Genomic DNA, 56894 nt, shown 5'->3' with positions numbered 1-56894 from the left:
CATGCTCACGCAGCAGCTTGCGGCGCTCGAGCATCATCGGGTTGGACAGTTCCTCCCCCCACGACTCCTCGCGCGCGTACGCGGCGAGGTCGCCCTTGCGGTCCACGAGGATGGCGGGGATGCCTTGGAGCAACAGCTGCTCGACCAGGTTCAGCGCGAGCGTCGTCTTGCCGCTGCCGGGACCGCCGAGGAAGGCACTGTGCTGGGTCAGCTCATTCGCCTGGACATGCACGGTGTTGGCGAAGACGCCCTCTGAGACGCCCACGCGCATCTGGCCCTTGGGGCTGTCCTCCTTCGACTTGCTGGCGGAGGCGGTTGATCTATCCGGCTTGACCGGGAGGATCTGGCTGGCCGGCGTCACCTCCCATTCGGACTCGCCGTCGGACACGACGGACTCCTTCACGGCGCCGGGCTTGCTCCCCATGGGCGCAGGAGGCGTGATGGCGACGGGGGCGGACTTCTCCAGGGCCAGCAGGTCCGTGATGCCCTGGAGCCTCGTCACCGGACGGGCCACGCGGCTCCATCCGAGGAACGTGGACTCCACCTGCTGCTTGCGGAAGGCCTGCAACGCGAGCAGCTCCCGCAGGTCGCTGGGCCCCACCACCGCGCGCCGTCCACCCCTGCGCCGCAGCAGGGTGGTCTGTTCCTCCACCAGGGTGCCCAGGGTGCCGGGAAAGTCCGTGGTGCGCACCAGGACCGGCAGCTTCTTGGCCGCGTTCCTGAGGGCTTGGGTCATCTGTTTGCCCAGGGAGCCTCCCTTGGGTGTGTTGTTGCAGAGCGCGACATGAAGTTGTGCGTCGCCGGGCTGGACCGTGACGTCGAGCGAGTCCCCCTCATCGTGGGCTTTCACCTTGAACCGGGCCGCGTCGCCCAGCTCCTCCGCGCTCGCCTTGATGCTCCAGGCGAGCAACGCGGTGATGTCCGAGTCCCCTTCCGGCACCCTTGCCTTGAAGTTGGCCTTGAAGTCCGTCCAGGCCTGATCCAGGTCCGGCGCTGGGGGTGTCTGGGGAGAGACGGTGACTCCCTTGGCGGGGAGCTGCTGCTTGTCCGGCAGGGGGAACGCCGCCGGCAGCTTGCCGTCCTGGATGGCCTGTTCCCGGTAGCGGTGGCAGGCGTTCAGGATGTCGCGCGTCCGCTGGCCGCTCAGCAGCTCGAAGCCCTGGGCCGGAATGGGGTAGGTGGGCTGGGCCGGGTTGAATGCGATCCCCTTCTGTTCGTACAGGGACTTCAGCCGGCGGGCCGCGATGTCCCGCGCCGTCTGCGCGGTGACGTTGAGCTCCAGGTCCACGGGCTCGGGATTTCGCTCGATGCGGTCGATCATCGCGCGGTTGATCCTCGTGCGCGTCGCCGTCCAGAAGTCGGAGAGGCAGCAGACCACCACGATGGCCGAGGGCACCTGGGCCGCCAGCGCGACCAGCGTGCTCATCGCGCGGCGGAAGGAAGGCTCCATCTGGGGCTTCTGCTCGAAGTCGAGCATGTCCTCCACCTGGTCGACGCAGAGGACCAGCGCCTTGCCGAAGATGCCCATGAGCTGGCCCAGCTGGATGAGCATCCGGCTGGGGGACTCCTCGGTGCTTCGCGGGACCAGGTTCCCGATGATGGCCCGGTCCTCGGGCGACATCTCCTCGCAGCGCAGCCATTGGACGATGCGGTGGTGGAAGCGGGCCTCGCGGCGCTGGAGGCAGAGCAGGGCGCGCAGCAGGTTGACGTCGATGTTCCGGAACTCGGGATCCGCGTGCAGGTCGTCCGCGACGGCGCGGATGTTGCCGTGCAGCGACTCGTCGTCCAGCACGTCTTCGTCCGGGATGTGGGCCGCGAAGATGTTCTTGCAGCGCTTGAGCACGGCCTCGGACAGCAGCATCAGCCCCGTGTCGTCGACGTGGCCGTGGTCGTACGGCTTCTCCAGCGAGTCGATGACTTCCGACAGGATGTATCGGTCGTAGTGCGTCACATCAACGGTCATGGGCAGATAGCCGACGTAGCCCTTGCCGCTCTCGTGCACGCTGTTGCGGAAGGCCCGCACCAGATGCGTCTTGCCGCTGCCGGAGTCCCCTTTCAGCAGAAGGATCCTTCCGTCCTCCGGAGGCGTCTGCGCGGTGGCGCGCTTCACGAGCCGCTCGAACGCCGCGCGCGCGGGTGCATTGATGGACGGCACGTCGAACGGATCCCGCTTCCACAGCGTCTGGCCCTGCTGGACGCTGTTGAAGATCTCGGGGCCATCGGACAGGAACGCTTGCAGCCGGGCGTCTTTGGACATGGGGAGGCTCCTGAGAAGGGGTTCCGCTTAGAGGACGACGAAATGGAAGCTGGCGCCGACGGTGCGCACTTCGGATTCGGTGATGTCGCGGGAGTTCATGGCCGCCAGCAGGTCCGCCCGGCCCAGTGACAGGTAATGCGCGCGGTTGGCCGCGAGCAGCGCCTCGTTGAACGCCGGGCGGTCAGACCACTCCGGCTGCAACGCCTTCCACACGTGGGAGATGAAGACCTTGTTGTCACCGAAGCGGCCCGTGGGGGGCACGGCCCCGGCCGCGTCCAGCACCCGCTGGGCGAAAGACGCCGTGTCCGCGGATGGCACCTTGGGTTCTGACTTCAGGGGAGCCTCCGGGGGCTTCTGTCCGGGTGGGGGCGCCTTGTCCGCCCCCGCCAGCACCCATTCCCGCAGCGCCGCCATCCGCACCACCTCCGCGTCCACCCGCGACGCTCCCACCGCGCGGGCGGCCAGCTGCTCCACGCCGCGCTTCGGATCGCTGACCTCCTGCTTCAGCAATTTGCCCAGCAGGTGCGCCTGTACCGCGCGCAGCGAGAACGCCTCGTCCGTCTCCACGCCCAGCTGCCGCCACAACAGCCGGTCGCGCACCTGCGCCAGCGTCGGCGTCTCCGGCCCGTCCACCTTGTGCGCCCGCTTGAGCACCAGCGCCCGCACGCCGTCCGCGTCCGATAACCGCCCCAGCGCGGGCTTGGTGCCCGGCAGGCCCAGGCCCTTCGCCAGCAGGTGCTGCTGCTTCACGCGCTTCCACGTGAGCCCCTTGGGCGAGTCCACCCGCAGGAACTTCAGCGCCTGTTGACGGCCCGGCCCCGTCAGCGCCAGCCCCGAACGGCCCCGGGCCTCCACGAGCTTGCCGTCCAGCAGTCCCGTCAGCAGCGCGTCGAACCGTCCGGTCCATTCACCCCGGCTCCAGCGGTGCTCCACGAAGGCGTGCAGCGTCTTCGCCAGCTCATTGCGCGTGCCGGCCTTCTTCTCCGAGCGCGTCGCCAGCCATGCCAGGGCCAGGCCCTGGAGTCGGGTGTCAGGAGTGTCGGTGTCCATGTCGTGGCTCCCGCCCGTCAGGCTCGCGCCCGCGGGCTTCAATCAACGTGTCGAGGGTGTGGAGGATGTGCTCCAACTGGGACAGCACGTCCGTCGCGAGCAGCCGGTACACCCAGTAGCCCTCGCGCTGCAGGTCCAGGTCCTTGCGCCGGTCGCGGCGGAACCGCTCCGGATCCTGGAAGTGGTGGTAGCCGTCGATCTCCACCGCGATGCGCAGCGAGCGGCACAGCAGGTCCACCTCCCAGGAGCGCTTGTCCTCGGGGTGCAGCCGGACGTTGAGCGCGAAGAGGCCCGCCGTGCCCGGGTGCTCCTCCAGCCGGTCGCGCAGGTATGCCTCCGCCTTGCTTCGCGCCCGGTCCGCGCCCGCCTCGCCCGCGCCCGTCAGCACCGCCAGCGCCACCTCGGCGGCGCTCACCCGCTGCGCCTCCGTCGCGCCCGTGCGCTCCAGCTTCCGGAGCGTCGCCACCGCGCTCGCGGTCTCGGAGGGCTCCACGGGCACCGCCAGCACGCCCTCGCGCACCAGCGCTTTCAGCCGCGTCTCCCCACCCGCCAGGAACGCCGCCAACGCCTCGCTGGACACCCCGCACGCCACCGCGAGCGCCGGCACCGCGCTGCTCAACACGCCCGCCACCTGGAGCCCCCGGAACGCCGGCGCCACCCCCGCGGGCACCCGCACCACCGGCGCCTTTCCGGGCGGCACCAGCGCGTGCAGCGCGCGCAGCCCCGCGCCCAGGTTCTTCGCGAACGCCGTGTGCACCGCGGGGGGCAGGGCGCCCGGCCCCACCGCCTCCCTGCCAATCACCAGCTCCCGGCACAGCGCCCACGTGGCTTCCGGCAACATCGAGGGCGGCGGCAGCGCGTCCAGCAACACGCGCCGCTCATGCGCTGTCTTTCCGCGGAACGCCGGCGTGTGTCTGGGATTCGCCGCCGTCAGGCTGAACGTCGCCAGCGCCTCCGCGTCCTCCCCCAGGTCCCGCGCCGTTGCCAGCGCCCGGGCCCAGTCCAGCGCCGCCGCCCTCGGGTCCTCACCGGAGACCTCCACCACCGCCTGCCCGTGCCTCGCGGCCCACTGGCTCCAGAGCGTCCCCCCCAGGGCCTCGGGTCCCTCCAGCACGCTCAGGGTCGCGATGCCTTCCGCCCGGCGCCGGGCCTGACGGTCCAACGCATCCAGCAGCGCGACTTCACCCGCCAATGGCAAGCCCTACCCCCCGGGAGTGATGGCTTCACCGCCCCCTCGTGAGCAAAAGACTGCTCCCACGGGTCGGGTGAAGACAAGACCCCCAAAAGGGGTATGGGGTTGCGGGGAGACACGGACCCGGGTGGGTCCGAAAGGCTTTACCGCTCCGCGTCGTCCGCTGTTTCCCGATGGAGAAGCACGCTCAAACCCGCCGCCGCGAGCGCTGAAACCATGCCCGTCAGGAAGGGGGCCTGGGTGCTCCACGACGCATACATCCAGCCGCTCGCCACCGGACCGACCGTGCGGGCCAGTCCGCCGCACGACTGCGCCAGACCCAGCACGGCGCCCTGCTGCGAAGGCGAGGCGACCTGCGAGGCCTGGCTCGAAATCAGCGGCTGGAGGAAGCCCGTCCCCACGCCCACCAGCACCACGGAGACCATCATCGGAAGGGCCTGCCACGACACCGCGAGCCCCGCCATGCCGCAGGCCAGGAGGAGGGCTCCGCAGATGAGCAACCGGAACTCACCCGCCGCGCGCGACAGCGGGCCAATCAGCCCGCCCTGGATGACCATCCCCAGCCCGCCCACCACCGCGAACGTGTAGCCCACTTCCTTGGAGCCCCAGCCCAGCCGCGCCTGCACCAGCAGCGCGAACGCCACCTGGAGCGTGGTCATGGCCAGGAACACCGCGAAGAACAACCCCAGCACCATTCCCAACGCCTTGCGCCGGGGCGAGTCCTGCAACGCGGACCACCGCGTCTGGGATTTCGCCGCCACGCGCTTCTCCACCGGGTGTGTCTCCGGCATCGCCAGGAGCGCGCCCACGAAGCCCACCAGCGCCAGGCCTCCCGCGAGCAGCGGCGGCACCCACGGGCCCAGGCCGGAGAACAGGCCGCCCAGCGTGGGCCCCAGCACCATGCCCAGGCCAATGCCCGCGCCAATGCGGCCCATGGCCTTCGCGCGCGTCTCCTTCGTCGTCACGTCCGCGAGCGCCGCCTGACACGCGGCGATGTTCCCGGACGTCGCCCCCGCCAGGATGCGGGACGCGAACAACAACGGCAGCATCCGCTGGTGGCTGGCCAGCGCGAACAGCGCCATCGCCACCGCGTTCGCCAGCAGGCTCAGCAGGATGACCGCGCGCCGCCCGTGCCGGTCCGAGTACCGCCCGAGCAGCGGCGTGGCGAGCAGCTGCGTGAAACTGAAACACCCCAGCAGGATGCCCACCGTGCGCGCCGAGCCGCCCATGGACTGCACGTAGAAGGGCAGCATCGGGATGACGATGCCGAAGCCCACCAGGTCCAGGAACACGGTGAGGAACACCACCGCTTCCACCCGGCGCAACAGGCCCGGCGTGGGCACGGATGCCGCGCCGACGCTGTCAGCCACCATGACCCGCCCGGTCCACCGGCAGCGCGTCCGCGTAGGCGCGCAGGATGCGGCCCTCGTCGAAGGTGTACTGGAAGCCCGTGGCCTCCAGGAAGCGCTTGTTGTCCACCACGATGGGGTAGCGCAGGTGATCCGTTGCGCCCACCGACAAGCGGGGGAAGCCCGCCCGCCCCATCAACACCGAGAAGAGCGGTGACGGCAGCGGCACCGGCGTGCGGCCCGTGCCCCGGATGATGACCGACAGCGGCACCGGCGCGGGCCCCGCGACGTTGAAGATGCCGCGCACCTTCTTCTCCAGCGCCAGCTGCAGCGCCGTCACCACGTCCTCCTCCTGGAGCACGTGGAAGAGCGGGTCGTAACCCAGCACCATGGGCACGCGCTTGCCGCGCAGGAGGTTCGCGAGCGTGCCCGTGCCCGGCGTGCCCAGCGTGTAGACGAGCCGCAGCACCGCGGTGGTGACCTCCGGCATGCGCCACAGCGCCGTGGCCGCGTACAGGTCCGCGGCCACCAGGTCCGCCAGCTCCGGGATGGCCTCCAGCGCGCGCGGGGGCTCGTCCTCCGAGTGGTACAGCGGCGAGTCCGGCGCCGCGCCATAGAACGTGTGCCGGCCCACGAAGAGCACCTGCTTCACGCCGTGCGTCGCGCAGTGGTCGAACAGCGCCTTGGTTCCGTCCAGGTTGATGCGGCCGCGCTCGCCGCCGGGCACGGTGAACGCCGTCACCGTGGCCATGTGCACCACCGCCTCCGGCTTCCAGCGGCGGAAGACGTCCTCGGCGGCGCGCTTGCGCACGTCCACCGGGTGCACCTGGATGTCCTTGGGCGCGTCCCGCCACGGCCGGATGTCGATGCCCGCGACCTCATGGCCGTTGTCGCGCAGCCGCAGCGCCAGCCTGCGCGCGATGCCGCCGGAGATGCCTGGAATCAACACCCTCATGGCAACAGCCTCCGGGTCCGGCGCAGGTTGCGCTCGGCGCGGTTGTCTTCGATGAGCTGCTGGATGCGGGCCTTCACCTGGTCCACATAGCCCTGGATGACGTGGTCCTCCTCGTCGCCCGTGCCCTCGAAGACGAGCGGCTCGCCGTAGTGGATTTCCAGCCCCACTGGCAGCGGCAGCGGCAGCAGGTACGGCGTCAGCGGGATGTACGGCATGCCCAACAGCTTCCCCAGCGCGTAGGCGTTGGTGATGGTGGGGATGGCCGCGCCGCCGCCCAGGAAGGCGAAGGGGATGATGGGCGAGCGCGTCTGGAGCGCCAGCCGGATGAACCCCGTGCCGAAGTCCACCAGCGAGTAGCGATCCGGGTAGAGCTTCGCGGTGCCGCGGGCGCCTTCCGGAAAAATCATCAACAGCCGGTCGTCCTCCAGCAGGCGCACGGCGTGCTCGGGCAGGCCGGTGAACTGGCCGGTGCGGCTGGCCCACAGCGAGGCCACGGGGAACTTGTGGATGAAGCGCTCCACCATGCCCTGCGCGAGCCGGGGTGGATCCATCTCCAGCAGCGTGGAGGTGAGCACCATCATCCCGTCCACCGCGACGCCGCCGGAGTGGTTGCCCACCAGCATGCCCCGGCCCTGCTTGGGGATGTGTTGCACGCCGGTGCAGCGCACCCGGAAGTAGTTCCGGTAGAGGAAGGCGAAGAACTCCAGCGCCAGCTTCAGGTGCTTCTTGGAGATGCCGTAGGGGTCGACACCGTATTCGTTGAAGGGCAGCTGCAACCGCTCCACCCGCTCTGACAGGGACTCGCTCTGTGGCACGGGGCGCACCGTAGCACCGCGCGGAGGCTTTGCACGGGGGGCCCGCGTCCCCCATTGTGCACCCGACGGGCGCCCCTGCCGGAGGCGGGTCATGGCCCCGAGGAGTGACGCGTGATGGCGGGGCAGTCGTGGACGGGAATGCTGGACGGCGTGCTCGCGTGGGCCAGGGCCCTGCCGGAGGGGCTGTCCAACCAGGTCGCGGTGGACGTGGCCGGACGGCGGGTGCGCCTGTCGCACGCGCGGGTGGAGGCGCTGTCGCGTGGCGTGCTGGGCCGCGTGAAGGGCTTCACGCTGCGCTCCTGGGACAGCGCCGCCGCCGTGTACGACCTGCGGCTGGACGTGCGGGGCTGGAAGCTGCGGGTGGAGACGACCCCCCAGCGCGTGGAGCTGGCCCAGGGGCGCTACACGCTGTGGCTGGCCACGCCGGGCCGGGTGGAGCTGGAGGAGTCCCCCGGCGCGTCGTCGCTGCTGATGGGCGCGCTGCGCACGGGCGCGGGGAGGGCCGCGCTCCAGGCCCTGGCGCGCAAGCTGCTGCCGCCGGGGCTGGCCTGGGACGGACAGGTGCTCCGGGTGGAGGGGAGGTTGCCGAAGGAAGGCGCGCTGGCGGCCCGCCTCTTCGAGTCCTCCTCCCTGCGGATGACCGCGGTGCACGCGCCGGAGGGGCTGTGGCTGTCCGCGGAGGAGTGGCCGGGGCTGTTGGACCTGCTCCAGGCCGCGCTGGGCCCGGGGTAGGGCGCCTTCAGCGGCCCTCGCCGTCCCACACGTTGGCGCGGCCCTCCAGGGGACCGCGCTGCGGGCGGACGATGCAGAAGCGCTGCCCGGTGGGGGCCTCCACCACCCACCAGCGCTTCACGTAGGCGATGCGCTTCGCGCCCAGCGCCTCCAGCCGCTCCAGCTCCGCGTCCAGGTCGTCCGCCTCGATGTCCAGGTGGATGCGGCTGTCGTGCTCTACCTGCTGGATGAGGAGCATGGGCTCCTCGGGCTTCGCCACCAGCTCGCGGTAGGTGGGGGAGTCCTCGTCCACGGGGGCCAGTTTTCGTCCCAGCGCCGCGCTCCAGAACCGCGCGGCGGCGTCGAGGTCTCCGACCTTGCAGTCGATGACGAACGTGCTGAGTCGGCTGTGGTGCATGGCTTGCTCCTGAGGGGCCGGGCAGGGGGTAAGCCCGTTGAGGGGGGAGCCTGGGATACACCGAAAAGCAGGTGGAAGGTACGACGGAGTGAAGGGGGCGGGATGGGCAGCGCACGCCATTCCGCCCCGGGACGGAAAGCCTACTGCCCGCTCATGCCCGGGCCCGGCTTCCAGACCTTCACGTAGTCGATGGACGCGGTCCAAGCGGTGGCGCCCGTGGCGTTCGCGTCGCCGTACCAGAACGCGGAGGCCGAGCCGTTGATGGCCCAGGTGGAGGCGACGAAGTTCGCCATGCCCACCAGCATCCGCTTGGGGTCCGGGTTGTTGGAGAACGCGGCCGGCAGCGGAATCTCCCGGATGGCGTTGGTCGCCGGGTCGCCAATCCACATGCGGATGTCATTGCCCACGCGGCGCGCGGTGTAGACCCACTGCTTGCCATTCCTGCGGTCCACGGTGGGCCGGATCTCGGACTGCTTGTTGTCCGGATCCCAGTGCCAGGTGGTCATGACGTTCGTGCCGTCGTTGTTGGGCAGCTCGACGATGTCCAGCTCCGGCGGCCATGGCGTCCCGCCCCAGCTCTCCGCGATGGGCCACATGAGGAAGTACATGCCCGTGCCCACGCCCGGCGGCAGGTCCGCCTTGAACGACACCTGGTAGTCCGCGTACCCGGGATGCGCGGGCCGGGAGCCCGCCGCGTCCCACCACGTGCCCTGGTCCAGGTAGCAGCCGTCCCAGATGCCGGAGCCGTCATTGCGCTTCCGGGCGCGCATCTCCAGGTAGCCGTTGGCCGTCACGCACTGGCTCTGCGTGTTCATCACCATGACCGTGTGGATGAGCGGCACGTTCGTCTGCCATTGCTTCCACTTGTTCCAGTCCAGCGAGTTGAAGTCATCCTGGAGGTCCAGCACCCAGCCGGAAGGCGGCGTGGGAACGCCCCCCACGCCGGGCGTGCTCCCGGACTGCAACGTCCAGCCCACCTGGGCGGACGCGTCACCGGCGGCCTCGTAGTACTCCACCTTCACGCGGTGCGTGCCGGCCGTGAGCATGACGTCACCGGTCCGCGCCGTCGCGCCGTGGTCGCTCCAGTGGTCCACGACGAGCGCCCCGTCGACGAAGATGCGGCTGCCGTCGTCGGACGTCGTGGAGAAGCGGTACGTGCCCGCGGTGGCGAAGTTCCAGTCGCCTTCCCAGCGGACGCTGAAGTCATCCACGCCCACGCCCGTGCCGGGGCTCCCCGTCCCCCAGGCGAACTGGATGGCGGCGTCCTGGCGCTGGAAGGCCCGGGTCGTCAGGTTCCGGTCGCTGAAGTACGTGCCCCGGAAGGCGCCGGCAGGGATGGGCAGCTCGCCGGTGCCGGGGGCGCCGCCCAGGAGGTTCACCTCCTGCACCCACGAACCGCTCGTGTTCGTGCGGTAGCGCACGTAGACGAAGCGCGCGTTCGTGTCCGGAATGTCGCAGCCCTGCCACTGGATGACGCCGCCGTCGAGGTCGCAGTCGTACCAGCCCGTCTGGGACCAGTTCGCGTCGAAGAGCTGGACGTGGAAACGGTAGGCCTGGTCGCCGTAACTCCACACCTCCCGCACCTGTTTCAACGTCCCCAGGTCGTAGCCGACAGAGGCGTTATCGCCCGCGCCCCAAGCGCCCGAGGCGTCGTCGCCGTCGTTCACCTGCCAGGCGTAGTTGAAGCCGCTGTCGTCGATGAGGGTCACGGCCAGCTCACCGGCGACCGCGCCGCGAGCGACACGAACGGGCGTGTCGGGCGCGGGCTCGGGAACCTCACACGCCGACAGGAAGACGAAGGGGATGACGAGACACCGTCCGAAACGCTGAAGCATGGCTGCCTCCAACAAACATGGGGAGCCCGCCACGTGACGCCGGCGCTCCGGCCGCGACAACACATTTTTCAGCTAATGTTATTTATTCTGCTTAATCTTGTTTGATGCCTCTCGGGTTCCGGAAGAGAGGTGTCACTCCTGGAGGAGTCATCCCGATGAAACAAGGTCCCTGGAACACGCTTGGGCCGGTGGTGTTGGCCCTGGCGCTGAGTGGCTGCGCGGACCCGGGGGAGGACGGCCTGTCGGCGGCGTCCACCCAGACGCTGCCGCTGGCCGCCAGCGTGAAGGTCCCCATCACCGCGTCCATGGTGCAGGTGGACGCTGTACGCCCGGCGATTGGCGCCTACGCGTCGCTGTATGACGAACAGGCGGCCATCGGGGACCCTCGCGCGGGGACCGGGGCGAAGCCCACCACGACGTGGGGCAACGCCGTCTACAACGCCAGCGCGTACCCCATGGGCTTCGTCATCGACCTGGGGCAGGCGTACCAGGTGACGGAGGTGGGCTTCTTCGACACGTACGACACGGGCGACGTGCACTTCGACATCGGCTCGCCCGGTGCGTGGGCGTCCGTGGGGACGTTCAGCTCGTCGCTGTGGGAGCGCTGGCTGCTCATCCCCGTGAACCAGCCCACGCGCTACCTCCACGTCACGCGCACGCTGTACGCGGGCCTCAACGAGCTGGTCATCTACGGCAGCCCGGTGGACCCTGGCGCGAACCAGCCCCCCGTCGTCTCCGCGGGCGCGGACCAGACCGTGGCCCTGCCCGTGTCCACGGCGACGCTGACCGGTGCGGCGAGCGACCCGGACGGAACGGTGGCCTCCCGGCAGTGGACGCAGGTGTCCGGGCCCAATACGGCGACGCTCGCGAACGCTGGCGCGCTCACGGCCACGGCTTCGGGGCTGGTGCAGGGGACGTATGAATTCCAGCTCACCGTGACGGACGACGACGGCGCCAGCGCCTTCGCGCGGACGAAGGTGACGGTGAACCCGGCGCAGACGGGACGGGGCACCACGACGGAGGTCTACAAGTCCGCCTCCACGCCGGGCGGCTATGGCTACGTCGTCTACCTGCCGTCTGGCTACACCGCCGGCTCGAACTGGCCCGTCGTCTTCTTCCTGCACGGCATGGATCAGCGGGGCAATGGCGGCAGCTCGGAGCTCAAGAAGGTCCGCGAGCTGGGCCCGCAGAACTACATCGACACGAAGGGGAAGGACTATCCCTTCATCCTCGTCTCACCGCAGGCGGACACCGGCAGCACCTGGAGCCCGTATGAAGCGCAGTACAAACTCAACCCGTTCGTCGACCACATCCTGGCGACGTACAAGGTGGACCGGCGCCGGGTCTACATGACGGGGCTGAGCCTGGGCGGAGGCGGTTCGTTCTCCTATGCGTCCGTCTATCCATCCAAGCTCGCGGGCATCGTCGCCGTCTGCCCGACGTCCTGGCTCCTGTCCGAGAGCTACGGCGTCGCGCACGGGATGATCGCCGCGAACCTCCCCATCTGGGCGGCACATGCCACCAACGACGGCACGTATTCCATTGACGCGACCGTCAGCTGGGTGGACCAGTTCGGGGTGGCGATGGGCGCGACGGGCGGGGTGATGTCCACGTACGTCGACCTGGACAAGACCCAGACGGCCTTCTTCCGTCCGGCGACCGGGAAGTGGGAGTGGAGCTCCGGCCAGACGGCGACCGACGCCACCGGGGCGGGCCCGGCGCGTCCAGTGCTCTTCACGGTCTACGACTCGGGAGGCCACGCCATCTGGAACAGCGTGTACGAGGACCCGAAGGTCTTCGACTGGCTGCTCGCGCAGCAACGCCCCTGATGCGGCACCACGGGAGCCCCTGACACACCGGGGCTCCCGTCTTGCGTGAGGTCAGTTGGGCTTCGCGAGGAGCTTGTCCAGCGCCGCGTAGCTCTGGTTGAGACCCTGCTCCATGCCGGCACCGACCATGCCCTGGAGGTCCTCCACGGTGTGGAACAGCGTCACGTTGACGAGCTTCGTGCGGCTAAAGAGTGAACCCAGGGTTCAGGGTTAGGCCCTGGGGCTTCCTACGCCAAGGCCCCGCCTGACCGTGCATCCGGTCGGGCGGGGTCCTGGCTGGGAGTTATTGGAGCTCGCAGAACTGGCAGACCGGCCCGATGAGCTTCCAGGCCGTACAGGTGCCGCCCGGGGGGCAGCAGCGCTTGTACTTGGTGCCGGGCAATCCATAGCCGCTGTTGGTGGTGCCCGGATCCCCGTTCCCCGCGGTGTTCGAACAGGGCGTACCGCACGCGGCCTGCCAGGTGACCATCGACTGCATCTGCGAGGAGGGACAGTTGGGATCCGTGCCGATCTCCTGCTCCACCTGGGCCTCGCCGCTGGGGAGCACGGCCTCGTCGGCCCCGGTGGAAGGGCCACAGGCGGTGACAATGCCCAGGGTGAGGCTCATCAGGAACCACGCTCGAACCATGCTTCGCATGCGCAACGCTCCAGTCGGTGCAAGGCGGCAATGCCTTGCACCAACGGATTCCGGCATGGCTGTGTTGAGATGACAAGCCGGCTTGACAGGCGTTTCCCTGAGGGAAATCCACTACCTCGCGCTGGCTACTTGCGCTGCTTCGACATCGAGCGGACGAAGACGGAGTCGATGCCATGAATGCGCAGGGACACGAAGTCTTCCGCGGTGGCGTTCGTGTAGCCCAGGCTCCGCATCTCCTTCACGAAGGCGGACGTGACGCCGTGGATGCGCATGGACACCAGGTCGTCCGCGCTCAGCTCCGGGAAGCCCAGGCCGCGCATCTCGCGGATGAAGTCTGGCGTCACGCCGTGGATGCTCATGGACAGGAGCGAGTCGAGGGGCAGGCCCTTGAACCCCAGCGCGGCCAGACCCTGGATGCGCTCCGGCGTGACGTTGTGGATGCGGCAGTCCACCAGCTGCTGCAACGTCAGCTTGGGGTAGCCCTCGGCCGCCATCGCGCGGACGTATTCCGGGGTGACATTGAAGGTGCCCACCTGGACCAGCTCCTCCACGGTGGTCACCTTCTGGCCCACGGCCGCGAGCGCCTTTACGCGTTGCGGGCCCACGTTGACGCTGGCCAGGAGGAACTGCTCGTCCGCGTCCGGCTTGGGAATGCCCAGCTCCGCCAGCTTCTTCGCGTAGCTGGCGTCCGGGCTGAAGCGCCAGGTGCCCACGCCCTGCCCGTCGTTGAAGCGGCCCTCGAAGTCGAACGTCCCCGCCTCACGCACCAGCTTGAAGGGGGCGCTGCTTCCGTCCGCGGTGGACAGCCCCTGGAAGTCCGCGACCGGCACGGAGAAGCCATGGTGCGAATCGGGACGGTCCTTCGGCTGCAACGACAACTGCAACTGCTGCTCCTTCACGAACGCGCCCCAGGTGCCGGTGCGCTGCGCATCGGCGGCGAGGACGGGGAGGGCGAGGAACATCACGACCAGGGTGGGCCATGGAGACAGGCGCGACGTCATGACGGCGACTCCTTTTTCGGCAAGGCGCGGCCCACTCGCGCGCTCGGGTGGGAGCGCGCGGCGGACCGCATGGGAGAGGAGAGGGGGATTACTTCCGGGGCTTCTGCATGCGGCGGATGAAGTCCGCGTCCACGCCGCCGGTGCGCAGGCGCACCAGCTCATCCACGGTGGCGGGCTTCACGCCCGCGGACTCCAGCTCGCGCAGGTAGCTGGAGTCGACGCCCAGCGCGCGCAGCTGCACGGCCTCATCCAGGTCCAGGTTCCCGAAGCCCGAAGTCTTCAGGTCATTGAGCCACGCGGCGTCGATGCCCAGCGCCTTCGCGGCCAGCAGGTCCTCGGAGTCTTCCTTCGCGAAGCCCAGCGCGGCCATCTGCCCCAGCCACTCGGGCGTGACGCCCAGGTGCTTCATGGCCACCAGCTGCTCGGCGGGGATGGACCGGCCGAAGCGGTCCGCCAGGGACTTCACGTACTCCGGCGTGATGCCGGCGTGCTGGAAGCCCACCAGCGTGTCCACCGTGGGCTCGTAGCCCATGGCGCTGATGCGATCGACGACCTCCGGCGTGACGCCCGCGATCTTCAGCGCGACGAGCTGATCCACGCTCAGCGGATCCACGCCCACGCGGGTCTTCTCATCGGCATCCTCGGCCGCCTTCCTCGCCGCGCGCGCTTTTGCCTTGTCTGAGGGCGCGGGGTTCGGAGCCGGCGCGACAACCGGCGCGGGCACCGGCGTGGGCGCAGGGGCCGCCGCGACGGCCGCGGGCGGCATGTCCTTGGCGACGGCGGGCGGCGTCGCCACGGCGGCCGCGAGCGACGTGGACGCGGGGGCGGCGACGGACGCCGGCATCGAAGCGGGAGCCGCCGGCGCCTTCACGGGCTGCACGGCGAGCGCCGTCAGCGGCACCGCCAGGGCGAGGCTGCTGATCAGCATGGCGATGGAGATCCCCGCTGCCCAGTGCGAGGAGCACCGCGACGTGGGCGCCACCACCAGCCGCCGCACGCGGTCCTTCAGCGAACCGCCCAGCGCGGACAGCGCGGGACCGCTGGCGTCCATGCCCTGCAACCGCAGCGCCTCCAGGGCGGTGAGCGCGCGGGCATAGGGGAGGGCGCCAGGGCCCTGCCGCACCGCGAGGTCGTCACAGCAGTTCTCCCGCTCCACGCGGATGACCTGGGACATCCACCACACGGCCGGGTGGTAGAAGAGGAGCGTCTCCACCAGCGTCTGCACCACGTTCACCGCGAAGTCGTGACGGCGGATGTGGGCCAGCTCGTGGGCCAGCACCAGCTCCAGTTCGCGCACGGCCAGTCCGGTGAGGGTGGCGGTGGGGACCAGCACCACGGGCTTCAGCCAGCCCAGCGTGGACGGCACATCCAGCTTCGACGACACCAGCAGGCGCACCGGACGCGTGAGGTTCAGCCGCCGCGCCAGCACCTCCAGCCGCTGCTGCCATTCCCAGGACGCGTGCACCGCCTCGTCCACCTGGCGGCGCAACCCCACCCAACCCTTGAGCAGGCGCAGCGACGACGCCGCCACGCCCAGGCCCCACGCCAGCACCAGCCAGGGCAGGTGTTCGCCCACCTGCTGGAGCAGCACGTCCATGCGGGGCAGCGACGCGGTTCCCGTCATGTGACGCGACGGGGTCGGCTCCACGCGCGGGAGGGACACCGGGTGCTGGGGAGGTGTCACGGTCCGCTGGACGGACGCCGTGCGCACCGGGCGGGCCTCCACCGCGCGCGAGGCATGCCGCCACGCGGTGGCCACCGGCAGCGCCAGCATGATGCCCAGCGCGCCGCACGCCAGCGCGTAGCGCAGGTTCGCCGAACGCCGGCCCACCCACCGCAGCGCCAGCGCCAGGGCCACCGCCACGAGCGCGCCCTGCCACAGCAGATGCACGAGCGCCCAACCCACCGCTTCCAGGATGAGACCGTTCATGACTCCGACTCCTTCTCGAGCGAATCCAGCAGCTGGCGCAGCTCCGCCAACTCCTCGGGGGATGTCTTCTTCGTGGACAGGGCCTGCAGGGCGAGCCGCGCCGGGGAGCCGCCGAACACGCGGTCCACCAGGTCGGTGACCAGCTGCTGCTGGGTGCTCTCCCGGGGGAGCCGGGCGCTGTAGACGTGCGCGCGCTGGGACTCGTCGCGCGTCACCAGCCCCTTCTCCGTCATGATCTGCATCGTCTTCAGGACGGTGGTGTAACCCCCCCCGTCCTGGAGCGTTTCATGGACCTCGCGCACCGTGCGCGCCCCCCGGTCCCACAGCACCCGCAGGATGGCCAGCTCGGCATCCGTGGGTCGCGGCAGCTTTCCTCGGCTCATGGCTTCCTCTCTCCTCACCGCTTCCTACGCATAGTTATACGAATGATTTCGTAGGTGTCAACGAAGCCTTTCGTAGTTCCAGGGCAAGGAGCCCCGCGGGAAGGGCTGGCCGTCGGGCGCCTCACACCCCGGGGGCTGGCGCGGGCACGCATCCAGGCAAGCCATCCGGGAGGGGTGCCCCGGACGGTGGGGTGTTTACCGTTTCACCGGACGGGCCAATGGGCGCGCGTGGGCGCGGCCAGGGGGTGCGCATGGGCCGCAAACACATCCTCATCCTCGGGGGCGCGGGCTTCATCGGCTCCAACGTGGCGGACCATTATCTGCAAGAGGGGCGGACGGTGCGGGTGCTCGACAACGTGTCGCGCCCCGGGGTGGAGCGGAACCTGCGCTGGCTGCGCGAGCGCCACGGCGAGCGCCTGCGCATCGAGGTGGCGGACACGCGCGACCTGCTCGCGGTGCGCCGGGCCGTGCGCGACGCGAGCGAGGTGTTCCACTTCGCCGCGCAGGTGGTGGCGACGCAAAGCCGCCAGTCCCCGTTCCACGACTTCGACGTCAACGCGCGCGGCACGCTCCACGTCCTGGAGGCGCTGCGGGAGCTGGAGACGCCCCCGCCGCTCGTCTTCACCTCCACGAGCAAGGTGTATGGCGGGCTGAAGGGGCTGGAGCTCGCGGTCCGGGACCAGCGCTACGCGCCGATGGACGACCGCACGCTCGCGCACGGCATCAGTGAGGCGTGCCCGCTCGACTTCGAGAGCCCCTACGGGTGTTCCAAGGGGGCGGCGGATCAGTACGTGCTGGACTACGCGCGGACCTTCGGCCTGCCGGCGGTGGTGTTCCGGATGAGCAGCATCTACGGGCCCCGGCAGTCCGGCACGGAGGACCAGGCCTGGGTGGCGCACCTCCTCCAGCGGGCGTTGGACGGCGAGCCGCTCACGTTCTACGGCGACGGCATGCAGGTGCGCGACCTCCTCTACGTGGAGGACCTGGTGCGCGCCTTCTGGCTGGCCCAGCAGGCCATGCCGCGCATCCAGGGCCGGGCCTTCAACATCGGCGGAGGGCCGGGCCAGACCGTGAGCCTGCTGGAGCTGCTGGCGCTCATCCAACGCCGCACGGGCCACGGGCCTCGCGTCGCCTTCGAGGACTGGCGCACGGGCGACCCGCGCTACTACGTCTCCGACACGCGCGCCTTCACGCGAGCCACCGGGTGGATGCCCCGGGTGGGCGTGGTGGAGGGCGTGGCGCGGTTGGGAAGCTGGCTGGAGGCACAGCAAGGAGCGCGGCAGGCCGTGGGACGGGGGGAGTCGCTTGAGTCCGCCGACGGCCCGCCCTGATGCCTCGCTCACCCTCACGTCCGGCCGAACGTCACCTGTCCTGACAAACCCACCGAGGAGTCTGTCCACCCATGCGTGTCATCCTCTTCTGCCACTCCCTGCTGTCGGACTGGAACCACGGCAACGCCCACTTCCTGCGCGGCGTGATGACGGAGTTGTCCGAGCGCGGCCACACCGTGCGCGTGCTCGAACCCGCGGACGCCGGGAGCTTCCAGAACCTCCTGGAGGAACCCCACGGCCTGGCCGTGCTCAACGAGCTCCGCGCGTTCTACCCGCGCTTGCGTCCGGAGCGTTACGCGCCCGACGCGCTGGACCTGGAGGCCGTGCTCGATGGCGCGGACCTGGTGCTGGTGCACGACTGGACCTCGCCGGAGCTGGTGCGCCGCCTGGGTGAGCACCGCCGCGACGGGGGCCGCTTCCGCCTGCTCTTCCACGACACCCACCACCGGGCCGCGAGCGCTCCCGACGAGCAGGCCCGCTACGACCTGTCCCAGTACGACGGAGTGCTCGCCTTCGGCACCGTGCTCCGGGACCTCTACCGGAAGCGGGGCTGGGCGAAGCGCGCTTGGACCTGGCACGAAGCCGCCGACGTGCGCGTGTTCCACCCGCACCCGCGCAACCGCGAGGTGCGGGACCTGGTCTGGATTGGCAACGGGGGCGACGACGCGCGCACCAAGGCGCTGCACGACTTCCTGCTGGAGCCCGTGCACACGCTGGGGCTGACGGCACGGGTGCATGGCGTGCGCTACCCGGCCCCGGCCCTGCGTGCCCTCTTCGATGCCGGCATCGAGTACGCCGGCTGGCTACCGAGTCACCGCGTGCCGCTGGCCTACTCCCAGGCCCGTGTCACCGTGCACATCCCCCGGCGGCCCTACGCCACCCTGCTGCCTGGCATCCCCACCCACCGCCCCTTCGAGGCGCTGGCGTGCGGCATCCCGCTGGTGTCCGCGCCCTGGGAGGACACGGACGGACTCTTCACGCCGGGCCGGGACTTCCTCGTCGCCCGCGATGGGGCGGAGATGCGGCGCCACCTGTCCGCGCTCGTCGCGGACGCGGAGCTGCGGCACACCTTCGCGGAGGCCGGGCTGCGCACGATACTGTCGCGGCACACCTGCGCGCACCGCGTGGAGGAGCTGCTGGGCATCTGTCAGACGCTGGGGCTGCCCGCCGACGTCCTCCATCCGTTGTCCTCCGAAAGAGTCCACGCATGAGCCACGGCCTGCGCATCGCCTTCTTTGGTTCGAGCCTGGTGTCCGCCTGGTGGAACGGCGCGGCCACCTACTACCGGGGTCTCATCCGCGCCCTGCATGCGCGTGGACACCACGTCACCTTCTATGAACCGGACGCCCACGGCCGGCAGGAGCACCGCGACCTCCAGGACCCGGACTGGGTCCGCGTCGTCGTCTCCGCGAACGACCGCGGCTCGCTGGATGCGTGCCTGGACGACGCCTTTGGCGCGGACGTGGTGGTGAAGGCCAGCGGCGTGGGCACCTTCGACGCGTACCTGGAGGCGCGAGTGCTGGAGCTGCGCCGCTCCGGCACCCAGGTGGTCTTCTGGGACGTGGACGCGCCCGCCACGCTGGAGCGCGTGGCGAAGGACGCCAACGACCTCTTCCGTCCGCTCATCCCGCGCTACGACCACATCTTCACGAACGGCGGCGGCGCGCCGGTGGTGAACGCGTACCGCGAGCTGGGCGCGAGGCGGTGCGTGCCCATCTTCAACGCGGTGGATCCGGACACGCACCACCCGGTGGCTCCGGAGCCGCGCTTCGCCGGGGACCTGGCATTCCTGGGCAACCGGCTGCCGGACCGCGAGGCGCGCATGGATGCCTTCTTCCTCAAGACCGCGGAGGCGCTGCCCCGCTCGCGCATGCTCCTGGGGGGCGGTGGCTGGGAGGACCGCGTCGTGCCGGCCAACGTCGTGCGCCTGGGACACGTCTACACGCAGGACCACAACGCGCTGAACAGCTCGGTGCGCGCGGTGCTCAACCTCCACCGCGACAGCTCGGCGCGCTTCGGCTTCTCGCCGGCCACTCGCGTGTTCGAGGCCGCGGGCGCGGGCGCCTGCCTCATCACCGACGCCTTCGAGGGCGTGGAGCAGTTCCTGGAGCCCGGCCGCGAGGTGCTGGTGGCCCACTCCAGTGAAGAGGTCGTCGAGCACGTGAAGCGCCTCACGCCAGAGGACGCCCGGCGCATGGGACAGGCCGCGCTCCGGCGCGTGCTGGCCGAGCACACGTACGCGCAACGGGCGGCGCAGGTGGAGGCGGAGCTGGGCTACCGCGCTGACGCCGGCCGGGGTTGAAACCCGGTACCGAGAGACGCATCGATGGGAGTGCATGACCTCCCCTCCTCCTCCCAAGCCCTGCGCCGTCTGCGGCCGGGCCATCACCTGGCGCCGGAAGTGGGCGCGCGACTGGGAACAGGTGCGTTACTGCTCGGACGCCGTGCCGGGGGAAGCGGACCGGCGCGCGGGATTCCCCGTGGGAGGCGCGCATCCTGGAGCTGCTCTCCCAGCGGGCAGGCGGCGCCACCGTGTGTCCTTCGGAGGTCGCCCGGGCCTCCGGTGACGAGGACTGGCGCGCGTTGATGGAGCCCGTGCGCGAGGCGGCGCGCAGGCTCGTCGCGCGCGGCGTGCTGGACATCGTCCAGGGGGGCCGGGTGGTGGATCCGTCCACGGCGCGCGGGCCCATCCGGCTGCGCCTGCGCGCTTGACGTCCCGGGGTGTGGCGCCCTGCACAGGCCGTTCACGCGCGGTGGAATCGCGCTTGCGCGCACATGGAGGGTCCGGCTACGCGCTCATCGTCTTGATCCCAAGCTGACTCCGAGGCCGCCATGAACTGGAAGCGTTCGCGGTATCCCGCCTGTGTTGTTGCCGGCGTGCTGATGGTGGGCTGTGGGGGACTTCCCCCCGAGGAAGCGGAGGCCTTCGCCACGTCGAGCGCGAGCCTCACGGACGTGAACGCGGTGCGCCCGAACGCGGCGGTGGCGCGCGCTGGCGTGCGCGGCGTTCCAGACGACGTGAACCTGGTCAACGACGTGAAGGACACCGTGCAGCCGGACTTCGACGCGACGTACATCGAGGGCAACGGCTCCAGCAGCTCCGTCGACTTCAGCTATCCGGCCATCGCCACGGGTGACGTGCTGGTGACGAGCGTCAACGTGAAGTACTTCATGCGCAACGCCAGCTGCACCGCGCCGCTCATCTGCGGCCAGGGCGGCAGCATGCTCCTGCGCGGCAACACCGTCATCGCCTGGTCCACGGTGACCCACAACCTGCCGGACATGACGCAGGGCTGGTATCTCTTCAACGACACCTACACCCTGTCCCCGCCCGTGCCGCTGTCGCAGCTGCGCACCCGCGTCACGATGACGTGGCCCGGGCGCTCCACCTATGGCATGCGGCTGTCCACGGTGGCGGCGGACTTCCGCTACTAGGAGACCCCATGGCCCACGACAAGAAGCCCGCATTCGACATCATCCTGTGGGGCGCCACGGGATTCACCGGCCGCCTGGTGGCGGAGTATCTGGCGCGCACGCAGGACACCCACCGCGCGAAGTGGGCCATCGCCGGGCGCGACGAGGCGAAGCTGGATCAGGTCCGCTCGGAGCTGGTGAAGGTGCGGCCGGAGTTCGCGGACCTGCCGGTGGTGATCGCGGACGCGAAGGACGCGGCCTCGCTGGACGCGCTGGTGGCGCGCACGCGCGTCATCATCTCCACCGTGGGGCCCTACGCCCGCTACGGCAACGAGCTGGTCGCCGCGTGCGTCCGCGCCGGCACGGACTACTGCGACCTGACGGGCGAGGTGCAGTGGATGCGCAAGACCATCGACGCCCACGAAACGCGGGCGCGCGAGACGGGTGCCCGCATCGTGCATACCTGCGGCTTCGACTCCATCCCCTCCGACCTGGGCACGCTGATGCTCCAGGACTACATGCGGGAGAAGCACGGCGGCCACTGTGACCAGGTGCGCTTCCACCTGACGCGCATGCGCGGCGGCTTCAGCGGCGGCACCATCGCCAGCATGATGGACACGCTGGCGGCGGTGAAGGCGGACCCCGCGCTCAAGAAGGTGCTGACCAGCGCCCACGCGCTGGACCCCGAGCCCTCCCGTGGCACCAAGGAGGAGCGCGACCTGGCCACGGTGAAGAAGAGCCCGGACACGGGCACGTGGACCGCGCCCTTCGTGATGGGCTCCGTCAACACGCGCGTCGTGCGGCGCTCCAACGCGCTGCTGGGCTACCCGTGGGGCCGCGACTTCTTCTACTCGGAGGTCTCCGACTTCGGCCCCGGGCCCAAGGGGTTCGCGCTGGCGGCGGCGACCACCGCGGGGCTGGGCGGCTTCATGGCCCTGTCGAACGTGGACCCCGTGCGGGAGCTGCTGGAGAAGCACGTGCTGCCCGCGCCGGGCCAGGGTCCGTCCGCCACCGTGCGCGAGCGGGGCCTCTTCGAGGTGCGGCTGCTGGGCGAAGGCCAGTCACCCAAGAGCGGCCAGCGCGTGAAGGTGGAGGGCAAGGTCGCGTCGCAGGGCGACCCGGGCTACGCGGCGACGGCGCGCATGCTCTCGGAGGCCGCGCTGTGCCTCGCCTTCGACAACATCCCCAAGCGGGGCGGCGTCCTCACCCCCGCGTCCGCCATGGGCATGGTGCTGGTGGAGCGCCTGCGCAAGGCGGGCATGACCTTCGAGGCGCACGACCGCGCTTGAGCGCGCGGGCGCTTCAGTCGCGCAGGTAGTGGCAGGTGTAGCCGCCGGGGTTCTTCACCAGGTAGTCCTGGTGGTAGCCCTCGGCGGGCACCCACTCCCCGGCGGCGGTCACTTGCGTGACGACGGGCCGGGACCACTTGCCGGACTTGTTCACGCGAGCCTTCACCGCCTCCGCCGTCTGCTTCTGCGCGTCCGACAGGTAGAAGATGGCGGAGCGGTACTGCGTGCCCACGTCGTTGCCCTGGCGGTTGAGCGTCGTCGGGTCGTGCATGCGGAAGAACCACTTCTCCAGCAGCGACTCATACGTCAGCAGCTTCGGGTTGAAGACCACGCGCACGGCCTCCGCGTGCCCCGTCTCCCCGGTGTGCACGTCCTCGTAGGTGGCGCCCTTCACGCTGCCGCCCGTGTAGCCAACCTCCGTCTCGATGACGCCCGGGATCTTCCGGAGGATGTCCTCCATCCCCCAGAAGCACCCACCGGCCAGGTACGCCGTCTCGCGTGCGGCCTCCGTGGGGGCCGCGGCCTTCGCGAGCACGACAGCGCCCGCGGCGGGAGTCATCGCGCCCTGGGGCTCACCGGGAGCCGCGCGGCCGAACGACGGCAGCCACGCGCCATAGCCCTTCGCGGCCAGCTCGTTCACGGGGATGAAGCGCAGCGACGCGGAGTTGATGCAGTAGCGCAGGCCCGTGGGCTCCGGCCCGTCCTCGAAGACGTGGCCCAGGTGCGAGTCTCCGTCCTTCGAGCGCACCTCCACGCGCTCCATGCCCAGGCTGCCGTCGCGCTTCTCCACCACGTGCGTCTTGTCCAGGGGGCGGGTGAAGCTGGGCCAGCCGGTGCCGGACTCGAACTTGTCGCGCGAGGAGAAGAGGGGCTCGCCGCTGACCACGTCGACGTAGAGCCCTTCCTCGTGGTTGTTCCAGTACGCGTTGCGGAAGGGCGGCTCGGTGCCCTCGTGCTGCGTCACCTGGTAGGCCATGGGGGACAGGGTGCGCTTCAGCTCCGTGTCGGACGGCTTCGTGTACTTGCGGCCGTCCTGTGCCGGGGCGGAAGCGGTGGCCGCGGGCTTGTCGCCGGGCGGGGCGCCACGCGCCTCGGTGCACGCGGTCAGCGCGGCGGCCAGCACCAGCGTGGCGGGCCACAGCCGGCGTGCCACCGACAGCCAGGTGGGAGAAGGCACTGCACGGGCGGACGACATGGGACGCGAAGCCTCCGGGCGCCTTCGGAAAAAGGGCGCCTTCTCCTCTTACGCGTGACTCCGGGGGACGGTTACAGCGTGCATTGAACACCTGCCAGCCGGGCGGGCCTCCCCGCGGCTTCCCGGGGGGCCGGGCAGTGGCCGGCGGAAGGCCGAGGCGCTACGTTCCCGAGGGACCGGGAGGGAGCCGATGAGCCGGGAACGTGGGCCGAAGGGTCCAATCGGACGGGTGACGGGCATCTCGCGCGCCGAGGGCGCCAGCGTCATCCTTCGCATCCGCGCCCTCCAGAGCGTGGAGGGCGCCGCGCCGGTGACGGACCGGAACACGCCCCGGCGCTCCTTCGCGGAGGTGATGGAGCGCCAATCGCAGGGGATGAACACCAGCGAGCCCCTGCCGTTCCCCGTGGCCCCCAAGCCCCTGCCGCCACCCGTGCGCGGTCACGAGGACCGGGAGTTGATGACCGCGGAGCCCGCCCCCGACACCTTCGTCGGGCTCATGTGGTCCAAGCTGAAGCGCTCCCGCTAAGGCGCTCTGGCGCCGCGCCATCACCACGTCGCCGCGAGCCCACCCAGGGACATGTAGTCCTGGCTGGCGACGTCGTTGGCGGACTGGAGGTCCGCCGGGATGCTGAGCGTCCGCGTGGCGGTGATGCGGTAGGACAGGCCCAGGCTGGAGCGCGGCAGCGGCGCGCTGAAGCGCAGCAGGGCGGTGTCGCCCACGGCCAGCGGGCCCACCTCGCACTGGAGCGCGCCGGAGGCCATCTGGCAGTCCCGGGTGGAGGCCAGGAGCCCCGGGGGCAGGGCCACGGTGATGACGGCGCGGGCCAGCGGATCCGGCCCGTGCTGGGTGACGGTGAGCGTGTAGTCGATGCGCGGCGTGGACATGCCCCGCCTCGGGACGGCGGTGAGGGCCACGCCCACGTCCGAGGAAGCCGCGGCCCGCAGCACGGATACGTCGTGGCCGCGGGCGTTGACCGTGACGACGTCCGGCTTCAGGTCCGCGTCGAGCAGGCCCACCGCGACCGCCGCGGGTCCCTCTCCGGTGGGCAGGAGCGTGTCCGCGCCGAAGGCGCCGTGGCCCTGACCGGGCAGGAGCGACACGGTGTTTTCGGCGAAGTTGGCGGTGACCAGGTCCAGCGTCCCGTCGCCGTTGAAGTCGCCCGGCGCGACGAAGTACGGCCCGCCCCGCACGGGGAAGTCCGCGCGAGAAAGGAACGCGCCGGTGCCATCGCCGTGCAGCACGGACACACTCCGGTCGCGGAAGTTCGCGGTGACCAGGTCCTGCTTCCCGTCGCCGTCCACGTCCACCACCACGACCGAGTAGGGCGCGTTGCCCGTCGCGAAGTCCGTGCGCGGCCGGAACGTCCCGTCGCCATTGCCGAGCAGCACCGACACCGCGTCCACGAAGTTCGCGGTGACGAGGTCCGCCTTCCCGTCGTGGTTGACGTCGCCCACCGTCACCGCGAAAGGGTTGGTGCCGGTGGGCACGTCCTTCTGGTGCGTGAACTGTCCGGAGCCCCGGTTCAGCAGCACCGACAAGGAATCATCGAGCGCGTTGGCCGTCACCACGTCCAGGCGGCCATCGCCGTTGAAGTCGCCCACGTCGATGGACGAGGGCTCCGCGCCCACGGAATGGTCGGTCCGCGCGCCGAACGTCCCATCGCCGCGTCCCAGGAGCACGGACACGGTGCCGCCGAAGTGGCTGGTGACCGCGTCCAGGTGGCCGTCCCCGTCGAAGTCCCCCACCGCGACGGCGCCGGGCAGGCTTTCGGTGGACCGCTCCACGCCGGGCGCGAACGTCCCATCCCCCAGGCCCCGCAGCACGGACACGGTGCCCGCGGTGTGGTTGGCCGTGATGACGTCCAGCCGCCCGTCCTCATCGAAGTCCCCCAGCGCCACGGCGCGCGGTCCCATCCCCGTGGGAGATGCGCGGGGCGCGTCCAGCAGCGGCCGGGGCGACGTGCCCGCCATGCGCGGCAGGGCCATGGCCATCAGTGCCGCGACGCTGAACACCATCACGCCCGCATGGGCCATTCGTGGGTTTCGCATGTCCTTCCCCCTCTCCAGGCCCTGAACCGGCAAGGCCGTGGTAACGCGGTTTCCGTGACATCCACGCGTAGTGGGGAAGAAGTAAGAAGCGACGACGCGCCGGGCCATACGTCCCGGGGGAGGGTGGGTGGCGGGCGGTGGACAGGAGAATGCCCCCGGAGGGACGGCTTGCGCGCGGGGTAGGCTGCACCGTCCCCATGTCCCTTCCGTCCGGAACCCTGCCTTCGTCCCGAAAGCCGTTGGTGGTGACCACGTCGGACCGGGTGGACGCACAGCTCGCACAGCGTGCGCGGAGCGCGGCGGAGGAGGTGGGCGTGCCGTATGTGGAGCGCCACCACAAGCTGCCCCTGAAGAAGCTGCTCACCGACACGGCGGACGCGCTGGTCGTCTTCGAATCCTCGGCGGTGTCGCTGGTGGACGCGGAAGGGGCGCTGCGCTTCTCACCGGGCCTCGCGCACCTGCGCGTGAAGCAGCTGGACGCGGGTGTGCCGGAGGACCAGCTGCTGCGCGTCGCGGGCCTGCGCGAAGGGGAGCGCGTGCTGGACTGCACCCTGGGGTTGGGCGCGGACGCGCAGGTGGCGGCGCGGCTGGTGGGGCCCGGGGGCGGTGTCACCGCGTTGGAGAAGAGCCCGGCGCTCTACCTGCTGGTGCGGCACGGGCTCGCGGGACTGGAGCGCCACGCGGGCTCCTGCGCGGTGGACGTGGTGCACGCGGACGCGGCCGAGTACCTGCGCACGCTGCCGGACGGTGCGTTCGACGTGGTGCTCTTCGACCCGATGTTCGAGCGCGAGCGCAAGTCCTCCGCCGCGTTCGAAACGCTGCGCCGCCACGCGGACTACTCGCCGCTGACGCGCGAGACGGTGGAGGAGGCCCGGCGCGTGGCGCGCCGGGCGGTGGTGCTGAAGGGGTCTCGCTACTCGCAGGACTTCAAGAAGCTGGGCATCACCCCGGAGCCCGCCCGGCCCAACGCCACGGTGTTGTGGGCTCGACTCCCAGGCTCAGGCAAGCCTGGGCGTCCTGGTTGAGCCCGGGCTGTCGCTCCAGGGTTTCACTCAGCTGTGAGCCGTGGGGTCACTTCGCCAGCGTGCTGCAATGCGCACTCTTCACCCTGAGCGTCGTGATCATCTTATCAATCGTCGAGGCTTCCAGGTGCGGCATTTCTTGATGCGAAGCGTTTCTGATGTTGGTGACGGCTTTCGTCTGTTCCTCCGGCGTCTTCTTGGCGAGAGGTTCTTTCATCAACTCCCTGTCGATGATGTCCGTGAACTTCTTCAGATCCCCGGCTGAGAGCTTCCATTCCGCGTTCGCCGCCGTGATGTCCTTGTTGATGCACGCGACGAGTTTCTTCCTCGCCTCTGTATCAGCCGCTGCCGAGGCGGGAGTCGGGAGGGTGAGCAGGAGCGAGGTCATCGTCAGCAGTGTCGGGAGCAGCAGGCGGGGGGCCATGTGAATCCTCCAGGAGCGGGGCGCGGTAGGTGGAACCTCTTGCGGTGCGGATCGAGGTTAGCCCGAACGCTTTGGCTTCTGGGAAATGGAGCCATGAGTTCCCGCGAGACCTTCGGCATCAACCGACTGCGCGTACTGAGGCCCTATCGGAACTCGTTCACGATGTAGACGCCTGCTCGAGGCGAACCGAGCACCGCTGTTCCAGGCTTGGACTCCGGCAGCTTCCGGAGTTGTCCGAGCCCGAGCCTCGCGACGGCGCAAATGGGAACTGGATCTCCACCATCCAGGGGTTGGGCGGCGTGGTAGCGGATCACCGCCTGTGGCCCGTCCGTCCAGACTCGGCCGTAGAGCCGGGCTGGTGCGTCAAGCGGACCCAGGTTGTCTTCGAGGACGCTTTCGATGGGGCCTGCGTACAGGGTGATGGGATAGGCACGGGACTGGTTCGCGTCGAGCTGAACCCAGGCGGAGTCCCCCACGAACAGCCGCAGGTACTTCATCGCCTTGCGTGCTTCTTCGGGACAATCCTCCGGTCCAGGCGTGCCGTCGGAGCGCAGGGCCACCTTGCCCGTCGCCGTGCCCGGGCAGCCGGGTGCCGTCATGAGCAGGATCGCGCAGCCCAGGAGCGTGAACGTGCGGGATGCCATGGCTCGCGCTCTTATCGCGCCAGGAGCGCTGGATCTAGCTGGACGAATGCCTGCCTCAAGCCGTCCTGGCGGTAGATCTCAAGGAAGAGGCTGGTCAACACGCCTTCTTCCATGAAGGCACTGCGGTCCACGACAGCGGCCACCACGCCGGAGCTTCCGACCGTGATTTCGCGCGTCGTGACGCGAATCGCGACTGCTCGCGCATGACCGCCGTTCTTGGTCACCAGACGCGCCGACTTCAGGCTCCAGGGTTTTTGAGAGTGGGTGTTCTTGACCTTGAAGACGACCGCGACCTTTCCCTTGCCCTGGAACACCTGGGCATCCACTTCGCTGTCATCATCCTTGCCGGAAAAGCGGTCCGCGAGCTTGAACGGTGTCTGCGCGATGGCCCCTGACGCCAGCAGCGCCGCGAGCGCATGGTCCTCCGAGGTCTCTTCCTTGCGGTAGCGCTCGTTCTCCTCGGTCAGCGCGGATTTCTCCTTGAGCGCTTTGCGCAGCGCCGCGTGCATGCTCGCGTAGCTCTCTGGATCCTTGAACACGTCGACCTGCTGATCCGCACCGTCCGATTGCCTCCAACCCGGGTGACGCAGGAGGAACGCCACCTCCGTTCCATCCACCAGCGTTACGATCAGGGGAATGCCTTCGTCGTCGGCGAGGTCATGGATGGGCTCCAGGACGACCTTGTTGCGGACCACCGCCAAGGGTTCGAGGCGCCCCTCCCACCCGAGCAGCTTCGTCTTGCTGGCATCCACGGCCTTCTCGAACCGCAGCGTCGTGACCACCTGCCCCCGCACATAGACGCGGTGGGTGGCGTCACTCGGATGCTCTGAGAGCAGCAGGGGCCGGATGACCGGTTCGCGGTCACTGGCTACGGCAGCGGAGGCCATGAACAGGCAGAGCAGGGCGGTCCGGAAGGGGGGACGGGTTCGCATCGCATGGCCAACCTATCAAGGTAGGTTGGCCATGGACAACCACCGAGGGCGGCTGAAGGTTCAGGCCCGCTTGAAGGCGCTCGCGTCCGGTAGGCCGCTGCCGCTCAGGTCCGCGCCCATGGCGGTGAGGACGCCGGAGAAGATGTCCGGCTCGTTGGACGTCACCTTGCCGGGCTGGGGTGCTCCGGTGCGCGCGTCGAAGCCGTAGGTGAGGGTGGTGTTCGGGTCCACGCCTCCCAGCACCGTGTTCCCCTTCACCATGGGGGACAGCATCAGGAAGCCGTTGTTGAGGTCGTGGCCCGAACCGAACTCCGTGGCGCCGGAGGCACGCGGGCGCGTGCGGCCGAACTCCGTGGCCACGTAGATGAGCGTGCGGTCCCACATGGACTCGCCGGTGGCCGCGTCGAACGGCTCCGCCTTGAGCAGCGTGATCAGCGAGTCCACCGTGTTCAGGATGCGCGCCCACATGAAGGCCTGGCCGCCCCGGTGGTCGTTGTGGCTGATGTCGAACGCGAGCGGCGGGTTGGCGATGCCGTTGGGCCCGCCCACCGCGACGTTGAAGTCAGGCCCCAGCGTCACCGACGCCGACACCCGGTACTTGAGCAGCAGGAACGCGAGCGCCGCCTGGCCCTGCACGGGGTCGGTGAAGAAGGCGGGGAACGCCTCGCGCAGCCGCGCCCCGTCCGGTGAGCTCTCCAGCCCGTACTTCGTCAGCGGAATCGACGGCAGGTCCGGCAGGATGTTGAGCTTGGTGATCAGGTCCAGGGACTCCAGCTTCGGCTGCTGCACGCCGCGCTGTTCGCTCCAGCGCTTCAGCGCGCCGCTGTCCTGGAAGGTGCGGCCGAAGATGGACTTCTGGTCCAGCGCGTCCCGCGTGCTCCGCGCCAGCGCGATGACGTCCTTCGACGGCGCACCGGCGATGCCGCGCGAGCCGTCCAGGCCCAGGGGCCACAGGGACGGGTTGACCACGGGCTCCCCGAAGCAGGACAGGGGCAGGCTGTCGTCGGTGCCGCGCTCGGCGTAACCGCCGTTGCCCATGTTGACGTTGGGAAGCGGCATGCCGCTTCCCCACTGGAGCGCCACGGCCTCCTGGAGCGTGCGGCCCTTCCAGGCGGCGTTGCCCGTGAGCGAGCGCTTCTGCGCGATGCCGTGGTTCACGGACGTGCCCACGGACGTCGCCACCAGCATCTCGTTCGCGTGCTTCTTCACGAACGCCAGCTGGTCGGTGTTGACCGGGATGTTGATGCTGCCCAGCCGCGAGTTGCTGTACTTCACCGCGCGGAAGGGGCTGCCCGCCACGGCCTGCACCTGCGCGTCCGGGAAGGTGTTGAGGCCCGCGGCGTTGGCGGACTCGGACTGGCGCACCGCGAGGAAGCTGTCCACGATGGACGCGCCTCCCGCCGCCCCGATGACGATGAGGAACTTCGGCTTGCCGTCGAGCGCGTCGCGCTTGCGGCCCAGCTTCTCCAGGGACTCGGGCGTCTGGAGGGCATCACGGCAGCCGGAGAGGAAGGGGGCCAGGGTGGTGCCCGCGGCGCAGAGCGACAGCGCCCGAAGCATCTCCCGGCGCGACAGCCGTCCATTGGTCTTGAGGGTCATGGATGGGGTTCCTCAGTAGAAGACGGCTTCAGCGGAAGAGAAGACGGAGAGACACGCGGCCTGCATCCACGCGACGCCTGGAGTGGACGCGCCGGTGGCCTGCACGTCGGCGGACAGCCGCACCAGCGTGTCGCGCTCGTCCTGGGTCGGGTCGCGCAACCACGCGCGGCGCACCAGCGACGTCACCGCCGTGGCCACGGCGGGGCTCGCGGCGTCCGCGAGCTTGCCGTCCGCGGTGAGGGTCACGCCCTTGAACACCACCGCGGAGGCAGGCGTGTTCACGTCCAGCGTGATGCGCGCGTTGCAGGCGGAGAGCACGGTGCGCTCCACGGCGATGGGCGTGGTGGCGCCCGTGACGGTGGCGGTCTCGTAGACGCTGTGCTGGTAGGGGTCCACGCCGCCCAGCGCCACGCCGTGCACGTTCTGGCAGGGGTACTGGCCCAGCTCGTTGCACACGGAGGCCGCGGGCAATTCCAGCGCCTGGGCCAGGTCGAGCGACAGGCGCTCGGGGCCCTTGAAGCGCAGGTTTCCCTTCTGGGACTTCGCGACGCCGCCATCCCAGCCAGGCGTCACGCCGGGATTGGCGTCCGGCCCCAGGTCCACGGCGGTGGGGAGCTTGTCGGAGCAGCCCGTGAGGAGCAGACAGGTCAACAGCAGGCGTTCAGGGCGCACCGTAGGCCTCCGTGCGGATGAGGTCGTGAAGCATCTTCTGCACGCGGTACGCGTGCGTCGTGCGGAAGGCCTGCCAGGTGCGGACGAACTCTTCGTTCTCTTCTGGCGATGGCGCGTGGCCGACGAGCAGCTTCCAGTAGTCGGTGACGGTGGAGATGGCGAAGGCGTCGCTGTTGGCGGCGACCCGGGCCCACTCCATGAGGTTGTTCACGGGCTGGCCCAGGATGACGCCCTGTTCGGGCGTGTTCTTCAGCGTGGCCACTTCGTTGGGGAACAGCAGCTCCAGGCGGTTGGGGATGTAGCGGTTGGGCAGCCCGCCCAGGCCGTTGTAGTTGCGGTACGGATACGACAGCGGATCCAACGTCGCGTGGCACGCGGCGCACTGGGGCGCCTGGACGCCCTTGGCGTCGTAGTCGCGCGGCTCGTTGGGAACGCTGTGCAGGCCCTCCTGCTTCGCGATGTCCAGGCCCAGATACGCGCGGTACATCTGCGAGGCGGCGTTGCGCGGCAGCGCGGTGAACATGACGAACGAGGTGAGCGTCCACGCGCTCGTCATGTTGCCGGCGCGGCGCGAGGCCTCCACGAACTGGGAGGAGAGGGTGTTGGCGGCGGTGTACGTGGTGGGGCTCGTCCCCGAGCGCTTCACGAAGAAGCTGGCGGTGAGGACGTCGCGCGCGTCGTGGTCGTCCGTCTGGGACCAGGCGAAGAGGGCGTAGTCGTCGTAGTAGTCCGCCAGGGGAATGATGCCCCCGTCCTCGCCGGACTTGACGGAGCCGACGGGCCGGATCTTCGGGTGGGCCACCTTCCAGAGCTGGCCGTGCTTGCCGCGCCAGAAGTCGGACTGGAGGCAGCGGTCCAGCTCCTGGTCGATGAAGGCGCGCTGCTTGTCCTCGCTGCCCAGCTCCAGGAAGGTGGCCACCTGGGCGTAGGTGGGGGACGTGCCGCAGAAGTCGCTCAGCATGCGGCGGTACACGAAGCGCGGGTCGTACTGGCAGACCTTGAACTGGGGGTTCTCTCCGCCGCCGCAGACGCCGCTGGGCGGGACGCTGGTGGCGTCGCCGGGGAGCGAGCCCTGCTCGACCTCGAACTGGTTGGGGGCACCGTCGCCGTCGGTGTCCGCGGTGGCGATGGCGCGCAGCGCGGCGGGGAGGGCGGCGGCGAAGTCCGCGTCGGAGAGGGGGCGCGGCTTGCCGGGGGCGAGGTGCGGCTCCAGCGCGGCGCCGAAGCCGTTCCGCTGGGGCGGGGCCACGTGGCAGTAGGTGCAGGCGGGCTGGGTGCCCTGGCACGCGGGCGCGGTGGGGTACTCGGCGCAGAAGGCGCCAGGGCCGGTGGGCATGGCCACGGCAGGGGTCGAGAACCCGAGCAGCAGCAGCCCGGGCAGCAGCCATCGGCTCGGGGATGTGGGAGGCAGGGGCACGCGGGCTCCGGGAACGGGTGCTGTACGGACACTCCAACCCGGAGAAACAGAAAGGGTTTCAGGGATTCGTCACCGCCAGGCTCACCACGGCCGCCGCTCGACGAGGTGGCGGGCCTGGGGCGAGGGGGCGAGGAACGACACGGACGCACCCGCGACGCGTTCAAGCTCCTCCAGGTGATGGCGGGCCGCGTCGGTGAGCTGGTCGAAGCGCCGTGCGGCCCAGTTGGTCGCGGCCAGGTCCCCCGCGAGCACGAGCGCCAGGTCCGTGGGGGCGTTGAGGGAGGCGGCTTCGCGCAGCCGCACCCAGTCGAACGTGCTGCCTTCCGAACGGCACACCATGACGGTCCGCCGCACCCGGCCCGGCGCGATGGCCGCCGCCTGGAGGCAGCCGCTCGCGGTGGTCCCGGCGCTCTCGACGAGCACGCGGTGGCCCCGGGCGAAGGCGTCCTCCAGTTCCTCGCGCGAGGGAGCCGGGCCTGTTCCGCGCAGTTGGATCAGCACGTCGTAGTGGGGCGCGAGATGCGCCGTGAGGGGGCGTGTGTCCACCTCGCCGTGAGGTCCCGCGACGATGAGGTCCACGAGCCATTCGCCAGGCCGTCCGTAGAGTCCAAGCCGGCTGGCCACCCGCACGAGCACCGCGTCGGGCGGCGTCCGCGCCGTGTCCACCACGAGGTCCGCCCGCGAGGCCAGTGCATGGACCGCACGTTCAGCAGGATGCGCCCAGGACTCCTCGAAGGTACCGGGCTCCGCGTCGCGCAGGGCCTGCTCTGGCTCGGGCGTCTCCAGGTGGACGTGCACGACACGGAGCCCCGGGCTTGCTCGCAGTCCGTCCAACTGCACCGCGCTGCTCGCGGCATCCACGACGAACCAGCTGGCGTTTCTGGCCATCACCTGTCCGTGAAGCGCCGTGAGCACTCCCTCCGCCAGCCAGCGCCCACCCGTCGTCCGGTCCAGCGTGACGGTCAGCTCCTGACGCGACCGCCGGGAGTCTTCACCGCCATGCTTCCGCAGGAAGTCCCTCGAGTGGAGATGCAGCGCGCCGAACCGCCGCGCGAGCCCCTGCGCGAGGGTCGTCTTCCCCGCGCCGATAGGCCCCGACACCACCACCACCGTGACCGCCATGGACTGTTCCTCCGGATGAGGAACACCCTAGGAACCCCGGCGCGGTGCGAACCATCCCCCGTTGGAGGGAGGCGTCAGCGCCTTTCGGAGATGCGCACCCAGTCCACTTCCATCGTCCGCGGTCCCTGGCGCAGCAGGTCCGCGGTGGCCTGCGGCACTCCGAAGTACGGCTCCTTCGCCTTGTTCACGCCCTCCGGATAGCCGCCGCCCACCGCGAAGTTGAAGATGATGAACAGGGGCTTGTCGTAGGCCCACGCGCCGTGGCGCTCCACCTCTTCGCGCGTCGACGTCTTCACGCGCTCGCCGTCGATGTACCAGTGGATGGCCTCCGGCGACGTCTCCACGCCGTACTCATGCCACTCGCTCACCGGCGTGCGCGGATGGAAGCGGCCGTTGATGGGCGTGTTGCCGCTGTAGCCCGGCCCATGCAACGCGACGGACACCCAGTCGCCGTAGCCAACGTTCTCCATGATGTCGAGCTCCCCGCACGCCGGCCACCCCGTCGTGTGGATGTCGCTGCCCAGCATCCAGAACGCCGGCCAGAGCCCCACGCCCACCGGCAGCTTGATGCGCGCCTCGACGCGGCCGTGCTTGAACTCCCGCTTGCCCGCGCTCTCCACCCGGCCCGACGTGAACGGATAGCCGTTGGCCGTCTGCATCCGCGCCGTGAGCTTCAGAGTGCCGCCGCTCACCGACACGTTGTCCGGCGACGTCGTGTACTGCTGCTGTTCGTTGTTCACGTGCACGTCGGTCTTGAGGATCCAGTTGCCCGGGTCCACCTCCGCGCCGTTGAACTCGTCGCTCCACACCTGGACCCAGCCGTCCTCCTGGCGGGCCACGCCTTCCGCGCGCTTCGGTGCTCCCGCGCACGCCGTCAGCCCCGCCACCAGCGCCCACACCGCCGTTCTCGTCGCCATCGCCGTTCCTCGAAGAGGGGTCATCTACTGGAGCGTCCGCCGGTCCACCGGCGCTTCGGGGGGCTCGCCCCGGTACGGCGTGGCCGGAGGCAGCAGCAGCGATTCGTGCAGCCGCCCCTCCACGTCCACCGTCACGTCCACCACCGTCTGCCGCACGGGCTCCACGCTTCCGTCCGCGTGCAGCAGCACTCCGCCGCCCTGCGGAATGCCCAGCCCGCGCGTGGGCAGCCCCATGCGCCGGACGGCGAGCTTGAGGCCCGTCCACTCGGCCGGCTCGTGCACGCCGATGAGGTAGGGCACCAGGCCCAGCGTCGGGAAGGGCTCACCCTCGCCGGGCAGGTCCTCGCTCCACGCGCCCAGGCCCAGGTGCATGGCCCCGGCGGACACGCCCATCAGCACGGCGCCGGCCTGGTGCCGCTCGCGCAAGATGCCATCCACGCCATGCGCCTGGAACGCGTCCCAGCCCACGCGCGGATCTCCGCCCGCCAGGAGGATGACGTCGGCGTCCTTCAGCCACGCCAGGTCCTCGCGGGAGGGCGCGGCCGGAATGCTCCGGCACCGCGTCAGGCCGATGCCCTCCATGGCCGCGACGAAGATGTCGTAGAACTCCGGCACGTCGCCGTTGGACGCGCCCAGGTACGCGGCCTTCACGGGCGGCACGCGCAGCTCCGCGCCGGTGAGCACGCGCACGTAGTCCAGGAAGGGGCGCCCCTCCACGCGCCAGAACAGCGGAGCGCTGTCAGCCAGCAGGAGGAGGGGCGGAAGCGTCATGCCCTGAAGCCTACCGCCACTGGTAGGCGCGCACCCAGTCCACTTCCATCGTCTGCGGCGCGTTGCGCACCAGGTCCACCGTGGACTGCGGCACGCCGTAGTACGGCGTCGAGGCGCCGTTCACGCCGAAGGGATAGCCGCCGCCCACCGCGAGGTTGAGGATGATGTACATGGGCTTGTCGTACGCCCACGCGCCGTAGCGCAGCACCTCCGCGCGGGTGGTGGTCTTCACCAGCGCCCCGTCGATGTACCACTTGATGTCCGCCGACGAGTACTCCGTGCGGTACACGTGCCAGTTGCTCACGCTGGACGACGGATAGAAGCGGCCGTTGATGGGCGTGTTGCCGGAGTAGCCCGGGCCGTGCAGCGCGCCGGACGTCCAGTCGCCGTAGCCAACGTTCTCCATGATGTCGAGCTCGCCGCACGCGGGCCAGCCCACGGAGTTGATGTCATTGCCCAGGAGCCAGAACGCCGGCCACAGGCCCGCGCCCACCGGCATCTTGATGCGCGCCTCGATGCGGCCGTGGCTGAACTCCTTCTTGCCCGCGCTCTCCAGCCGGCCGGAGGTGAACGGGTAGCCATTGTTCCACTGCAGGCGCGCGGTGAGCTTCAGCGTGCCGTTGCTCACGGAGATGTTGTCTCCGGACGTCGTGTACTGCTGCTGCTCGCTGTTCACGTGCACGGACGTGTTGGGCGCCCAGTTGGCCGTGTTGACGCTGGTGCCGTCGAACTCGTCGCTCCACACCTGCACCCAGCGGTCCGTCCCCCCGCCCACGATGCCGAAGGAGAAGGACTCCCAGCAGCCGGCCGTGGCGCGGTTGGCGTACAGCGGCGCGCTGGCGCCCAGGTTCGTGTCCGCGGACACGTACTGGTTCGTGCTCTTCGCCTTGAGGCCCACGGTGCCGTCGGGGAAGGGCACCCAGGTGAAGCGCTCCCAGTCGCCCACCGCCGTGCGGAAGCCCGTCACCTGTCCGCTCGCGTTCGGATCCGCGGACACGTACAGGCCCGTCTCCACCACGCGCAGTGAGATGAAGTCATTGCCCGCGTCGCCCACCTGGAACTGCTCCCACCCGGCCGTGCTGTCGCGGTTGGCCACCAGCGGCGCGGTGGCGCCCAGGTTCTTGTCCGCCGACACGTACTTCTGCGTCGCGCACGCCTTCAGCCACACCGTCTGGCCCAGCGGCGCCGCCGTGGCGGACTGCTCCCGCTCCGCCACCACCGGCGTCGTCAGCGCCGCGTCCGCCTGGGACGCCGGCGCCCCGCCACACGCCGTCAGCCCCAGCACCGCCGCCAGCGCCCACAGCCCCCGCGCGTCCACCGTCTTCCCGGTTCCCGATGCCATCGTCATCCTCGAAGGTCTGCCCGGCCCCAGGGAGGGATCGGGAAGTGTTCAAGCTGACTTGTCGGAAAAACTGGTAAAGCGCAAGGACTGGATTCTGGGTGTGTCAGGGCGCAAGGCCCCTCTGCGATGCCGGCGGCGCGCGCCGGGTTCAGCCCGTGCCGGGGTTCGGGGAGAGCGGGCGCGCCTGGAGGAAGTCGATGAGGAAGTCGCGGAAGGCGGACACCTTCCGGGGCACATGCTGGGCCCGGGGGTGGAGCATGGTCAGGGAGGTGGTGGACATCGTGTAGCGCGGCAGCACCCGGACCAGCTGTCCGGACGTCACGTCCGCCAGGGCGAGGAAGGAGGGGAGCAGCGCGATGCCGGCGCCCGCCTTCGCGGCCTCGCGCAGGAACAGCATGTCGTCGGCGAGCACGTGCGCCCGCTTCTCCGTCAGGCCCAACTCCGCCAGGTGCTTGAGGCCCCGGTACGCGACGAAGTCATGGGGGGCCAGGTCCTCCGTCGTGCGCGGCACGCCCCGGCGGGCCAGGTAGGACGGCGAGGCGAAGAGCTGCACGTCGAGGGTCCCCAGCCGCCGCATCCGCAGCGACGAATCCGCGAGCCTCCCCCCGGAGGCGCGCAGCGCGATGTCGAACCCCTCCGCCACCATGTCCACGCTCCGGTTCGTCAGCCGGCAATCGATGCGGACCTGGGGGTAGCGCGCGACGAAGCGGGCGATGACCTCCGGCAGCAGGGTGACCCCCAGGTCGTGCGGCGCGGTGAGGCGCAGCTCCCCGGACGGCTCCTCCGTGCGCTCCGGCAGTGTCCCCACCGCGGTGCTCAGCGACGCGAGCAGCGACGCCGTGCGCTCGTACAGCGCGAGCCCGGCCGTGCTCAGCGACACGCGCCGGGTGGTGCGGTGGAGCAGTTGCGTCCCCAGCGAGTCCTCCAGCCGCACCAGGCCCCGGCTGACGGACGACTTGGGCAGCCCCACGCGCTGGGCGGCTTGCGTGAAGCTGCCCGTCTCCGCGACGGCCACGAAGAGGTGGAGGAGGTTCAGGTCCATTGTTGCTTTCGTGGAACGGTCAATTGCCATGGGTGTCCTTGTCGCAACCATGCAACAACCGCTACAGGGCTTCCAGAGCCCGCCTTGCTGGAGGTCCGGTCTTGCCCATCATCGACGTCACCCTCATCGACGGCCGGCCTCCAGCGCTCAAGGCGGTGCTCATCCGCGAACTGACGGACGCGGCCGAGCGCGTGCTTGGTGTCCCCCGCGCCAGCATCCGCGTCCTGCTGCGCGAGCTGCCGCCAGAGAACTGGGGCGCCGGTGGCGAGCCCAAGACCCAGGCGCCCCGCTGATGCGCGCCACCGCCGTCGCGGCGTTGGGGGTCGCCCTCTGCGCGGGCTGTAGCCGCACGCCTGCTTCCCCTCCGGAGACTCCCGCCATGACGGATGCCCCCAAGCCTGCCGCGCGCGTGCTCACGCTCCCGCCCGCCTCCGGCCAGACGAAGCTGCTGGTGGTGCTGCTGCACGGCGTGGGGGCGAGCGCGGACTCGTTCCTGCCCATTGCCCGGGCGCTGGCTCCGGCCGTGCCGGACGCGGAGTTCGCCGTGCTGGAGGGCCTGCACCCCTTCGACGGCGCGACCCAGGGACGGCAGTGGTTCAGTCTCCAGGGCATCACCGAACAGAACCGCCCCGCGCGCGTGCGGCAGGCGGGCACGGAGGTGTCCGCCTGGCTGGATGGCGCGCTCGCCCAGCGGGGCCTGGGGCCGGAGCGGGTGGTGCTGCTGGGGTTCTCCCAGGGCGCCATCCTGGCCCAATGGCTCGCGCTCCACCGTCAGCCTTCACCGCTGGCCGTGGTGTCCCTGTCCGGGAGGCTCGCGGAGGACGCGCCCGCGGTCCCGGGGTCGACCTCCGTGCCCGTGCTGCTGGTGCACGGCACGCGGGACCCCGTCATCGCCTCGAGGTTCTCCGAGGAGGCCGCGAAAGAGCTCGAAGCGCGCGGCGCCCACGTCCGCCTGAAGCTGTTCCCGGCGCTCGCGCACGGCGTGGACGCGGCCGTCCTCGAGGAGGTCCAGCACTTCCTGGCCGACACCCTGCCTCCCGGCTGAGGACCTCCCGGGCCGGTTTTGAGTCGGGCATGGAAATTGGCTTATCCTTATTTCCATGCAAAACAAACTTAGCTGGACACTAAGGGCCATGCTGGGAGTGGCGCTCGTGGGAATGCCCGGGGCGGCGCTCGCGGAGGGCCGGCCGTCGCTGGTGAACACGCGCATCCCGACGCCCTTCGGGGCGAACGGGCACTCGTCGACGGTGGACGGGCGCATCTTCGTGGGCAACATCCGCGAGGACCAGGCGACGACCACCACGACGTGGATTGCCCGGGTGTTCCGTCCGGAGGCGGTGACGTACGACGCGTCCGGCAAGCCGTCGTTCGCGGCGGCCTTCTCCGCGGGGAAGACGGTGGACGTGCACAACGGGGAGAACGCGCTGGCGTTCTGTTTCACGAACCCCGCACAGCCCTACGCGCTGTCGAGCGGCGTCGCGGTGTACCAGCCGTACCTCTTCGACTCGCAGATGTTCAAGGGAGACAACATCTTCCGGCGGCGCACGACGGACCTGCGGGTGTCCCAGCCGTTCACGACCGCGGCGGAGATTGCGTCCTTCACCACGGGCCCGCTGGAGACGCTGTTCACCGTCACCGGCGCCACGATTCGCGGCATCGAGCCGACGATGACGTCCGACGGCCGGCTGCTCATCTACCAGGGCGCGCCCGCGAACAACGGCGACATCGACCGCATCATGTACGCGTACAACCCCACGCCGTGCGCGGCCACGGGCTGGAGCAACCCGCGTCCACTGTCGATGATGTTCAACGACCCGGACGCGGGCGTGAAGCGCTACCCGCTCGCGTGGAAGCGGCTGAAGGCGGCGACGGGCGAGGACTTCGGCGATACGGCATCCGGCGCGCTGGTGCGCGGCGCGTACGCGTGGGTGGACCACGAGGGCCGCAACCTCGTCTACATCGCCGTCACGTACACGGACGGCGCGAGGCGCGAGGCGGTGAGCCTGGTGGGCGCGGACACGAACTGGACCGCGTACCACATCGACGGAGCGCTCAACACGGACCGCATGGACATCGCGCACCTCTTCTATTCAGGGCCCATGTGGAACTTCGAGCAGGAGCGCCTGCCGTCGCAGAGCTTCCCGCCCGGCCAGAGCAACGCCGCGCACTACCTGCCCGTCACCAAGACGCACGACGTGCTGGCCCTCTTCGGCAGCAACACGGGTGACTACAACGAAGTGGACCTGGGCGAGTTGATGGACCCCTTCCACCTGCTCTTCCTGCCCATGAACGAGCTCGTCACGCGCGCGGGCGCGTACGACCTGACGCGCACGCCGGACCTGTCCGGCCACTTCTTCACCGGCACGCTGGTGGGGAGCGCCTCCATCTCCCCGGGCAACGCCGTGACGCGCTCCACGCCGGACTCGCTGTGGCAGCCGCACGGCAAGGGCAAGGCGCTGGTGGTGCCCGGCGGCGGCGCGCTCGCGGTCAACCTGGTGGACCCCGCTGGCACGGTGCCCGGCGTGGGCGCGTTCGTGCGCGGCCTGTCGGTGGAGTTCGCCGTGCGGCCGGACGCGGACATCCAGCAGGGCTGCACCACCGGCAATCCCTATCGCTACGTCCTGCAGAAGGCGGGTGGGCTGGACATCATCCATGAGGCCAGCAACCAGCTGCAGTTCTCCCTGGTCATCAACGGCCAGCGCGTGCGGCTGGGAGGCAGCCCGGTGCTGCCCGTGGGGCAGTGGAGCCACGTGGCCTATACGTGGGACGGCACCACCGGCGTCTTCAATGAATACCTCAACGGCGTGCCCACGAACCGCACGCTGCCCGTGGCGCCGGGGACGGCCCGGCTGGGCACGGGGACGCTCTACATCGGCGCGGGCGCGAACCTGGACACGCAGCGCTGCCCGGTGAACGGCGAGGGCTCTTTCCGGGGCGCCATCGACGAGGTGCGCATCTTCACGCACGCGCGCTCCAACCGGAGCATCTGCCTGACGGCGCACGGCGCCAACTGCCGCGAGGAGGCCATCCAGCACTCGCCCTCCGCGGGCCAGTTCGTGATGAGCGCCCAGGCGCCCGCGTGCAATGGCACCCAGGCGCTGAACTCGGGCGCGTGCCTGTCCGCGATGCACCGGGCGTGCGCGCAGCGGGGCGCGGGCGACGCGCTGGCGAACACCACCAACACCTGGGACACCATCCAGCAGCTCGTCAGCAACCGTCCGCCCATCTCGCTGGCGGGCGTGCCGGTGTCGTCCACGTCCACGGACCTGACGGTGGCCTGCGCGCCCATCCAGCACGAAAGCGTGGCCGTGACGTTCGAGGAGCTGGCGCGCATCCACGCGGGCTGCACCGACGAGCGGGGCGTGACGAGCACCCACTGCGCCGCCGCGGCGCACCGCTTCTGCAACAAGCAGGGCTGGACGACGGGGCAGGTGTTCGAGGTGACGTCCCGGCCGTGGGTGGGCTGCTTCAACTCCGGGCTCCAGACGGACGTGGAGAAGTCCGTGCTGGGGCCGGTGTCCAACCTGGGGGACTACACCGCCCCGGGTTCGCGCCTGGAGGTGAGCCAGTGGTGCCGCACGAAGGGTTATGGGGCCGGCGTCGTGCAGGAGATTCCCGCCGCCACCAAGGCCCACGTGCACTGCTTCCAGCCGGCGGTGACGGCGGCGTGGAAGTACCTGCCGTAAGGCATTGGGCGCCCCTGGTTTGGATTCGGACAGGCTTTCCTGTTATGGCGAGCCTGTCTGAGTCCAATTCCTTGCAGGGGGGAATGACATGTCGGTGGTGCGCGGCGGCGGTCGGAACCGTTTCATCCTGGGACTGGTGTTGTGTCTGGGTTGGCTTTCGGGCTGCGCCGGGCCGGTGGCTCCCTCGGAGGAGGCCTCGGACCCGGGCGTGGTACGGGCCGCGGCGACGGCGCCCACGTGGACGGTGGTGCGGGCCGGGCGGCTCCACTCGCTGGGGCTCCAGGCGGACGGCACGGTGTGGGCCTGGGGGCGCAACAAGTATGGCCAGCTGGGCAACAACACCACCACGGACCGCCTGGTGCCGGTGAAGGTGACGGGGCTCACCGGCGCGGTGGTGGACATCGCCGCGGGCAATGAGCACTCGGTCGCCGTGAAGGCGGACGGCACGGTGTGGGCCTGGGGGCTCAACGACCTGGGACAGCTGGGTGACAACACCACCACCACCCGGCTCAAGCCGGTGAAGGTGACGGGGCTCACGGGCGTGACGGCGGTGGCCGCGGGCTACCGGTATTCGCTGGCGTTGAAGACAGACGGAACGGTGTGGGCCTGGGGTGACAACGATTCCGGGAAGCTGGGGGATGGCACCCGCGTGCGCAAGCTCAAGCCGGTGCAGGTTGTGGGCCTGACGGGCGTGGCGGGACTGTCCGCGGGTTTCAGCCACTCGCTGGCCTTCAAGACGGACGGCACCGTCTGGGGTTGGGGCGGCAACAGCGGGGGCCAGCTGGGCGACGGCACGAACTACTACGAGCGGTTGACGCCGGTGCAGGCGTCGGGCCTCACCGGCGTGGTGGCGCTGACGGCGCGCAGTGTCACCTCGTTCGCGCTCAAGTCGGACGGCACGGTCTGGGCGTGGGGACTGAACTTCGGTGGGGAGCTGGGGGATGGCACCACCACCAACCGCCTGACCGCCGTGCAGTTGCCCGGCTTCACCCACGCCGTCGCGCTGGGGACGGGCGATGGCGCGAACCTGGTGGCCACGGCGGATGGCACGGTCTGGAGCTGGGGCGGCAACAGCAATGGCCAGCTGGGCGATGGCACCACCGCGACGCACATGACGCCGGCGCCGGTGCTGGCGCTCTCCGGCGCCGTGTCGCTGTCCAGCGGCCAGGAGCATGCCCTCGCGGTGAAGAGCAATGGCTCGCTGTGGGCGTGGGGCGGCAACCTCACGGGGCAGCTGGGGGACGGCTTCCCGCGGCAGTACCTGAGCCGGACGGCCTCGCTCTTCACCGGCGCGAAGGCCGTGGCGGGCGGCGAATACTTCTCCGTGGGCCTGAAGCTGGACGGGACGGTGTGGGCCTGGGGCCGGAACGAGCAGGGCCAGCTGGGCGACGGCACGACGCAGGACCACTGGGCTCCGGCGCAGGTGCCGGGGCTCGCGTCCGTGGCGGCCGTCCTCGCGCGGGACTCGTATGCGCTGGCGTTGAAGACGGACGGCACGGTGTGGGCCTGGGGTGGCAACGCGAGCGGACAGCTGGGCGACGGCACGACGGTGTCCCGCGCTTCGCCCGCGCAGGTGCCGGGGTTGACGGACGTCACCGCGCTGGCCGCGGGCGAGGGCTTCGTGCTGGCGGTCAAGACGGACGGCACCGTGTGGGCATGGGGAAGCAACAGCTCGGGGACGCTGGGGGACAGCACCACCACGAGCCGCGCGACGCCCCAGGCTGTTCCCGGCCTCGCGGGCGTGCAGTCGGTGGCGGCAGGGAACTTGTTCGCGGTGGCGCTCAAGACGGACGGCACCCTGTGGGCGTGGGGCAGCAACGGCTCGGGACAGCTGGGCGACGGGTCGGACACGTACGGGCCGCCGCGGCCCACGCCGGGCCTGGTGCCCGGACTCGGGGGCGTCGTGTCCGTGGCCGCCGGTGACTCCCACGGGGTGGCGCTCAAGTCGGACGGCACGGTGTGGGCCTGGGGCGACAACTACCGGGGCCAGCTGGGAGACGGCAGTGGCTACATCGGGCGCACGCCGGTGCAGGCCCTGGGCCTCACGGGCGGCACGGCGATCGCCGCGGGAGGCTCGCACACGCTGGCGCTCCAGTCGGATGGCACGGTGTGGGCGTGGGGATACAACGGCAACGGCCAGCTGGGTGACGGCTTCACCGATGATCAGCTTGCTCCCGCGCAGGTCCCGAACATCATCGGCGCGACGGCCGTCGCCGCGGGCGGCTACCACTCGTTCGCGCGCCGTTCCACCGGCGCGGTCTGGGGCTGGGGCGATAACGGCGAAGGGCAGCTGGGCACCGGCAATGCCGGCTACCGCGTGGTGCCCTACCAGGTCACGCCCACCCCCTGAGCGTCACGGCCCCGGGAGGACACCGCCGAGGCGCCTTCAGCGGTGGACCTTCCGGGCCTTCAGCGACGGGAGGCGATGGCGCTCGCGCGGACCGCGTCCACGAGGTCCGCGTTGGTGAACGCCTTCCCCGCGATGCCCCAGCCGCCGTCCACGGCTTCGTGGAACAGCACCCAGGTCCGCTCGCGGATGTCCGCGTCCGTGGCCAGCTCGCCCACGATGTCGGTGATGCCCGCGGCGATGCCCGAGCGCTGCTCCTGGCTCAGCGACTTCGCGGGCGTGAGCACCTGGATGCGGACCACACCCGCACCCTTGCCGCCGGCCGTGGTTCGCCTCTGCGGCAGCAGGTTCAGGAACGCACCGGTGTTCGCGACCGCGTAGGGGATGCCCGACACCTTCTCCCACTGGAGGAGGCAGTCCGTCGTCCGCTTCAGCAGCGCGGCCTCGTTCGCAGGGGAGAAGAGTCCTTCGGAAGCGGTGATGTCGATCATCGGCATGGGCGGGGTTCCTCGTTCTCTATGACGGTTGTCATAGTCGCGCCCCAGAACTAATTAAGACGGTCGTCATAGTCAATGGGGTGTGATGGTCCGGCGAACGAAGAAGAAGGAGGACGCGGCTCCGGCCGCGTCCGAAAGGACTCCGCGGGAGCGGATGGTGTACGCGGCCGCCGCGCTCCTCAGCGAGCGGGGCCTGGCGGGCACGTCGTTCTCGGAGGTCATCGAGCGCAGCGGCGCGCCCCGCGGCTCCATCTACCACCACTTCCCGGACGGGAAGGACGCGCTCACGGCGGAGGCCATCGCGCTGGTGGGCGAGCGCGTGCTCATGGCGCTGCGCGAAGGGGAGGGCGCGACCCCGGCGCAGGTGGTGCAGCGCTTCTTCGAGGCGTGGCGCAAGGTGCTGGTGAAGACGGAGTGTCAGGCCGGCTGCGCCATCGCGGCGGTGGCGAACGAGCGGCTCGCGCATCCGGAGCTGGGCGCCCGCGCGGCGGCGGTGTTCATCGCGTGGGAGCGTGAGCTGGAAGTGCGGCTCGTCACGGCGGGCCTGCCCAAGGCGAAGGCGGCCAGCGCGGCGGCCCTCATCCTGGCCTCGGTGGAGGGCGCGTTGATCCTCTGCCGCGCCCGCCGCGACATCGCTCCGTTCGACGCCATCCGCGACGCGCTGGTGTCCTTCGTGGGCCCTTGAGACGCAAGGGCGCCGTTGGGCGCATCGCGGATGTCCGCGAGCGCCTCAACGCGATGGTGCGCGCCTGGCGCGAGCGCTGAAGCGCTACACGCGCTCGATGATGGTGGCGATGCCCTGGCCGCCGCCGATGCACATGGTGATGAGCGCCGTCTGCTTGCCGGTGCGCTCCAGTTCGTCCAGGGCGGTGCCCAGGAGCATCGCGCCGGTGGCGCCCAGCGGGTGGCCCAGCGCGATGGATCCTCCGTTGACGTTCACCCGCTCCGGGTCGATGCCCAGCGCGCGCGTCGTCTGGAGGACCACGGCGGCGAAGGCCTCGTTGATCTCCCACAGGTCGATGTCGCGGGCCTTCATGCCGGCCATGCGCAGGGCCTTCTCGCTCACGGGCGCGGGGGCGGTGAGCATGAGGAGCGGCTCGGTGCCCAGCGTCGCCATGGCGCGGATGCGGGCGCGGGGCTTGAGCCCCTTCTCCTGCACGTAGCGCTCCGACGCCAGCGCCACCACGGCGGCCCCGTCCACGATGCCGCTGGAGTTGCCCGCGGTGTGCACGTGCTGGATGCGCTTCGCCTGCGGGTAGGCGGCCAGCGCGATGCCGTCCAGCGTCTCGCCGTTGGGGTCCACGGCGGTTTCACCCATGGAGACGAACGCGGCCTTGAGCGCGGCCAGTCCCTGCGCGGTGGTGTCCGGGCGCGGGTACTCGTCACGCTCCAGCAGCACGGCGCCGGTGGCCGGGTCCTTCACCGCGAAGAGCGACTTCGCGAAGCGGTTCTCCTCGATGGCACGGGCCGCCTGGCGCTGCGAGCGCAGGGCCCACGCGTCCACGTCCTCGCGGGTGATGCCCTCCAGCGTCGCGATGAGGTCCGCGCTGATGCCCTGGGGCACCTGGTAGACGCGCTCGCGCAGCCGCACGTTGCCGCCGTCCTGGCCGCCGCCGTCCGCGCCCAGCGACAGGTGCGACATGCTCTCCACGCCGCCCGTCACCACGAAGTCCATGGCGCCGGAGGCCACGCCCATCGCGCCGAAGTTCACCGCCTGGAGCCCGGAGCCGCAGAAGCGGTTGAGCGATACCGCGGACACGTCCTGCGGCCACCCCGCCGCCAGCACCGCGTTGCGCGCGATGTTCGCGCCCTGCTCGTTCACCTGCGACACGCACCCCGCGATGACGTCACCCACCTCGCGAGCATCCCAGCCGCCGCGCCGCTGGAGCGCGTTGAGCGTCTGCGCGAGCAGCTCCTGCGGGTGCAGCCCCGTCAGGGCTCCCTTGCCCATCTTCCCGCGCCCACGCGGGGTCCGGACGGCGTCGATGATGTAGCTGGCGGTCATGTGCGGCTCCTTTGATTTTGACCGTAATATTACCTCCGTAATTTAGAAGTCAAGGCGACCTGGGGTGGGAGCGCGCGGGGGGCCTGTCGTGGGTTTCCAGGCCGTGCGGTGGGTGTGCGCAACTTCTGGAAGGAGTCCGGGTTCCAGGCAGCAGCCGCGCATCGCGCCCCTGCCGCCGGGATGGTCCGACATGTTCCGCCACCGCCGTTCCACCCGCCGGGTCCTGTCGGCCCTGGCCTGGCTGTTCCTGCCGGCTTGCGGGGACACGGGGTGGGAGGAGTCCTCCGCCACCGTGGAAGCGGAGGCGTGCGTGGGGGCACCCGCGAGGATGGGGCGGCGGTCCCTGTCCGTGGCCAGACCCCTGGACGCGGCCGAGCAGGTCCTTACGTTGGATGCCAGGGGCGGCAGTGTTGATGAGCTTGAAGTCCGTGGCGCCCGGGGCAGACAGCGCGGCAGGAGGCTCGCTACAAGGCCTTGAGCGTCCTGCCCTCCCCGGGCGCGCGGGGGCACACCTTGGGGGGACCCGGCGGATGCCTTGACCTCTCCACAGCGGCTGGTCCTGGGAATCGCCGTGCTCGCCTCGCTCGTCACGTTCCTGGACGCGGCGATCATCAATGTCGCGCTGCCGGCGATGGTGCGGGACCTGGGTGGAGGCCTCACCCTCCAGCAGTGGGTGGTGGATGCCTACCTCATCACGCTGGGTTCGTTGATGCTGGTCGCGGGCTCGCTGTCGGACGCGTTCGGACGCAAGCGCATCCTGCGGCTGGGGTTGCTGGGCTTCGGGGCCACGTCGCTCCTGTGCGCGCTGGCTCCGACGGGCGCGGTGCTCATCGTCGCCCGAGGGCTCCAGGGGGCCACGGGCGCGCTGCTGGTGCCGGGCTCGCTGGCGCTCATCCTGTCCTTCTTCTCCGGCCCCGAGCAGGCGAAGGCCATTGGCGCGTGGACCGGCTGGACGGGCAGCGCGTTCATCGCGGGGCCACTGGTCGGCGGACTGCTGGTGGACACGGTGGGCTGGCGGTGGATCTTCGGCATCAACGTGCTGCCCATCGCGTTGACGCTGGCGCTGCTCGCGCGCATGGAGGAGCCCGTCCGCCCGGAAGGCGCGCGCATCGACATTCTGGGGGCGGTGCTGGCGTGTCTGGGATTGGGCGGTCCGGTCTACGCGCTGATTGAGCAGGAGAAGGTGGGCTGGACGCATCCCACGGTGCTGGTGTCGCTGGGCGTGGGCGTGCCGGCGTTCATCGCGTTCCTGGTGCAGGAGAAGCGCTCACCGCACCCGATGATGCCCCTGGGGTTGTTCCGGGAGCGGAACTTCTGGGTGGGCAACCTGGCCACGACGTCCATCTATGGGGCCCTGTCGCTGGGCATGTTCGTCATCACGCTGTTCCTCCAGGAGGTGGGAGGGTTCCGCGCGACGGCCGCGGGTCTGGCGCTGATGCCGACGACGCTCATCATGCTGTTGCTGTCGTCCACGTTCGGAGGGCTCGCGGGCCGGTTCGGGTCGCGCCGGTTCATGGCGGTGGGGCCGTGTGTCGCGGGCGTGGGATTCCTGCTCATGCTGCGCGTCGGGACGCCGCTGGACTTCTGGACGCAGATGCTGCCGGGCGTGCTGGTGTTCGGGTTGGGGCTGACGACGACGGTGGCGCCGTTGACGGCGGCGGTGCTCGGGTCCATCCACAAGGAGCAGGCGGGCATCGGCTCGGCCATCAACAACGCCATCTCCCGGGTCGCGGGGCTCATCGCCATCGCGTTCACGGGGCTCATCGTGGGCCCGCGACTGGACGTCGCGGGCTTCCACCGGGCGATGCTCGTCACCGCCGTCCTGCTCGTGATGGGCGGAGTCATCTCCGCCCTGGGCATCCGCGATCCACCGCGGAAGGCCTGAGCGCGTCAGTCGTCGCTCGGCGCCATGGAGAAGTACACGGCTTCGGTCCCCAGGTTGAAGGTGTCCCCGTCCGCGATCTTCTGGCGCTTGATGCGCTGGTGGTTGATCCAGGTCCCGTTGGATGAGCCCAGGTCCTCGATGAAGTAGTCGTTGCCCTCGCGCACGACGATGGCGTGCTCGCGGGAGACCCTGCCGGACTTCACGACGAGGCTGCACTGCGGGCCACGCCCCAGCGTGAAGCGCTCCACGTCCACCCGCGTGGCGGGACCGTCCGGGCTCAGGCGCACGAAGAGGTCCTTGCGCGCGGGGGCCCTGGCCGCCGGGGCCGGCTTCCGGCCCTTGTTGGAGTCCGGGGGCGCTTCGTCCTCGGGAGCGGACGGGCGGAGCACCCGGCCCTGCTTCCGCGGGGGAGGGGCCTTCATGGGCGGCGCTGCCACGAAAGGCAGGTCCGGCTCCTCGGCTTCGTCGGAGCCCGAGTCCTGGGCGTCGGCTTCGCCGGAGTCGGAGGCCCGCGCATCGTCCTCGTCCTGTGCGTCGGACGCGGCGGCTCGCGCATCGGGCTCATCGGAGGTGTCGGACTGCTCGTCTGCTTCGTCGGAGCCAATGGCCTCCTCGCCCGTCTTGGCCTCCTCGGGTCCCGAGTCGTCGACGTCGTCGGCGCCTGGGAGTTCTTCGGACCCGATGGCCGCTTCGATGTCGGCCGCGGAGCCGTCGTCTTCCTCCTCGGCGGCCTTCGAGTCCTCCTCGTCCGCGGAGGCGGCTTCGGCTGCTTGCTCGTCGTCCGATGCCTCATCGGCTGCTTCATCGGACTCCTCGTCATCGGAGGCTGCGGCTTCGTCGGACTCCTCGTCGTCCGAGGCCTCGTCGGCTGCTTCGTCGGACTCCTCGTCATCGGACGCTTCGTCCGCGTCATCCGCTGCTTCGTCTTCGTCCGAAGACGCATCGGCCGCTTCGTCGCCGGAAGCTTCGTCCTCGTCCGAGCCATCGTCGGCGCCTGACGCTTCCTCTTCGTCCGGCTCCTCGTCGTCATCGGACGCGACCGGCACATCGCGGGGCTGCACGACCGCATCCACGGACGCGAGGACCTCTTGCATGCGGGACCGCGCGTAGGCGGCATCTTCCGCCGGCGTCGTGGCCTTCGCGGGTTCGGCCGCGGTCAGCGCGGGCTCAGGCGCCTTCCCCGGTGCGGCGGCGACAGGAACCTCCACCGGGCGCACCGCGGGCTCCGGGGGGCGCGCGACTGGGGCCCGAACCTCCATGGCCGGTGCTCGCACGGGCTCTGCCGGGACCGCCGTGCCGAGCGCCACGGGGGTCGGCGCCACGTACCCGTTCTGCTTCGCGAGCAGGAACAGCGCCTGGGCCACCAGGGCATTCCGGTCCACACCCAGGTCGTGGCTCATCTGCTCCAGCGCCCGCCACAGGGGCTCCGCGACCTCGATGGTTTCACGAATCCGATTCATGACTAGCTCCCCCTCAGATTGCTCTGCCACGGAGAGACGTGGTCCGGGTCATTGAGCCAATAGAACATCGCTTGCGTCTCCGCGTACTGCCGCTCCGCGATGGACACCAGGTTCGGATGCAGGTCGCCCAGCGCCACGCCCTCGAACAGGAAGCCCTGGCCGGGCTTCGTCGTGCTGGCATTCCCCCGGAACTTGCGGTCCCGGCTCTGCCACAGCCGCTGTGAAGCCTGGCCCGCCGCCTGCCCGTAATCCGCCGGCGGCGCGATGCGCGTGGGCATCCGGAACGTCGTCTCGCCGCATGACCACAACAGCCAGGACAGCGCGCTCCAGTCCCCGCGCAGCATCAGCGTCAGGTCCGCCAACCCCATCTCCAGGTCGAGCGTCTCGTCGATCTCCACCTGCTCGTCCTCCAACTCCATGTCGTCCTGCTTCAGCTCCACCGGCCCATCGCCCAGCAGGCCTGACAGGTCCAGAGGAAGCCAGGACACCGAGGCCCCGGGCTTGAACCGCCGGAGCAGCGCGCCGCGCATCGCCTGGAGCCGCGTGGCGTACTTGCGCACCAGTTGCTGGATTGCCTCCAGGGACTGCTCGGGCTTCTCCGGCAGACCGTCGTAGGCGCAGCGCGGAGCCTCCTGGCCCGCCCAGAAGTCGAACCGGGGGAACAACGCCCGCGCGTACGTGGCCAGGAACCTGGCCGTGTCCGGCTCCACCGCCGCGAGCCCTTCCGCGTCCTTGTGCACCTGATCCGCCACCCCCAGGTTCAGCAGGATGAGGCCGCGCGTGAACAGGTACGCCTTGCGCTCCGGCGCGAGCAGCATCGCCGCGTGCAGGAAGTCCAGCGCCGCGCGCGGCCGCTCCGTCTGGTCCAGCAGCACGGCGTAGGCCCGCAGCAGTGTGGCGGCCTCTCCGCCGCGCATGAGCGCGTCCGCCATCGGGGCCCACGCCTGGCCCGCTTCTCCCACCACGTCGTTCGCGACCTCGCTCGCCGAGTCCTTCGTGCGCGGCAGCGTCAGCTCCTCCAGGCCCGCCTTCAACGGCTGGACATCCAGCGACGTGGCGCACGCGCGCGCCGTGGCCAGCAGGGCCTCGCGGTAGCGCCGGTCCGCGCGAGCCTCCTTCGCCAGCTCGCGCCAGCCCTCCGCGCTCCGGGGCAGGTTGGAGAACACCGGCGAGCGCGCCAGCGTCCGCTCATCCATCGCCCGGCCCAGGTCGCGCTTGAGCACCACTGCCCGCTGCGCGTCCAGCAGGGACCACTCGCCACACGCGAGGTCACCCTCCGCCCGGCCCTCCTCGAAGTGGACGCGGAAGTCCGCGTACGTGTTCTCCGCGCGCGACCCGTAGCGCCCGTGGCGATGCCCGTTCTCGTACTCGGCCTCCCAGAGGAGCTGGCCCTGCGGGTCCCAGAAGCGGGTGAGCCCGTGGCGCTCGGCGTCCGCGTTGAGCGTCACCTTGGCCCACTGGTTCAGGTCCTCGCGCAGCTCCGCGTCCTCGGGCAGGTGGGCGGGGCGGGTGGGGTAGGGCTCGCCGGTGGAGGGCACCACGCGCTGGCCCTTGCCGTCGTAGTGCAGCACCTGCCGCACGGTGCCGTGCTCGTAGTGCATCACCGTCTTGCGCACGCGCTCGTTCACGCCGCCTTCGTGCATGCGCTCGGTGGTGAAGTGGTCGGAGGCCGTCCAGGTTCGCGGGCCGTGGAGCTGGCCCTGTTCGAAGGCGCCCTCCTGGGACACCGCGCCGTCCTCGTGGAAGCGCTTGAAGGGGCCGTGCGGCGCGCCCTGCTTCATGATGCATTCGTTGCAGAGGGTGCCGTCCGCGCGCCAGTACCGCCACGTGCCGTGCGGCCGGCCCTTGGCGTCCTTCGGTCCGAAGGACCACTCCTTGTCGCCGTCGTCCCAGGTGGCGTCCTCGGGAACGCCGGAGGGAGGCTGGCCCGCCTCGGTCCGCTCTCGGTTCGCGATGCGGCGCTTCTCCTCGGCGACGTCCACGGTCCGCAGCGCGCCGAGCAGCCGGTCCAGCGCTTCGGCGGACAGCGCCTCGGCGACGCGGTGGACCTCCAGGCCGTCCTTGAGCGCGACGAGCGTGGGATAGGCGTCGATGCCCAGCGGCTCGGCCACCGCCTCGTGGGCCTCCGCGTCGAGCCGGGCGAAGGTGATGTCCGGGAACCGGGAGGCTGCCTCCGTGAAGATGGGGGCGAAGGCGTGGCAGGGTTCGCACCACGGGGCCCAGAAATCCACGACACACATGCCGGGCCGCTGCGTGACCGACTCGTAATCCTCCGGGGTCAATTCAACCGGGACGCCTGCCAACGGGAACTCCTGCTCAAGGGGAGGGGAGATAAGAGGGGCGCCGGGGTCGCGCGTCAACCGGCACGTCACGGGGTCGCCTGCTTCCGGAGGCTCCAGGACTGTCCCCGGTTTCCGCGTTCGAGCACTGGCACGACCGGCTGCCGATGCCAGCGGAGCCGCGCGAGGCGGGCCTGCCCGTCATCCCGTTCGACGTCGCCTTGGGCGACGACAGGATACGACGGCTGGACCTGGAGTCCGTCCACGGGAGTCCCGGCTGGCGGAGGCAGAATCGGCGGTCACGTTCGAGCCCGTGTCGGGCGTCCTCTTCGGTGCGTTCGCGGGCAAGCGCGGCACGGAGGACCACGCGGCGGCACTGGACGCGCTGGAGCTGTTGGCGGAGCGGAAGATGGACGTCCACCGCATCTACGCGGTGTGGGACGAAGCGCAGCCGAACAAGTTCCTGCTGGCGGACCTGGAGCGCGGCCGCATCCCGCTGCTGTCCATCACGGCGAAGCGTCAGGACGGCAGCGGCGTGTCATGGGCGAGCATCGCCAGCGGCGCCCAGGACGCGCAGCTCCAGGCGCACGCGCTGGCGCTCAAGGGCACGGGCAAGCCGCTGTTCCTCATCTTCAACCATGAGCCGGACATGGCGGGCACGGCCCACGGCACGCCCGCGGAGTTCGCGGCGGCGTTCCGGCGCCTGGTGACGGTGTTCCGCCAGCAGGGCGTGACGAACGTGAGCTACTCGATGACGCTGGTGCCCTACAGCTTCCAGTCGGGCGCGGCGGACGCGTTCTGGCCCGGCAGCACCTACGTGGACTGGGTGGGCGCGGATGCCTACAACTGGAACGGCTGCAACCCCACGGCGGGCGACACGTGGCGCTCGCTGGAGGAGGCGGTGGCGCCAGTGCTCACGTGGGCCAACGCGAAGGGCAAGCCGGTGATGTTGCCGGAGTGGGGCTCGGTGGAGGACGCGAGCGTGGCCGGGCGCAAGGGCCAGTGGTTCCGCGACGCGCTGGACACGTTCAAGCGCCATCCTGAAATCAAGGTCGCGTCGTACTTCCACACCACCGGCACCTGCCCGTGGTGGCTGGACTCCTCGGCTTCCAGCGTGGACGGCTTCCAGGCGCTGGGCGCCAATGGCTACACGCACGCGACGGCGGCGGCCTGGCTCCAGCCTTCGACCACGACGGGCACGGCGCCGCTGACGGTGACGTTCGACCTCTCCGGCAGCACGGGCTTCCAGTCCACGACGGGCACGGGCAACGATGCGTGGAGCCTGGACTTCGGGGACGGCGCCGCGAAGGTGACGGGGAGGGGGCGGCCCACCGCGCTCCAGACGCACCGCTACACGGCGAAGGGCACCTACCGCGCGAGCCTCACCGTGACGGACTGGAAGAGCGTGCAGAACACAGACACGCGCGTCGTCACGGTGAAGTGAGCGTCAGGCGCGAGGGTTCCATCCGGAAGTAGAACTGGAACCCCGCGTCCTTCAGGACGGTGATGCGTTCTGGCAACCCATCATCGTCCCCCAGGAACCCGGCCATCTCGCGGCTGCGGGAGCTGCCCTCCGGCGCGGAGAACACCGGGACGACGATGACAGCCCGCTCGCGGGTGCCCTGATGCCACGCTTCCGGCTGCTGGAGGAAGGGCACCAGTTCGCGGCGGAACGGGCCAATGCCCAGGACCTCTCCGTACATTCCCATGGGCCCGAACCTACCCCGTGTCAGGCTCCGTCGAGCGGTCGCGTCCCGCGAGCCTCCCAGGGGCCTCTGCTACCTTCGCCCCTCCCACCCCGAGGCCGCGCCATGTCGTTCTCCATCCGCACCGCCAACCTGCGCACGCTCAACTCGCTGACGAAGTACCCGTCCATCCCGACGTACCACTCGCTGGGCGACAAGGGCCGGCTGGGCGAACCCGCCATCGCGTTCGACGGGCCCGTGGTCGGCACGGAGAAGGTGGACGGCACCAACGCGCGCATGGTGTTCCTGCCGGATGGCACGTACCTGCTCGGCAGCCGCGAGGAGTTCCTCTACGCGAGCGGCGACCTCATCGGGAACCCGGCCCTGGGCATCGTGGAGCACCTGCGGCCGGTGGCGGACGCGCTGCGCGAGAAGCGGCTGGACGCGGGCGGCATCACCGCCGTCTTCGGCGAGGTGTACGGAGGCAACGTCACCGCGCACAGCAAGCAGTACACGGGTGAGAAGCGCGTGGGCTACCGCGTCTTCGACGTGGTGCGCCTCACCGACTACGAGACGCCCCTCACCTGGTCCGCGGAACAGCTCTCCGGCTGGCGCGAGTCCGGAGGCCAGCCCTTCGTGACCGAGGACGCCCTCCTGGCCTTCACCCGCGAACACGGGCTGGAGACCACGCCGCGCATCCTCGAACAGGACGGCGCGGCGCTCCCGAAGGACCTGGAGGGTGCGTTCGCCTGGCTGCGCACGCACGCGCCCGCGACCCGGTGCGCGCTGGATGCCGGGGCAGGGGAGCACCCGGAGGGCATCGTGGTCCGCACCCGCGACCGGCGCACCATCGCGAAGGTGCGCTACGAGGACTACGAGCGCACCCTGCGCGTGAAGCGTTGAAAGTCAGAAGGCGGCGGTGGCTCCGTCCACCGCCGCCTCCATCCGAGCCGCGTCTTCAGTCGATCTGCAGCTCGGAGATCTTGTGCGGCTTGTCGCTGATGAGGTCCATCAGCTTCCCGAAGCCGAAGGTCAGCAGGCCGATGCCCGCGCCCACCGCCATGCCCAGGGGGCCGCCAATCGCGCCCACCGCCACCGCGCCGCCCAGGCTGCCCGCGATGCCGATGGCGCCCTTGGCGATCTGCGCGCCGTCGTTCACCTTCGCGCCGTTGACGATGTCCATCACGCCGCCCGCCGCGCCGCCCACCGCGCCCAGCACGTTGGCCGCGCCGCCCGCCGCCTTGAGCGCGGAGAGCGCCTTGGCCCCGGCGCTCGCCGTCACGCCGGCCACCTTGCCGATGCCGCCCATGCCCTTCACCGAGTCCAGCACCGTGCTGGTGATGGCGGCGCCCACCTTCGGGTCCGCCAGCGTCTTCGCCCAGGGCATGCTCTTGGCCGCGTTGGCCGTGTTGGAGGTGGTGGTGAGCGCGCCCGCGTTCTTGAAGCCCTTGATGGCCTCCGTGAACGCCTTGCCGCCCGTGTACATGTTCACCGCGCCGTTGGCCGTGTCCGTCACGCCCTTCACGATGTCCGGCATGTTGTTCTCGCGGATGCCCCGCGCCAGCGACATGCCGCCCGCCACCACGCCCGCCACGCCGCCCAGCGCGCTCGCGCCACCCTGCGCCGCGTTCAGGCCCTTGGAGAGGGTGTCCCTGCCCAACACCTCCGTCGCCTTCGCCGGCAGCCGGCCCGCGTCCTGGCTCAGGCCCTGGGGGATCTTCAGCGCCTGCGCGCCGCCGCTGTTGGCGTACTGGTTCACCGTGCTCGCGGTGGAGATGGCCGCCTGCTCCAGCAGCACCTTGCCGAACTCATCGTCCTTGAAGGCCTCCGCGTTGGTGACGTCGCGCATGTCGGCGCCGTCCTTGCCGGACAGCTGCATCCGCTCGCCGTCCTTGCCGACTTCGTGGAGGCCCTTGCGGCCGTCCGCGTCCGTCACCGTCGTGCGCGAGCTCACCAGCTGCGCGCCCTCATTGGAGAGCAGCGACGTGTCCTCCTTGAGCGCGCTCTCCGTCTTGTTGTCCTTCGTGCGCTTCGTCTCCAGCGACTCCTGGAGCTCCAGGCCCTGGTCGGTGGCCTTGCGGCTGCTGTTGTAGTGCTGCTCCAGGTCGGCGCCGTCCGGCTCGCGGCTCTTGGAGTCCATCCTCTCGATGGAGCCGTCCTGGCCGTACGTGGTGGAGGACTCGCCGTTGACGGGCACGCGCTTGGAGGAGTCCGCCTTCTCGAAGGTCTTGCCCTCGTACTTCTCCTTCACGGTGCTGCCCTCGCGCGTCCGCTCCGTCTTGATGGTCGCGTCCGGGAAGCCCTCGATGAAGGTCTGCGAGTCCAGCCGGTCCGCGCCCTTCTGCAGGTCCACCGTCCAGCGCTTCGGCGGGCGGCCGTCGCCCGTCTTGTCCGCGTCCCAGTTCTCGCCGCCGTCCTTGCCGTACGCGTCGCGGACCTTGTGCAGGCCCTCCATCGTGTGCGGCCCTTCGCCCGCGAGCTGCGTGTGGCCGTCCAGCGTGCGGTCCACGTAGGACGTCGCCTTCACGTTCTCCTGGGAGAAGTCCTGCGTGCGGTTGTACTGCACGTCGCCCTGTGAGCCGTCCTCACCCCGAGGCGGAATCGCATAGGTGTACGTGTCCGCGCGGTCCACGGGCTTGTCGAAGTCGAACGGGCCCTTGAGCTTGTTGTCGATGGAGCCTCCACCCTTCTGCTGGTAGTAGGCCGTGCGGCTCGTCTGCGCGCCGCCGTCCGCCTGCGAGTACGCGTCGGTGATCAACCGGTCGCCGTCCTTGTTCGGCTCCATGTGGACCGCGTTGCGCGTGTACGTGAGGCCCTTGTCCTTCGCCGTGGAGATGTCACCGAAGGACTTGAGGTCCGCGGTCTCGTTCTTGTCGCCCTTCCACTCCGCGCGCTCCACCAGCGAGCTGCCGTCGTCCTTCAGCTCCAGCCGGTCGCGCTTGTTGGTGCCGTCCTCGTAGGAGGCCGTGTCCATCACCACCGCGCCGTCCTTCTTCGACGCGACGGAGCGCTCCACGACTTCCTTCTGGCCGTTGACGCGCGTGAGCTCCACCTCGGATTCGGACAGGCGCTTGACGCTGGCGCCTTCGGGCACCTTCTCCTTGCCGTCCGCCATGGAGAAGAGCTTGTCGGCCTCCTGCGTGGTCTTCTCCCGCAGGGCCTTCTGCGCATCCACCGTCTCCGTGCGCCGCTCGCCCACCGTCTTCAGGTCCACCGCCTGCTTCGCCTTGTCCTCGCCGGATACCGTCTGGCGCTCCGCTGGGGCCGCGCCCGTCGCGGCCAGCCCCACGCGCAGCTCGGGGGGACCCGCGGGCTTCACGGCCGTGGCGGCGGCCTTCACCGCCGCGCCCACGCCGGTGAGGTCCGGGCCCGTCACGGGCTTCTTCGCGTCGAAGCCATCCGCAACGACGGCGGGCTTCTGTGCTTCGACCTTCGGCTCCACCGGCGCGGCCTGGGGGGCGGTCGCGGCCGGCTTCTCGGTGACCGCGGGAGGGCTGACGGGGGAC

General features: G+C 70.4%; 50 protein-coding genes (1 of these 50 running past the window's edge). 19 read left to right on the top strand and 31 right to left on the bottom strand.

All coding sequences use genetic code 11. The features are described from left to right. The 6 genes from D7X32_RS09510 to D7X32_RS09485 form a co-directional block, all read right to left on the bottom strand. Nucleotides 1-2257, bottom strand: the 5' portion of a protein-coding gene (locus tag D7X32_RS09510) for an ATP-binding protein (protein ID WP_120602194.1). Its footprint begins 989 nt before the window's first position; only the first 2257 of its 3246 coding nucleotides appear in the window; the start codon lies at nucleotides 2255-2257; its stop codon lies off the left edge, out of view. A gap of 27 nt (nucleotides 2258-2284) precedes the next feature. Continuing rightward, complete coding sequence (locus D7X32_RS09505; protein ID WP_120602210.1) at nucleotides 2285-3307, bottom strand: hypothetical protein; 1023 nt, start codon at nucleotides 3305-3307, stop codon at nucleotides 2285-2287. After that, on the bottom strand, nucleotides 3288-4499 hold the full coding sequence (locus tag D7X32_RS09500) for an endonuclease domain-containing protein (protein WP_120602193.1): 1212 nt from the start codon (nucleotides 4497-4499) through the stop codon (nucleotides 3288-3290). The genes D7X32_RS09505 and D7X32_RS09500 overlap by 20 nt, the downstream gene beginning before the upstream one ends. A 143-nt stretch (nucleotides 4500-4642) precedes the next feature. Then, a complete protein-coding gene (locus D7X32_RS09495; RefSeq protein WP_120602192.1) occupies nucleotides 4643-5872 on the bottom strand; it encodes an MFS transporter in 1230 nt (409 codons plus the stop codon). Next, on the bottom strand, nucleotides 5862-6803 hold the full coding sequence (locus tag D7X32_RS09490; protein ID WP_120602191.1) for an SDR family oxidoreductase: 942 nt from the start codon (nucleotides 6801-6803) through the stop codon (nucleotides 5862-5864). Before D7X32_RS09490 ends, D7X32_RS09495 begins: the two co-directional genes overlap by 11 nt. Next, complete coding sequence (locus tag D7X32_RS09485; RefSeq protein WP_120602190.1) at nucleotides 6800-7627, bottom strand: lysophospholipid acyltransferase family protein; 828 nt, start codon at nucleotides 7625-7627, stop codon at nucleotides 6800-6802. The genes D7X32_RS09490 and D7X32_RS09485 overlap by 4 nt, the downstream gene beginning before the upstream one ends. Before the next feature lie 105 nt (nucleotides 7628-7732). Between D7X32_RS09485 and D7X32_RS09480 the strand changes: the two genes are divergently transcribed. Then, entirely contained in the window at nucleotides 7733-8350 is a 618-nt protein-coding gene (locus D7X32_RS09480; protein ID WP_120602189.1) for a hypothetical protein, read from the top strand. A gap of 7 nt (nucleotides 8351-8357) precedes the next feature. Here D7X32_RS09480 and D7X32_RS09475 read toward each other — a convergent pair whose 3' ends face one another. Together D7X32_RS09475 and D7X32_RS09470 are read right to left on the bottom strand one after the other, a co-directional pair. Beyond that, a complete protein-coding gene (locus tag D7X32_RS09475; protein ID WP_120602188.1) occupies nucleotides 8358-8747 on the bottom strand; it encodes a VOC family protein in 390 nt (129 codons plus the stop codon). Nucleotides 8748-8887: 140 nt separating this feature from the next. Next, complete coding sequence (locus tag D7X32_RS09470; protein WP_120602187.1) at nucleotides 8888-10582, bottom strand: PA14 domain-containing protein; 1695 nt, start codon at nucleotides 10580-10582, stop codon at nucleotides 8888-8890. A 155-nt stretch (nucleotides 10583-10737) separates the two neighbouring features. Between D7X32_RS09470 and D7X32_RS09465 the strand changes: the two genes are divergently transcribed. Then, entirely contained in the window at nucleotides 10738-12411 is a 1674-nt protein-coding gene (locus D7X32_RS09465) for a carboxylesterase family protein (RefSeq protein WP_120602186.1), read from the top strand. Nucleotides 12412-12694: 283 nt separating this feature from the next. Here the strand turns inward: D7X32_RS09465 and D7X32_RS09455 are convergent, their stop codons facing one another. From D7X32_RS09455 to D7X32_RS09440, 4 genes are all read right to left on the bottom strand, one after another. Then, on the bottom strand, nucleotides 12695-13048 hold the full coding sequence (locus D7X32_RS09455) for a hypothetical protein (RefSeq protein WP_120602185.1): 354 nt from the start codon (nucleotides 13046-13048) through the stop codon (nucleotides 12695-12697). Between the two features lie 125 nt (nucleotides 13049-13173). After that, nucleotides 13174-14049: a 4-hydroxy-3-methylbut-2-enyl diphosphate reductase gene (locus D7X32_RS09450; RefSeq protein ID WP_244238928.1), complete on the bottom strand. Its 876-nt coding sequence runs from the start codon at nucleotides 14047-14049 to the stop codon at nucleotides 13174-13176. A gap of 88 nt (nucleotides 14050-14137) precedes the next feature. Beyond that, nucleotides 14138-15979, bottom strand: a complete 1842-nt coding sequence (locus tag D7X32_RS09445) for a M56 family metallopeptidase (protein WP_120602184.1) — start codon at nucleotides 15977-15979, stop codon at nucleotides 14138-14140. After that, nucleotides 15976-16362 carry a BlaI/MecI/CopY family transcriptional regulator gene (locus tag D7X32_RS09440; protein WP_120602183.1) on the bottom strand — a complete coding sequence of 129 codons (387 nt, stop codon included), beginning with the start codon at nucleotides 16360-16362 and terminating at the stop codon, nucleotides 15976-15978. Before D7X32_RS09440 ends, D7X32_RS09445 begins: the two co-directional genes overlap by 4 nt. A gap of 251 nt (nucleotides 16363-16613) precedes the next feature. Here D7X32_RS09440 and D7X32_RS09435 point away from each other — a divergent pair, with 251 nt between their 5' ends. The 7 genes from D7X32_RS09435 to D7X32_RS09410 all read left to right on the top strand — a co-directional run bounded on the left by D7X32_RS09435 (nucleotide 16614) and on the right by D7X32_RS09410 (nucleotide 22396). Beyond that, nucleotides 16614-17693 carry an NAD-dependent epimerase/dehydratase family protein gene (locus tag D7X32_RS09435; protein WP_120602208.1) on the top strand — a complete coding sequence of 360 codons (1080 nt, stop codon included), beginning with the start codon at nucleotides 16614-16616 and terminating at the stop codon, nucleotides 17691-17693. 71 nt (nucleotides 17694-17764) lie between these two features. After that, on the top strand, nucleotides 17765-18904 hold the full coding sequence (locus D7X32_RS09430) for a CgeB family protein (protein ID WP_120602182.1): 1140 nt from the start codon (nucleotides 17765-17767) through the stop codon (nucleotides 18902-18904). Continuing rightward, nucleotides 18901-19995: a CgeB family protein gene (locus D7X32_RS09425; RefSeq protein WP_120602181.1), complete on the top strand. Its 1095-nt coding sequence runs from the start codon at nucleotides 18901-18903 to the stop codon at nucleotides 19993-19995. The genes D7X32_RS09430 and D7X32_RS09425 overlap by 4 nt, the downstream gene beginning before the upstream one ends. Nucleotides 19996-20029: 34 nt before the next feature. Next, nucleotides 20030-20260 (top strand): DUF2256 domain-containing protein, encoded by a 231-nt coding sequence (locus D7X32_RS47815; RefSeq protein WP_369333679.1) that lies wholly within the window; start codon nucleotides 20030-20032, stop codon nucleotides 20258-20260. Further along, nucleotides 20226-20405, top strand: coding sequence for a DUF3253 domain-containing protein (locus D7X32_RS46640; protein WP_244238927.1), 180 nt, complete (start codon nucleotides 20226-20228; stop codon nucleotides 20403-20405). Before D7X32_RS47815 ends, D7X32_RS46640 begins: the two co-directional genes overlap by 35 nt. Before the next feature lie 120 nt (nucleotides 20406-20525). Continuing rightward, complete coding sequence (locus D7X32_RS09415) at nucleotides 20526-21128, top strand: hypothetical protein (protein WP_147450091.1); 603 nt, start codon at nucleotides 20526-20528, stop codon at nucleotides 21126-21128. An 8-nt stretch (nucleotides 21129-21136) separates the two neighbouring features. Further along, on the top strand, nucleotides 21137-22396 hold the full coding sequence (locus tag D7X32_RS09410) for a saccharopine dehydrogenase family protein (RefSeq protein ID WP_120602179.1): 1260 nt from the start codon (nucleotides 21137-21139) through the stop codon (nucleotides 22394-22396). Between the two features lie 13 nt (nucleotides 22397-22409). Here D7X32_RS09410 and D7X32_RS09405 read toward each other — a convergent pair whose 3' ends face one another. After that, nucleotides 22410-23591 carry a bifunctional methionine sulfoxide reductase B/A protein gene (locus D7X32_RS09405; protein ID WP_120602178.1) on the bottom strand — a complete coding sequence of 394 codons (1182 nt, stop codon included), beginning with the start codon at nucleotides 23589-23591 and terminating at the stop codon, nucleotides 22410-22412. 229 nt (nucleotides 23592-23820) lie between these two features. On the opposite strand from D7X32_RS09405, the gene D7X32_RS09400 reads away from it, so the two are divergent. Continuing rightward, entirely contained in the window at nucleotides 23821-24117 is a 297-nt protein-coding gene (locus D7X32_RS09400) for a hypothetical protein (RefSeq protein WP_120602177.1), read from the top strand. 20 nt (nucleotides 24118-24137) lie between these two features. Here D7X32_RS09400 and D7X32_RS09395 read toward each other — a convergent pair whose 3' ends face one another. Next, nucleotides 24138-25640, bottom strand: a complete 1503-nt coding sequence (locus D7X32_RS09395) for an FG-GAP-like repeat-containing protein (protein WP_158625646.1) — start codon at nucleotides 25638-25640, stop codon at nucleotides 24138-24140. 197 nt (nucleotides 25641-25837) lie between these two features. Between D7X32_RS09395 and D7X32_RS09390 the strand changes: the two genes are divergently transcribed. Continuing rightward, nucleotides 25838-26665, top strand: coding sequence for a class I SAM-dependent methyltransferase (locus tag D7X32_RS09390; protein ID WP_120602175.1), 828 nt, complete (start codon nucleotides 25838-25840; stop codon nucleotides 26663-26665). A gap of 46 nt (nucleotides 26666-26711) precedes the next feature. Here D7X32_RS09390 and D7X32_RS09385 read toward each other — a convergent pair whose 3' ends face one another. The 11 genes from D7X32_RS09385 to D7X32_RS09335 form a co-directional block, all read right to left on the bottom strand. After that, on the bottom strand, nucleotides 26712-27086 hold the full coding sequence (locus tag D7X32_RS09385; protein ID WP_120602174.1) for a hypothetical protein: 375 nt from the start codon (nucleotides 27084-27086) through the stop codon (nucleotides 26712-26714). A gap of 143 nt (nucleotides 27087-27229) precedes the next feature. Beyond that, nucleotides 27230-27730, bottom strand: coding sequence for a hypothetical protein (locus D7X32_RS09380; RefSeq protein ID WP_120602173.1), 501 nt, complete (start codon nucleotides 27728-27730; stop codon nucleotides 27230-27232). An 11-nt stretch (nucleotides 27731-27741) separates the two neighbouring features. Further along, a complete protein-coding gene (locus D7X32_RS09375) occupies nucleotides 27742-28662 on the bottom strand; it encodes a DUF2381 family protein (protein WP_167506457.1) in 921 nt (306 codons plus the stop codon). A gap of 60 nt (nucleotides 28663-28722) precedes the next feature. Next, nucleotides 28723-30261 carry a DUF1501 domain-containing protein gene (locus D7X32_RS09370; protein ID WP_120602172.1) on the bottom strand — a complete coding sequence of 513 codons (1539 nt, stop codon included), beginning with the start codon at nucleotides 30259-30261 and terminating at the stop codon, nucleotides 28723-28725. A gap of 12 nt (nucleotides 30262-30273) precedes the next feature. Then, the gene (locus D7X32_RS09365; protein ID WP_244238926.1) at nucleotides 30274-30933 is read right to left on the bottom strand and encodes a hypothetical protein; all 660 of its coding nucleotides are present in this window, start codon (nucleotides 30931-30933) and stop codon (nucleotides 30274-30276) included. Continuing rightward, on the bottom strand, nucleotides 30923-32350 hold the full coding sequence (locus D7X32_RS09360) for a hypothetical protein (RefSeq protein ID WP_120602171.1): 1428 nt from the start codon (nucleotides 32348-32350) through the stop codon (nucleotides 30923-30925). Before D7X32_RS09360 ends, D7X32_RS09365 begins: the two co-directional genes overlap by 11 nt. Nucleotides 32351-32431: 81 nt before the next feature. Beyond that, nucleotides 32432-33472, bottom strand: coding sequence for an AAA family ATPase (locus D7X32_RS09355; RefSeq protein WP_120602170.1), 1041 nt, complete (start codon nucleotides 33470-33472; stop codon nucleotides 32432-32434). A 74-nt stretch (nucleotides 33473-33546) separates the two neighbouring features. Beyond that, a complete protein-coding gene (locus tag D7X32_RS09350) occupies nucleotides 33547-34389 on the bottom strand; it encodes a glycoside hydrolase family 16 protein (protein WP_120602169.1) in 843 nt (280 codons plus the stop codon). 24 nt (nucleotides 34390-34413) lie between these two features. Then, nucleotides 34414-35160 (bottom strand): Type 1 glutamine amidotransferase-like domain-containing protein, encoded by a 747-nt coding sequence (locus tag D7X32_RS09345; RefSeq protein ID WP_120602168.1) that lies wholly within the window; start codon nucleotides 35158-35160, stop codon nucleotides 34414-34416. A gap of 10 nt (nucleotides 35161-35170) precedes the next feature. After that, complete coding sequence (locus tag D7X32_RS09340; RefSeq protein WP_120602167.1) at nucleotides 35171-36502, bottom strand: family 16 glycosylhydrolase; 1332 nt, start codon at nucleotides 36500-36502, stop codon at nucleotides 35171-35173. A gap of 148 nt (nucleotides 36503-36650) precedes the next feature. After that, entirely contained in the window at nucleotides 36651-37544 is an 894-nt protein-coding gene (locus tag D7X32_RS09335) for a LysR family transcriptional regulator (RefSeq protein WP_120602166.1), read from the bottom strand. Nucleotides 37545-37645: 101 nt separating this feature from the next. Between D7X32_RS09335 and D7X32_RS09330 the strand changes: the two genes are divergently transcribed. The 4 genes from D7X32_RS09330 to D7X32_RS09315 all read left to right on the top strand — a co-directional run bounded on the left by D7X32_RS09330 (nucleotide 37646) and on the right by D7X32_RS09315 (nucleotide 43580). Further along, entirely contained in the window at nucleotides 37646-37837 is a 192-nt protein-coding gene (locus D7X32_RS09330; protein ID WP_120602165.1) for a tautomerase family protein, read from the top strand. A gap of 86 nt (nucleotides 37838-37923) precedes the next feature. Further along, entirely contained in the window at nucleotides 37924-38589 is a 666-nt protein-coding gene (locus D7X32_RS09325) for an alpha/beta hydrolase (protein WP_158625645.1), read from the top strand. 88 nt (nucleotides 38590-38677) lie between these two features. Then, nucleotides 38678-41230, top strand: a complete 2553-nt coding sequence (locus D7X32_RS09320; RefSeq protein ID WP_244238925.1) for a LamG domain-containing protein — start codon at nucleotides 38678-38680, stop codon at nucleotides 41228-41230. Between the two features lie 88 nt (nucleotides 41231-41318). Continuing rightward, the gene (locus D7X32_RS09315; RefSeq protein WP_120602162.1) at nucleotides 41319-43580 is read left to right on the top strand and encodes an RCC1 domain-containing protein; all 2262 of its coding nucleotides are present in this window, start codon (nucleotides 41319-41321) and stop codon (nucleotides 43578-43580) included. A gap of 59 nt (nucleotides 43581-43639) precedes the next feature. Here D7X32_RS09315 and D7X32_RS09310 read toward each other — a convergent pair whose 3' ends face one another. Continuing rightward, nucleotides 43640-44074, bottom strand: a complete 435-nt coding sequence (locus D7X32_RS09310) for a tautomerase family protein (RefSeq protein WP_120602161.1) — start codon at nucleotides 44072-44074, stop codon at nucleotides 43640-43642. Between the two features lie 85 nt (nucleotides 44075-44159). On the opposite strand from D7X32_RS09310, the gene D7X32_RS09305 reads away from it, so the two are divergent. After that, nucleotides 44160-44759: a TetR/AcrR family transcriptional regulator gene (locus D7X32_RS09305; RefSeq protein ID WP_244238924.1), complete on the top strand. Its 600-nt coding sequence runs from the start codon at nucleotides 44160-44162 to the stop codon at nucleotides 44757-44759. Nucleotides 44760-44843: 84 nt separating this feature from the next. Here the strand turns inward: D7X32_RS09305 and D7X32_RS09300 are convergent, their stop codons facing one another. Next, on the bottom strand, nucleotides 44844-46079 hold the full coding sequence (locus D7X32_RS09300; RefSeq protein WP_120602160.1) for an acetyl-CoA C-acetyltransferase: 1236 nt from the start codon (nucleotides 46077-46079) through the stop codon (nucleotides 44844-44846). A 535-nt stretch (nucleotides 46080-46614) separates the two neighbouring features. On the opposite strand from D7X32_RS09300, the gene D7X32_RS09290 reads away from it, so the two are divergent. Next, a complete protein-coding gene (locus D7X32_RS09290; protein WP_167506456.1) occupies nucleotides 46615-47964 on the top strand; it encodes an MFS transporter in 1350 nt (449 codons plus the stop codon). Between the two features lie 5 nt (nucleotides 47965-47969). On the opposite strand, the gene D7X32_RS09285 is transcribed toward D7X32_RS09290, so the two are convergent. Further along, entirely contained in the window at nucleotides 47970-49424 is a 1455-nt protein-coding gene (locus tag D7X32_RS09285; RefSeq protein ID WP_120602158.1) for an FHA domain-containing protein, read from the bottom strand. A gap of 2 nt (nucleotides 49425-49426) precedes the next feature. Then, on the bottom strand, nucleotides 49427-51727 hold the full coding sequence (locus D7X32_RS09280; RefSeq protein WP_120602157.1) for a thioredoxin family protein: 2301 nt from the start codon (nucleotides 51725-51727) through the stop codon (nucleotides 49427-49429). Between the two features lie 289 nt (nucleotides 51728-52016). Here D7X32_RS09280 and D7X32_RS09275 point away from each other — a divergent pair, with 289 nt between their 5' ends. Further along, on the top strand, nucleotides 52017-53147 hold the full coding sequence (locus D7X32_RS09275; protein WP_120602156.1) for a PKD domain-containing protein: 1131 nt from the start codon (nucleotides 52017-52019) through the stop codon (nucleotides 53145-53147). Here D7X32_RS09275 and D7X32_RS09270 read toward each other — a convergent pair. Next, nucleotides 53134-53412 (bottom strand): hypothetical protein, encoded by a 279-nt coding sequence (locus tag D7X32_RS09270; RefSeq protein ID WP_147450090.1) that lies wholly within the window; start codon nucleotides 53410-53412, stop codon nucleotides 53134-53136. The two genes, D7X32_RS09275 and D7X32_RS09270, sit on opposite strands and share 14 nt — an antisense overlap. A 102-nt stretch (nucleotides 53413-53514) precedes the next feature. Here D7X32_RS09270 and D7X32_RS09265 point away from each other — a divergent pair, with 102 nt between their 5' ends. Beyond that, complete coding sequence (locus D7X32_RS09265) at nucleotides 53515-54291, top strand: RNA ligase family protein (RefSeq protein ID WP_120602154.1); 777 nt, start codon at nucleotides 53515-53517, stop codon at nucleotides 54289-54291. A 55-nt stretch (nucleotides 54292-54346) separates the two neighbouring features. On the opposite strand, the gene D7X32_RS45395 is transcribed toward D7X32_RS09265, so the two are convergent. Continuing rightward, nucleotides 54347-56894: hypothetical protein (locus D7X32_RS45395; protein ID WP_120602153.1), on the bottom strand; the 2548-nt coding region annotated here is incomplete at its 5' end.

The organism is Corallococcus carmarthensis, from assembly GCF_003611695.1.
Classification (GTDB): domain Bacteria; phylum Myxococcota; class Myxococcia; order Myxococcales; family Myxococcaceae; genus Corallococcus; species Corallococcus carmarthensis.
The sequence above is the reverse complement of the archived record's forward strand: the minus strand, read 5'-3'. Positions and strand labels throughout refer to the sequence as shown.

Bases quoted from the DNA above. Each gene is read 5' to 3' on its own strand.
- D7X32_RS09505 (WP_120602210.1), bottom strand. From the start codon at position 3,307: ATGGACACCGACACTCCTGACACCCGACTCCAGGGCCTGGCCCTGGCA.
- D7X32_RS09495 (WP_120602192.1), bottom strand. From the start codon at position 5,872: ATGGTGGCTGACAGCGTCGGCGCGGCATCCGTGCCCACGCCGGGCCTG.
- D7X32_RS09490 (WP_120602191.1), bottom strand. From the start codon at position 6,803: ATGAGGGTGTTGATTCCAGGCATCTCCGGCGGCATCGCGCGCAGGCTG.
- D7X32_RS09480 (WP_120602189.1), top strand. From the start codon at position 7,733: ATGGCGGGGCAGTCGTGGACGGGAATGCTGGACGGCGTGCTCGCGTGG.
- D7X32_RS09475 (WP_120602188.1), bottom strand. From the start codon at position 8,747: ATGCACCACAGCCGACTCAGCACGTTCGTCATCGACTGCAAGGTCGGA.
- D7X32_RS09470 (WP_120602187.1), bottom strand. From the start codon at position 10,582: ATGCTTCAGCGTTTCGGACGGTGTCTCGTCATCCCCTTCGTCTTCCTG.
- D7X32_RS09465 (WP_120602186.1), top strand. From the start codon at position 10,738: ATGAAACAAGGTCCCTGGAACACGCTTGGGCCGGTGGTGTTGGCCCTG.
- D7X32_RS09455 (WP_120602185.1), bottom strand. From the start codon at position 13,048: ATGCGAAGCATGGTTCGAGCGTGGTTCCTGATGAGCCTCACCCTGGGC.
- D7X32_RS09450 (WP_244238928.1), bottom strand. From the start codon at position 14,049: ATGACGTCGCGCCTGTCTCCATGGCCCACCCTGGTCGTGATGTTCCTC.
- D7X32_RS09445 (WP_120602184.1), bottom strand. From the start codon at position 15,979: ATGAACGGTCTCATCCTGGAAGCGGTGGGTTGGGCGCTCGTGCATCTG.
- D7X32_RS09440 (WP_120602183.1), bottom strand. From the start codon at position 16,362: ATGAGCCGAGGAAAGCTGCCGCGACCCACGGATGCCGAGCTGGCCATC.
- D7X32_RS09435 (WP_120602208.1), top strand. From the start codon at position 16,614: ATGGGCCGCAAACACATCCTCATCCTCGGGGGCGCGGGCTTCATCGGC.
- D7X32_RS09430 (WP_120602182.1), top strand. From the start codon at position 17,765: ATGCGTGTCATCCTCTTCTGCCACTCCCTGCTGTCGGACTGGAACCAC.
- D7X32_RS09425 (WP_120602181.1), top strand. From the start codon at position 18,901: ATGAGCCACGGCCTGCGCATCGCCTTCTTTGGTTCGAGCCTGGTGTCC.
- D7X32_RS47815 (WP_369333679.1), top strand. From the start codon at position 20,030: ATGACCTCCCCTCCTCCTCCCAAGCCCTGCGCCGTCTGCGGCCGGGCC.
- D7X32_RS09415 (WP_147450091.1), top strand. From the start codon at position 20,526: ATGAACTGGAAGCGTTCGCGGTATCCCGCCTGTGTTGTTGCCGGCGTG.
- D7X32_RS09410 (WP_120602179.1), top strand. From the start codon at position 21,137: ATGGCCCACGACAAGAAGCCCGCATTCGACATCATCCTGTGGGGCGCC.
- D7X32_RS09405 (WP_120602178.1), bottom strand. From the start codon at position 23,591: ATGTCGTCCGCCCGTGCAGTGCCTTCTCCCACCTGGCTGTCGGTGGCA.
- D7X32_RS09395 (WP_158625646.1), bottom strand. From the start codon at position 25,640: ATGCGAAACCCACGAATGGCCCATGCGGGCGTGATGGTGTTCAGCGTC.
- D7X32_RS09390 (WP_120602175.1), top strand. From the start codon at position 25,838: ATGTCCCTTCCGTCCGGAACCCTGCCTTCGTCCCGAAAGCCGTTGGTG.
- D7X32_RS09385 (WP_120602174.1), bottom strand. From the start codon at position 27,086: ATGGCCCCCCGCCTGCTGCTCCCGACACTGCTGACGATGACCTCGCTC.
- D7X32_RS09380 (WP_120602173.1), bottom strand. From the start codon at position 27,730: ATGGCATCCCGCACGTTCACGCTCCTGGGCTGCGCGATCCTGCTCATG.
- D7X32_RS09375 (WP_167506457.1), bottom strand. From the start codon at position 28,662: ATGCGAACCCGTCCCCCCTTCCGGACCGCCCTGCTCTGCCTGTTCATG.
- D7X32_RS09370 (WP_120602172.1), bottom strand. From the start codon at position 30,261: ATGACCCTCAAGACCAATGGACGGCTGTCGCGCCGGGAGATGCTTCGG.
- D7X32_RS09355 (WP_120602170.1), bottom strand. From the start codon at position 33,472: ATGGCGGTCACGGTGGTGGTGGTGTCGGGGCCTATCGGCGCGGGGAAG.
- D7X32_RS09350 (WP_120602169.1), bottom strand. From the start codon at position 34,389: ATGGCGACGAGAACGGCGGTGTGGGCGCTGGTGGCGGGGCTGACGGCG.
- D7X32_RS09345 (WP_120602168.1), bottom strand. From the start codon at position 35,160: ATGACGCTTCCGCCCCTCCTCCTGCTGGCTGACAGCGCTCCGCTGTTC.
- D7X32_RS09340 (WP_120602167.1), bottom strand. From the start codon at position 36,502: ATGGCATCGGGAACCGGGAAGACGGTGGACGCGCGGGGGCTGTGGGCG.
- D7X32_RS09335 (WP_120602166.1), bottom strand. From the start codon at position 37,544: ATGGACCTGAACCTCCTCCACCTCTTCGTGGCCGTCGCGGAGACGGGC.
- D7X32_RS09325 (WP_158625645.1), top strand. From the start codon at position 37,924: ATGACGGATGCCCCCAAGCCTGCCGCGCGCGTGCTCACGCTCCCGCCC.
- D7X32_RS09320 (WP_244238925.1), top strand. From the start codon at position 38,678: ATGCTGGGAGTGGCGCTCGTGGGAATGCCCGGGGCGGCGCTCGCGGAG.
- D7X32_RS09315 (WP_120602162.1), top strand. From the start codon at position 41,319: ATGTCGGTGGTGCGCGGCGGCGGTCGGAACCGTTTCATCCTGGGACTG.
- D7X32_RS09310 (WP_120602161.1), bottom strand. From the start codon at position 44,074: ATGCCGATGATCGACATCACCGCTTCCGAAGGACTCTTCTCCCCTGCG.
- D7X32_RS09305 (WP_244238924.1), top strand. From the start codon at position 44,160: ATGGTCCGGCGAACGAAGAAGAAGGAGGACGCGGCTCCGGCCGCGTCC.
- D7X32_RS09300 (WP_120602160.1), bottom strand. From the start codon at position 46,079: ATGACCGCCAGCTACATCATCGACGCCGTCCGGACCCCGCGTGGGCGC.
- D7X32_RS09285 (WP_120602158.1), bottom strand. From the start codon at position 49,424: ATGAATCGGATTCGTGAAACCATCGAGGTCGCGGAGCCCCTGTGGCGG.
- D7X32_RS09270 (WP_147450090.1), bottom strand. From the start codon at position 53,412: ATGGGAATGTACGGAGAGGTCCTGGGCATTGGCCCGTTCCGCCGCGAA.
- D7X32_RS09265 (WP_120602154.1), top strand. From the start codon at position 53,515: ATGTCGTTCTCCATCCGCACCGCCAACCTGCGCACGCTCAACTCGCTG.